Raw genomic sequence first — 57,671 nt, 5'->3', positions numbered from 1 at the left:
CGCTTGCCGCGCTTGGAGCCCGACTCGCGAGGCTCACGGGCAGGCATGCTCACCGACGGCAGATCGTGCTCGTCCAGTTGCGGCTCTTTATGCGTATCCAGCACACGCGGCGGGCCCAACAGCTCAGCGCTGGTGTCCTCGTCCGGCAGGTTGGACAGGTTTCGATCAAGGCGGAACTTCAATTTTCCCTTGCCACCGCGCATACGGCGCCAGCCATCGAAAAGAATACCGGCAATGACAATAATGCCGATGACGATCAGCCACTCGCGCAGACCGATTTCCATGTAATCCCGTGCCTCTATAAAAATGCTGAAAAATAAGGGGTTTACAGCCTGTAAACCGCTTTAAAACGTGGCGCCAACCCTATGTTCTGACAGGCGTTTTGTGCCACGTATACGAAAAATTGACATTAAACTAGCACGACCAAAGGCAACTTTACACCGTCTACAGCCCCGGCTTACGCGAATATGTCGATTGGCCAGCAAGTCGATACCCGTAAACAAGTCCTACAGACCATACACAATCGTCCTGCAAGCCTCGACTCAGGCATCCACCATCGCCATCGCCTCCTCCACATCCACGGCAACCAATCGCGAACAACCCGGTTCGTGCATCGTCACCCCCATCAATTGCTCCGCCATTTCCATGGCGATCTTGTTGTGGGTGATGTAGATGAACTGCACCGTTTGCGACATTTCCTTTACCAGCCGTGCGTAGCGTCCAACGTTAGCGTCATCCAGTGGCGCGTCAACTTCATCGAGCATGCAGAACGGCGCCGGGTTCAACTTGAAGATCGCAAAAACCAGTGCCAATGCGGTCAGGGCTTTTTCGCCACCGGAGAGCAAATGGATGGTGCTGTTCTTCTTACCTGGCGGCTGCGCCATGATCGTTACCCCTGTATCGAGTAGATCTTCGCCCGTCAGTTCCAAATACGCGCGCCCGCCACCGAAAACTTTTGGGAAAAGCGCCTGTAAACCGCCATTGATCTGATCAAAGGTATCTTTGAAACGGTTACGGGTTTCCTTGTCGATCTTGCGAATCACGTTCTCAAGCGTTTCAAGGGCTTCCACCAGATCGTCGTTCTGTGCATCCAGATAACGTTTACGTTCTGATTGTTGCTGGTACTCGTCAATGGCCGCGAGGTTGATCGCACCAAGGCGCGCAATCCGCGCGGCGATGCGCTCGAGCTCTTCCTCGGCGTCTTTCTCGTTGGCCTCGGCGGTCAGCGTGGCGAGCACGCCGTGCAAGTCGTAGCCGTCTTCCAGCAACTGGTCCTGCAACGCCTTGCGGCGCACGGTCAGGGCCTGCCATTCCATGCGCTGGGTTTCGAGCTGGCTGCGAATCAGTTGGGATTGTTGCTCGGCCTGGCTGCGGCGCTTCTCGGCGTCGCGCAGTTCGCGGTCGGCGTCTTCCATGGCGATCTGTGCAGTCTTGAGTTCTTCGTCGACGGTCATGCGCTTGTCGAGCAACTCTTCGAGTTTCAGGCGCAGCTCTTCGAGTGGTGCCTCGCCCTCCTCCAGATTGAGGCTCAGCTGTTCGCGCTTTTCGGTCAGGCGTTCGGACTGCATCTCCAGGCGCTCCAGCGCCTGACGCGTCGAATCGTGCTGGGCCTTGAGCGAGCCCAGGCGCACCGCCAATTGATGCGCGTGATCTTTGTGCTGCCGCGCTTCCTGACGCACCCGGTCCAGACGTTCGCGCAAGCTGTCGCGCTGGGCCAGCAGCAATTCGCGCTGCTCGGTGTCCAGCGCCATGCTGTCGAGGGCCTCCTGCAATTGCAGGCGCGCTTCGCCGATGTTTTCGTGTTCCAGCGCACGCTGTTCGTCCAGCTCGACGAGCTCGTCGTCGAGACGTGTGCGACGCAAGGTCAACTGTTCCGCCTTGGCTTTACCGGCAGACAATTGCGCCTTGAGCTCACCTTGCTGACGCGCTTCGTCCTGCAGCAGACGACGCAGATGTTCGCGACCGTTTTCCTGCTGACGCTGCTGCGCCCTGAGATTCTGAAGCTGGGTTTCCAGGGCTTCGACGGTGGCTTCGCGCTCGTCGCGCTCTAGCCCCAACTGCTGGATTTCCTGACCGCGGGCAAGCACGCCGCTTTCGGCTTCACTGGCTCGACGCACCCGCAGAAAATGTCGACCGACCCAATAACCATCGCGACTGATCAGGCTCTGGCCGGCGGTCAATTGAGCGCGCAACGCCAGGGCCTGCTCGAGACTGTCGACCGGTTTGACCTGCCCCAGCCACGGTGACAGATCGATCTGGGCCTCGACCTTGTCGAGCAGGCTGCCCGCCACCCGCACGCCATCGCCAGCCGGACTGAGCAAACGCAGGTCGCCCTGGGTGAACCCGGCCAGATCAAAACCTTTGAAATCATCCACCAGCACCGCTTGCAGATCGGCGCCAAGCACGGTTTCCACCGCCAGCTCCCAACCTGCTTCAACCTTCAGGCCTTCAGCCAGGCGTGGGCGATTCGCAAGATTCTGTTCGCGCAGCCATTCGGCGGTGCCGGTGCCAGGGTCAAGTGCGGCTTGCTGCAAGGCTTCCAGCGAGGCCAGTCGACCATTGAGCCGCTGCAAATCACCCTGCGCCTGCTGTTGCGCCGACAGCGCTTGCTGCAGCTCCTGCCGCAATTGCTCAAGCTTTTCGACCTGTGCTTCTTCGCTGGTCTGCAAATCCTCGAGCGTCGCTTCGGATTCAGCGAGCTGTTCGCTGAGCTCCATGATCGCTGCGTCTTCCGGATCGGCCGAAAGCAAGGCGCGTTCTTCGCCGAGACGCTTCTGCCGTTCGGCCAGCCGTTCCAGGCTGGTTTCCAGTTGCTGGATGCGCGACTGCTGCACTTCGGCCTGACGCCGAGGCTCGGCGGCGGTGAGGTTGAAGGTATCCCACTGCTCTTGCCAGCCGTGCATGGTGGTTTCGGAGTCTTCCAGCGCAGCGGCGGCTTCTTCTGCAGCGGCGCTGGTAACTTCCTGCTCTGGCGTGAGCATGTCCAGCTCTTCGCCGAGGGTCAGCAACAGCGTGCGGTCGTGGCCCAGGTGAGATTCGGTTTCCAGGCGCGCGCGTTCGGCTTCTTTCAGATCGTCCTGCAACTGGCGCAAGCGCTGCTGACCGTGCTGGATGCTCTGCTCGACCCGGGCGATGTCGCCGCCGACCGAATAGAAGCGCCCCTGGACCAGATTGAAGCGCTCGGACAGATCATGATGGCCATCGCGCAAGCGTTCGATGCTCGCATCAGCATTGCGCTGCTCGGCCACCAGCGCTTCGAACGAAACTTCCTGAGTGCCGATGATTGCTTCACGCTGCCCGACCTGGTCGTTCAGCGCCTGCCAGCGCAGGGCCGAGAGCTGGGCCTTGAGCTGTCGCTCCTCGCCTTTGTATTCCTGATATTTCTTGGCGGCCTCGGCCTGACGGTGCAAGCGTTCGAGCTGGCGCGTCAGTTCTTCGCGCAGGTCGGTCAGACGCTCGAGGTTTTCGTGGGTGCGGCGGATGCGGTTTTCGGTCTCGCGCCGGCGCTCCTTGTACTTGGAGATGCCTGCGGCTTCTTCAATAAAGTTGCGCAGGTCTTCAGGCTTGGACTCGATCAGCTTGGAGATCATCCCCTGCTCGATGATCGAATAGCTGCGCGGGCCGAGGCCGGTGCCGAGGAAGATGTCGGTGATGTCGCGACGGCGGCATTTGGTGCCGTTGAGGTAGTAAGTGGTCTGGCTGTCGCGCGTTACTTTGCGGCGAATGGAAATTTCCGCGTAGGCGGCGTATTCGCCGAGCAATGTGCCGTCGGAGTTATCGAACACCAGCTCGATGCTCGCCTGACTCACCGGTTTGCGACTGGTGGAGCCGTTGAAGATGACGTCAGTCATCGATTCGCCACGGAGGTTCTTCGCCGAACTCTCGCCCATCACCCAGCGAACGGCGTCAATGATGTTCGACTTGCCGCAGCCATTGGGGCCGACAACCGCCGCCATGTTACTGGGGAAGTTCACCGTGGTCGGATCGACGAAGGACTTGAACCCCGCGAGCTTGATGCACTTTAGCCGCACGCTTAAGCATCCGTCAGGGCAGAGATCACCAGATCGCAGCTGCGCTGGGCATACGCCGTCAGCACTTCGCGGATCTGTGCAATATCACGGGCCAGCACGGCCGCAAGCAGACGCTCGAACAGTTCCAGATACTCGCTCATCGACGCCTTGCGCTGATCCAGGGCGAGAAAATACGCGCGGCTCATGGCCGGCTGCAGATTCTCGACGGTTTCCTGCAAATACGGATTGTCGGCGAACGGATACGCAGCGCGCATCACATTGAAACTGTCGTCGACGAAGGTGCGGATGTCCTGCCGCTCGAAACTGTCGGTCAGGCGCTGCTGGATCTGTACGAACGGCGCCATGTCGGCTTGAGTCTTCCAGCCACTGGCCACGGCGTTGCCGAGCAGGATGTACAACTCGCTCATCAGCGTGCACAGGCTTTGCACTTTATGCGCAGTGAGCTCCGTCACGTGGGCGCCACGTCGCGGCAGGATGGCGATCAGGTGCCGACGCTCAAGGATCAACAATGCCTCGCGAACCGATCCGCGACTGACGTTGAGAGCCAGCGTGACCTTCTGTTCCTGGATGCGCTCACCGGGCTTCATTTCACCGCGAATGATGCGTTCGGCGAGGTGGTGAGCAATTTGCTCGGCGAGGCTGTCCGGCGCCTTGAACGTCATGGTTGTCCTTCAAACTCTTCGATCTGCACAAGCGGCGCAGTGTAGCGCAATTGGTACGTCATGGCGCAGGGCCTGCCCGGTGGTTTTGGCACGATTCAAGCACAAAGCAGGCAATTGAAGGAGGGTCAATAATGAACAAAGGAGTCATTGACCATCAAAATGCACATTCCTGACCTTTAAGTCAGAAAACCATTGACCGAAAAGTCAGACCTGCTAAATTCAGCTCCAATCGGCTAACAACAATAATGAGTCTGCGAGGTCTTCCGTGATCCAGTTTTTACTCAACCAGGAACTCCGTAGCGAGCACGCCCTGGACCCGAACCTGACTGTGCTCAACTATCTGCGCGATCATGTGGGCAAACCCGGCACCAAAGAAGGCTGCGCCAGCGGTGACTGCGGCGCCTGCACCGTGGTGGTCGGCGAGTTGCAAACGGATGACGATGGCCGCGAACACATTCGCTATCGCAGCCTCAACTCGTGCCTGACATTCGTCTCGTCCCTGCACGGCAAGCAGTTGATCAGCGTTGAAGACCTCAAGCACAAAGGTGAGCTGCACAGCGTGCAGAAAGCCATGGTCGAATGCCACGGCTCGCAGTGCGGCTTCTGCACTCCCGGGTTCGTGATGTCGCTGTTTGCACTGCAAAAGAACAGCGATGCACCGGATCAGGCCAAGGCTCACGAAGCACTCGCCGGCAACCTTTGCCGTTGCACTGGCTACCGGCCGATCCTGGAAGCCGCCGAGCAATCCTGCTGCGCCAAGCAACCGGATCAGTTCGATGCCCGCGAAGCCGACACCATCGCTCGCCTGAAAGCCATCGCGCCCACCGACATCGGCGAGCTCAACAGCGGCGACAAACGCTGCCTGGTGCCCCTGACCGTGGCTGACCTGGCCGACCTTTACGATGCCTACCCACAAGCCCGCCTGCTGGCTGGCGGCACCGACCTGGCGCTGGAAGTCACCCAGTTCCACCGCACGCTGCCGGTGATGATCTACGTCGGCAACGTCGCCGAGATGAAGCGCATCGAACGTTTCGACGATCGCCTGGAAATCGGCGCCGCCACTTCGCTTTCCGATTGCTATGAGGCGTTGAACGCCGAGTACCCGGATTTTGGTGAATTGCTGCATCGCTTTGCGTCCTTGCAAATCCGCAACCAAGGCACCCTTGGCGGCAACATCGGTAACGCTTCGCCGATTGGTGACTCACCGCCCCTGCTGATCGCCCTTGGCGCACAAATTGTGCTGTGCAAAGGCGAAACCCGCCGCACCATGGCGCTCGAAGACTACTTCATCGACTACCGCGTCACGGCGCGTCAGGAGAGCGAGTTCATCGAGAAGATCATCGTGCCGCGTGCCAGCGTCGAAAAACTGTTCCGCGCCTACAAAGTTTCCAAGCGTCTGGACGATGACATTTCTGCCGTGTGCGCCGCCTTCAACATTCGCCTGGAAAACGGCGTAGTGGCTGAAGCCCGCGTCGCCTTCGGCGGCATGGCCGCCATCCCGAAACGCGCCGCCACCTGCGAAGCCGCGCTGGTCGGTGCGCCGTTCAACAACGCCACCATCGAACGCGCCTGCGCCGCCCTGGCCGAAGATTTCACGCCGCTCTCGGACTTCCGTGCAAGCAAGGAATACCGCCTGCTGAGCGCGCAAAACCTGCTGCGCAAATACTTCATCGAACTGCAAACACCGCACATCGAGACTCGGGTGACCGCTTATGTCTAATCATCACGCCGTAGAGAAGACCCAGGCCGAACTGGCTGAACTGTTCGCCAAGGACCTGACCACCGGTGTCGGCCGCAGCGTCAAGCACGACAGCGCCGCCAAGCATGTGTCCGGTGAAGCGCAGTACATCGACGACCGCCTGGAGTTTCCGAATCAGTTGCACGTCTATGCACGCCTGTCGGACCGCGCCCACGCGAAAATCATCAGCATCGACACCTCGCCCTGCTACGCCTTCGAAGGCGTGCGCATCGCCATCACCCACGAAGACTTGCCGGGCCTGAAAGACATCGGCGCGTTGCTGCCGGGCGATCCGCTGCTGGCGATTGATACCGTGGAGTTCGTCGGTCAACCGGTTGTCGCCGTTGCCGCGAAAGACCTGGAAACCGCACGCAAGGCGGCCATGGCCGCAATCATTGAATACGAAGATCTCGAACCGGTTCTGGACGTGGTCGAGGCCCTGCGCAAACGCCACTTCGTGCTCGACAGCCACACCCATCAGCGCGGCGATTCGGCCACTGCTTTGGCGTCTGCCGAACACCGCATCCAGGGCACACTGCACATCGGCGGCCAGGAACACTTTTACCTGGAAACCCAGATCTCTTCGGTGATGCCGACCGAAGACGGCGGCATGATCGTTTACTGCTCCACGCAGAACCCCACCGAAGTGCAGAAACTGGTGGCCGAAGTGCTGGACGTGTCGATGAACAAAATCGTCGTCGACATGCGGCGCATGGGTGGCGGTTTCGGTGGAAAGGAAACCCAGGCAGCGAGCCCGGCGTGCCTGTGCGCCGTGATCGCGCACCTCACCGGTCAGCCGACCAAGATGCGCCTGCCGCGTGTCGAAGACATGCTGATGACTGGCAAGCGTCACCCCTTCTACGTCGAGTACGACGTGGGTTTCGACAGCACTGGCCGCCTGCACGGCATCAACCTGGAACTGGCCGGCAACTGCGGTTACTCACCTGACCTGTCAGCGTCGATCGTCGACCGCGCGATGTTCCACTCCGACAACTCGTACTACCTGGGCGATGCGACCATCAACGGTCATCGCTGCAAGACCAACACCGCGTCGAACACCGCTTACCGTGGCTTCGGCGGCCCGCAAGGCATGGTCGCCATCGAAGAAGTGATGGACGCCATCTCTCGCCATCTGGCCCTCGATCCGCTGGCCGTGCGCAAGGCCAACTACTACGGCAAGACCGAGCGTAACGTCACCCATTACTACCAGACCGTCGAGCACAACATGCTCGAGGAGATGACCGCCGAACTGGAAGAAAGCAGCCAGTACGCCGAGCGCCGCGAAGCGATCCGTCACTACAACGCGAACAGCCCGATCCTGAAAAAAGGTCTGGCGCTGACGCCGGTCAAATTCGGTATTTCCTTCACCGCCAGCTTCCTCAACCAGGCCGGTGCCCTGGTGCACGTCTACACCGACGGCAGCATCCACCTGAACCACGGCGGCACGGAAATGGGCCAGGGCCTGAACACCAAGGTCGCGCAGGTCGTGGCCGAAGTGTTCCAGGTGGAAATGGACCGCGTGCAGATCACCGCGACCAACACCGACAAAGTACCAAACACCTCGCCGACCGCCGCTTCCAGCGGTGCCGACCTGAACGGCAAAGCGGCGCAGAACGCGGCAGAAACCATCAAGCAACGCCTGGTGGAGTTCGCTGCCCGTCACTACAAGGTCAGCGAAGAAGACGTGGAATTCCACAACGGTCATGTGCGCGTTCGCGATCACATCCTGACCTTCGAAGCGCTGATCCAGCAGGCGTATTTCGCCCAAGTGTCGCTGTCGAGCACCGGGTTCTACAAGACCCCGAAAATCCACTACGACCGTAGCCAGGCCCGTGGTCGTCCGTTCTACTACTTCGCCTTTGGTGCGGCGTGCTGCGAAGTACTGGTCGACACCCTGACCGGCGAGTACAAGATGCTGCGCACCGACATCCTCCACGACGTCGGTGCCTCGCTGAACCCGGTCATCGACATTGGTCAGGTCGAAGGTGGTTTCATCCAGGGCATGGGGTGGCTGACCATGGAAGAACTGGTGTGGAACAACAAAGGCAAGCTGATGACCAACGGCCCGGCCAGCTACAAGATCCCGGCCGTGGCGGACATGCCGCTGGACCTGCGGGTGAAACTGGTGGAAAACCGCAAGAACCCGGAAGACACGGTGTTCCATTCCAAGGCTGTCGGTGAACCGCCGTTCATGCTCGGCATCGCCGCGTGGTGTGCGATCAAGGACGCCGTGGCGAGCCTGGGTGACTACAGGCATCAACCGAAAATCGACGCACCGGCGACCCCGGAGCGGGTGTTGTGGGGCTGTGAGCAAATGCGCCAGTTGAAGGTGGCGAAGGCTGTCGAGGCTGAAACCGAGTTGGCTTCGCTCTAAGACCGAGGCACCTGTATCGCCAGCAAGCCGGCTCCTACAGATAGGCGGTGCATCGCGATTCTGCGACCGACACGAAACCTGTAGGAGCCGGCTTGCTGGCGAAGACGGCCGAACAGACAACAGAGATGTTGAGGTGTTTATGTACAACTGGATCGACGCCCTCGCCGACCTGCAAAACCGGGGTGAGCCCTGCGTGTTGGTGACCATCATCGAAGAGCTTGGCTCTACGCCGCGCAACGCCGGCTCGAAAATGGTCATCAGCGCCAGTCAGTCCTTCGACACCATCGGTGGCGGACACCTGGAATACAAGGCGATGAAAATCGCCCGCGAAATGCTCGTCAGCGGCAAGCAGGACACACATCTGGAGCGCTTCAGCCTCGGCGCCAGCCTCGGTCAGTGCTGCGGTGGCGCGACAGTGTTGCTGTTCGAACCGATGGGGCAGGTGCAAGCACAGATCGCTGTGTTCGGCGCCGGCCATGTCGGCCGCGCCTTGGTGCCGTTGCTGGCCAGCCTGCCCTGCCGGGTGCGCTGGATCGATTCGCGGGAAGATGAATTCCCCGAGCAGATCCCCCACGGCGTGCGCAAGATTGTCAGCGAAGAACCGGTGGATGAAATCGACGATCTGCCCCCCGGCAGCTACTGCATTGTCATGACCCACAACCACCAGCTCGACCTCGAACTCACCGCCGCAATTCTCAAGCGCAACGACTTTGCCTACTTCGGCCTGATCGGCTCGAAGACCAAGCGGGTGAAATTCGAACACCGTCTGCGTGATCGCGGTTTCGACAGCAGCGTCGTGCAACGCATGCGCTGTCCAATGGGCATCGGCGAAGTCAAAGGCAAACTGCCTGTGGAAATCGCCATCTCCATCGCCGGCGAAATCATCGCCACCTATAACGCGAATTTCGGCCAGCAGACGTCCAGCGCCGAACCGATCGCCAAACTGCTGCCCGCGTCACGCCGCAGCCACGCGTCGAAGCAAGCTGCCTCGAACTGACAAGAACGACACTAGAGAACCCCCATGCCTCTGACTCGCAAAGCCTACCGCGCCGCCATTTTGCACAGCATCGCCGACCCGGCCATCGTTGGTATCGAAGCCTCTTACGAGTATTTCGACGACGGCCTGCTGGTGGTCGAAAACGGCAAAATCAGTGCCATTGGCCACGCCAGCGACTTGCTGCCGACCTTGCCAACCGATATCGAGATCACCCATTACCAGGACGCACTGATCACGCCTGGTTTCATCGATACCCACATCCACCTGCCACAAACCGGCATGGTCGGCGCGTATGGCGAGCAACTGCTGGACTGGCTCAACACGTACACCTTCCCTTGTGAACGCCAGTTCGCCGACAAGGCCCATGCCGACCAGGTCGCGGACATTTTCATCAAGGAACTGCTGCGTAACGGCACGACCACGGCGCTGGTGTTCGGCAGTGTGCATCCGCAGTCGGTGGAATCGTTCTTCGAAGCCGCTGAACAGCTCGACCTGCGGATGATCGCCGGCAAGGTGATGATGGACCGCAACGCGCCGGACTACCTGACCGACACCGCCGAATCCAGCTACGTCGAAAGCAAGGCGCTGATCGAGCGCTGGCACGGCAAGGGCCGCTTGCACTATGCGGTCACGCCGCGCTTCGCACCGACCAGCACCCCGGAACAACTGACTCTCGCGGGCCAATTGCTGACCGAATACCCGGATCTGTACATGCAGACCCACATCAGCGAAAACCTCAAGGAAATCGAGTGGGTCAAGGAGCTGTTCCCGGAGCGCAAGGGTTACCTCGACGTCTACGACCATTACCAGTTGCTCGGCGAGCGCTCGGTGTTCGCCCACGGCGTGCACCTGTGCGATGACGAATGCGCGCGCCTGGCGGAAACCGGTTCGGCCATCTCATTCTGCCCGACCTCGAACTTCTTCCTCGGCAGCGGTCTGTTCAACCTGCCGATGGCCGAAAAGCACAACCTCAATGTCGGCATCGGGACCGACGTCGGCGGCGGCACCAGTTTCTCGCTGCTGCAAACCCTGAACGAAGCCTACAAGGTCATGCAACTGCAAGGTGCACGCCTGAGCCCGTTCAAGTCGCTGTATCTGGCGACCCTCGGCGGTGCTCGCGCACTGCGCCTGGAAGACAAGATCGGCAACCTGCAACCGGGAACCGACGCCGACTTCCTGGTGCTGGACTACAACGCCACACCGCTGCTGAGCTATCGCCTGAAACAGGCCAACAACATTGCCGAGACGTTGTTTGTGCTGATGACGCTGGGCGATGACCGGACGGTGCAACAGACGTATGCGGCGGGGAATCTGGTGCATCAGCGCTAAGTTTTCCCGGGCATAAAAAATCCCCCGGCGCTTTGCAGCCCGGGGGATTTTTATTGCCTGCCCTAACGTCATCGCCAGCAAGCCGGCTCCTACAATGATTCACGCCGCTCTTGTAGGAGCTGGCTTGCCAGCGATGGGACGCGACGTGATCTTTCAGAGCTTGGCAGTCGAACGCCCAGGCTTCTTGGTCTGCAACAAGTGCGAGAACACCGCGTGCAAATCATCCGACGCACTTTCTTCGTCGAGGTTGAGTTTGCTGTCGATGTGATCCATGTGATGCATCATCAGATTCACGGCCAACTCAGCGTTGCGAGCCTCGATGGCATCGATCAGCTGGGTGTGCTCGTCGTAAGAGCAGTGAGAACGGTTGCCGCTTTCGTACTGGGCGATGATCAGCGACGTCTGGGATACCAGGCTGCGCTGGAAACTGATCAACGGCGTGTTTTTCGCCGCCTCGGCCAGTTTCAGGTGGAATTCGCCCGACAAACGGATACCGGCACCGCGATCGCCACGGGAGAAGCTGTCGCGCTCATCGTTGACCATCTGGCGCAACTCGGCGATCTGCTCGGCGGTAGCGTGCTCAACGGCCAGTTCGGTGATCGCTCGCTCCACCAGACGCCGGGCCATGAACACCTGGCGGGCTTCTTCGACGCTCGGGCTGGCGACTACCGCGCCACGATTCGGACGCAACAACACCACGCCTTCATGAGCAAGACGCGACAGGGCGCGGCGAATGATGGTGCGACTGACCCCGAAAATTTCCCCCAGCGCTTCTTCGCTCAACTTGGTGCCGGGCGCCAGGCGCTGTTCGAGGATAGCCTCGAAGATATGCGCGTAGACGATATCGTCCTGAGTACCGCTGCGACCTGCTTTGCCTGCTCGCGGTTGTTTCTTTAGGGGTTGCAACTGTTCGTTCATGGGCGCTCGAATCGGGAAAACTGCGGCGAATTGGCGGTGGCTGTAATACGGCACAGTGGGTCGCTGGCAAGTATCGCGTAAAAAACACCGCGATTGTACACAATGAAAGGTGGCAACACGACTGTACGGCTGAATGTCGCCTTGGCTGTATCGCAACGTCCAGTTCCTTTTGAGTTTAGGCTTAAACCCGAAATCCGTGATTTGCGCACAATTTCTGTAGGCGCTGCCGAAGGCTGCGCCTACGCAGGGGATCGCAGACATTTTCATCTGTATTAAGGAACATAGCCGTCATGAATGACGCCACGCACACGCAATTGCGCCCACTCGCCGATACCTCGCCTTCCGCGATTGTCGCCGGATTCATCGCCATGATGACGGGCTATACCAGTTCCCTGGTGCTGATGTTCCAGGCCGGGCAAGCTGCCGGACTGACGAGCGGGCAGATTTCTTCGTGGATCTGGGCGATTTCAATCGGCATGGCGGTATGTTCCATCGGCTTGTCCCTGCGTTACCGCACCCCCATCACCATCGCCTGGTCGACCCCGGGCGCGGCGTTGCTGATTACCAGCCTGGGCGGTGTCACTTATGGCGAAGCCATCGGCGCCTACATCACTTGCGCCGTGCTGGTAACCCTCTGCGGCCTGACCGGCAGTTTCGAGCGCCTGGTGAAAAAGATCCCGGCCTCATTGGCTGCCGCGTTGTTGGCCGGGATTCTGTTCAAGATCGGCAGCGAAATTTTCGTCGCGGCTCAGCATCGCACCGCCTTGGTGCTGGGTATGTTCTTCACTTACCTGTTGGTCAAGCGCCTGTCGCCACGCTATGCCGTGCTGGCGGCATTGTTGATCGGCACGGCCCTGTCGGGTCTCATGGGCCTGCTGGACTTCAGCGGATTCCACCTGGAAGTGGCCACGCCCGTCTGGACCACGCCGCATTTCTCCCTGGCCGCGACCATCAGCATCGGCATCCCGCTGTTCGTGGTGGCCATGACCTCGCAAAACATGCCCGGTATTGCCGTGTTGCGCGCCGACGGCTACACCGTGCCAGCCTCGCCGCTGATCACCACCACCGGCATCGCGTCGTTGCTGCTGGCGCCGTTCGGCTCCCACGGGATCAACCTGGCGGCCATCAGCGCGGCGATCTGCACCGGGCCCCACGCCCATGAGGATCGCAACAAGCGCTACACGGCGGCGGTGTGGTGCGGGGTTTTCTACGGGATCGCCGGGGTGTTCGGCGCAACACTCGCGGCGTTGTTTGCCGCGCTGCCCAAAGAACTGGTGCTGTCGATAGCGGCACTGGCGTTGTTCGGGTCGATCATCAACGGCTTGAGCATCGCCATGAGCGAGGCGAAGGAACGTGAAGCGGCGCTGATCACCTTCATGGTCACGGCATCGGGGCTGACGCTGTTTTCCATCGGTTCGGCGTTCTGGGGAATTGTCGCGGGGGTTATTACATTATTGATTTTGAATTGGCGTAAAGCCTGAAAGATCGCAGCCTCGTTCCACTCGACAGCTCCTACAGGATTACACCGCCCCGAAGGCTGCGATCTTTTGATCCACGAAAAAAAACGGCGACCCGAAGGTCGCCGTTTTTTTCAGTATCACTTAGCCGCGTTGATCGGCTTTTCCGGATACCAAACGTCCAGCAGCGGGCTGATTTCAGCCTTGGTCAGCTCGGAACGGTTTTTCAGCCAGGCTTCAACAGCAGCGCGCTGCTCTTCGGAGACCGAGCCACGCTTCTGCAGGCATACCAGACCGAAGTCGTCGCCGCCAACATAACCCAGACCATTGGCTTCCATGGCTTCTTTGATGAAGGCTTCGAGGAAAGCGTCAATGGCTTCTTCGGACAAATCTTCCTTGAAATCCAGGTTCAGTTCGAAACCCAGCTCTTGAAATTCATCGACGCACAATTTTTTGCGCAGACGCTGGGAACGGTTAGTCGCCATTGGAACAATCCTCATAAGTAATAACGGGCCGCACTTTAGCATTTTAAGCCGGCGATTGCCCGACTCTCTGGGCCGCGACGTCTACCGTCGGTAAAAAAATAGCGGGCAAGAGGACCAAGGCACGGCACAAGTCATGACACCTTGGGGCATAATGCCGACACTTTCATGACCATTGAGGGAATTTATCTTCATGCCCTCACCTTATTTTCCCTCGGCTGTAGGGTTTTATTACAGATGATCAAATCTTTGCGCTCCTTGTTTCTGGCCGGTCTTCTTCTGCCCCTGGCCTTCCCGGTATCCGCTGCAACCATCAACACCGCCCTCACGCCCAATGTCGAAAAGGCCCTCAAGGCCAGCAAGTTGCAGGACAACGCCCTGTCGCTGGTGATGATTCCCCTCACCGGTCCCGGCAATGCGACGGTGTACAACGCTGATGTGTCGGTCAACCCGGCCTCCACCATGAAACTGGTCACCACGTATGCGGCCCTGGAAATGCTCGGCCCCAATCACCAGTGGAAAACCGAGTTCTACACCGATGGCACGCTCAGCGGCGGCATCCTCAACGGCAACCTCTACCTCAAGGGCGGCGGCGATCCCAAGCTGAACATGGAAAAACTCTGGCTGCTGATGCGCGACCTGCGCGCCAACGGCGTGACCCAGGTCACCGGAGACCTGGTGCTGGATAAAAACTTCTTCGTGCAACCGCAACTGCCCGAGTTCAACGACGACGGCAACGACGATAACAAACCGTTCCTGGTCAAACCCGATTCGCTGCTGGTCAACCTCAAGGCCCTGCGCTTTGTCGCGCGCAACGACTCGGGCAAGGTGCTGGTATCGGTAGAGCCGCCGATTGCCAGCATCCGCATCGACAACCAGGTCAAGGCCATCAACGGCAAGCAATGCACCGGTGGCGTGCGTTACAACCCGGTGACTCAGCCCGATGGCAGCGTGACCGTGACGGTCGGCGGCCAATTGGCCGAAGGCTGCAGCTCGCAGACTTACCTGTCGCTGCTCGACCACGCGACCTATACCGCCGGCGCCGTGCGCGCCATCTGGAAGGAGCTGGGGGGCAGCATTCAGGGCAAGGACGTTCTGGCGCCAACGCCTAAAAATGCCAAGGTACTGGCTCGGGCCTTTTCACCAGACCTGGCGGAAATCATCCGCGACATCAACAAATACAGTAACAACACCATGGCCCAACAGCTGTTCCTGAGCCTTGGCCAACGTTTCCGTACCGACGCCGATGGGGATGACGCCAAGGCAGCCCAGCGTGTCGTGCGTCAGTGGCTGGCGAAAAAAGGCATCACGGCGCCGCATCTGGTGATGGAGAACGGCTCTGGCCTGTCCCGTGCCGAACGCGTCAGCGCCCGGGAAATGGCTTCGATGCTGGAAGCGGCATGGCACAGCCCGTATGCCGCCGAGTACATCAGCTCGATGCCGATTGCCGGGACCGACGGCACCATGCGCAAACGCCTGAAGACCACCGCGATGCGCGGTGAAGCCCACGTCAAGACCGGCACCCTGAACACCGTCCGCGCCATCGCCGGTTTCAGCCGCGACGTCAACGGCAACACCTGGGCGGTGGTGGCGATCCTCAACGACAAGGCTCCGTTCGGCGCTTCGTCAGTGCTGGATCAGGTGCTGCTGGACCTGTATCGCCAGCCGAAACTGCCACAGACGGCTTCGACGCTCTAAACACGGCATTGCCTTCCGTAGGAGCAAGCTTGCTCGCGATAGCGGTATGACAGTCAACATCACTGTTGAATGTAAAACAGCTATCGCGAGCAAGCTCGCTCCTACAGGGATTGCAGGCAATTCTTAGTTTATCTCCGCCTCAACCCGATCCCTTCCTGCCTGCTTCGCCGCGTAAACCCCCGAGTCTGCGCGCAGCAGCAAGGCATCCACGCCCTCCCCGACCCGCCAACTGGCAATGCCGAAACTGGCGGTGACCGTTCCGACGCCTTCGATCGGTGAACTGCGCAACCCTTGCCATAACTGCTGGGCCAACATATAGGCTTGCTCGCCGCTGATGTCCGGGCACAGCACCATGAACTCTTCACCGCCCAGACGACAGAACACGTCCGTGCGACGTAACCGATGACCGATCCGCTCACACACCACCTGCAAGACACGGTCACCGACGGCATGACCATGCTGGTCGTTGATGCGCTTGAAGTGGTCGATGTCGAGCATGATCACCGACAACGCCCCTCCACCACGCTCCACCCGCGCCATTTCAGTGATGAGACGCTCCTGGAAGTAGCGGCGATTGTGGATACCGGTCAGGGAGTCGGTGATAGACAGCGCACGCAATTCCTCTTCCACGCGCTTCATGTCGGAAATGTCCGAGATGTAGCCATGCCAGAGCACGCCGCCACCGGGCAGTTCCTCCGGCGTCGCTTCGCCGCGCACCCAGCGCAGACCACGCGAAGGCAGTTGCACGCGATACTCCTCGCGCCAAGGGCTGAGGGTGTCGGCCGAGGCCCGGATCGAAGCGCGGACTCGGGTGGTGTCCTGAGGATGTATCCGGCTGAAAATCGCTTCGGCATCGAGCAACAGAACGTCCGGGGCGAGTTCGAAGATCTCGCGAATACCGTCGCTGGCATAAATCACGCTGAAGCGTCCGTCGAACTCCATCTTGAACTGATAGATGCCACCGGGCACATGGGCGCTGAGTTTTTTCAACAGCAAGTCTCGAGCGGCCAGTGCCTCATGCACCCGTTTGCGCTCAGTGATGTCGATGCAAACCGCCAGGTGCCCGACCCACAGCCCCTGTTCGTCAAGCACCGGCGTGGCCAGCATGTTGACGGTCAAATGGCTGCCATCGCCACGAACCAGTGTCCATTCCCGCGCCTCGTGTCCGCCTTCGTCTTCGCCCTCCACCAGCATCGCCTGACAGGTCGGCACCGGTTTACCGTAGCGCACGCTCAGTTCTGCCGAACGGGCCACCAACTCCCGAGGCAGGTGCAGGCTTTCCAGGGTCATGCGGCCCACCACCTCGGCGCTGGCATAGCCGAGCATTTGCTCGGCGCCGGCGTTGAAGGTGCTGATGACGCCGCGCAGGTCGGTAGCAATGATCGCCACCTGAGTCGCGGCGTTCAGCACGCTGCGCAACTGACCATGGGTGCGGCGCAGTTCCTGCTCGCGATCTCGTAACTCCTGGGTGCGCTGCTCGACCAGTTTCACTGCCCGTTGCCGTTGACTCACCAACACATAAAGCAGCGCACTGAGTAACGCGCTGAGCAAACCGCCCAGCACCACCAGACTGCTCACCGACGAATGATTGGCCTGCACGAAAGCGTCGCTGGGCTGGATATCGACTTGGTATTCATGGTCGGCAAGGCGCAGCAAACGGGTGGACGACAGCTCGCTGACGGCCGGTGGATTGGGCGATTCGAACAGGACTTCGTGCTGATCGTCGATCGACAAATCGAGAATGCGGACCGAGAGATAATCACGGCTCGCCTCTGGCAACCCGTCCGCCAGCAATTGCCGCATGCTGATCACCGCCACCACATAACCATAAGGTTTCGTCGCTGCCGTATCCCGGCGATTGCGCTGCGTGACCGGTGCGACCAGCAACACACCTCGCGCATAAGCTGCTTCGACGTTCACCAAATGTATCGGTTGCGACACCGCCATGCCGCCATGTTGATCGGCCCGTTCAAGCGTCGCGCGACGCATCGACTCCGACAGCAAATCGTAACCGAGGGGCGAAGCGAGCGTGCTTTGGGTCTGGCTGTAAAGCACCGCCACGTACTCATCCCGCTCGGCCGCCAATTGCAACTGGCCGTCAGCATTGAGTTCGCGCACAGAGAAATGACTCAAACCCTCATCCCCTACACGCTGCTCGAACGCGGACCGCTCGGCACGGCTGACCCGCTCGGCGTAGAAGTACCTCTGGGTGCGATGCAATAAAGGTTGGGTGTAGCCATCGAATTCCGCTCGGGACACCGAATCGGAGTTGGAAAAAAATCGGCGCAGGCCATCGAGGCGCTGTTCCTGATCTTCAAAACGTTCTTCGATACGGCTGTAACGTTCACTGGCCAGCAGTTGGAAACGTTGCCGCAATTGTTGGTGGAACAGGTTCTGCGTCGACCACGCCAGCAAGCCCGTGAGAATCCCGCCGATCAGCAAAACCAGCATCGCGACCAGCCAGGCCGAAACGTCTTCACTGATAATGCCCAGGATCTTGGGACGCACGGCGTGCAACGACATAAAACGCAACTCACAACGCCAGGTGCGGGAAAGCCCTTTGGCCATGAGTTGAGTTATAGCTATTAGCCACTAATTTGACCAGCGCTGTAGGCGCGAGCTCTGCTCGCGCCTACAGCGTCTGCGTATCAACGTGCCATGATTTTCCAGGCACGGTGGATCTTGGCGTTGCGCGCAAAATCCGGGTCGATGGTCTGGGCGGTGATTTCCTCGACGGCGTAACGCTCGCTGAGGTTCGGCTCCAGTTCGAACTTGCGGAAGTTGTTGGAGAAGTACAACACCCCACCTGGCGCCAGTCGTGCCATCGCCAGGTCGATCAACTGCACCTGATCGCGTTGCACGTCGAAGATGCCTTCCATGCGCTTGGAGTTGGAGAACGTCGGCGGATCGATGAAGATCAGGTCGTACTCGTCACGGCTGGCGTCAAGCCAGGCCATCACATCGCCCTGCTCCAGACGGTTCTTGTCAGAGAAACCGTTCAGCGCCAGGTTGCGACGTGCCCAGTCCAGGTAGGTTTTCGACAGGTCGACACTGGTGGTGCTGCGCGCGCCGCCCTTGGCTGCATGTACGCTGGCAGTGGCGGTGTAGCAGTACAGATTGAGGAAACGCTTGCCGGCCGCCTCTTTCTGAATGCGCATGCGCATCGGACGATGGTCGAGGAACAGACCGGTATCGAGGTAGTCGGTGAGATTCACCAGCAGTTTGATCCCGCCCTCATTGACCTCGACGAACTTGCCCTGTGCCGCCTGGCGCTCGTACTGCTTGGTGCCGCTCTGACGCTCGCGGCGCTTGACCACCACGCGGCTCTTGTCGATGTTCAACGCCTGCGGAATCGCCGCCAGGGCATCGAACATGCGCGCCGAGGCTTTTTCCGGATCGATGGATTTCGGTGCGACGTATTCCTGGACGTGGACCCAATCGTGATACAGGTCGATGGCCATGGAGTATTCCGGCATGTCGGCATCGTAGACGCGATAGCAATCAATGCCCTCACGCTTGACCCACTTGCCCAACGCCTTGAGGTTCTTTTGCAGGCGGTTGGCAAACATCTGCCCGCCTTCGCTCAGGCGCGGCTGCTCGATCACCGGGGCCGGGGCTGGAGCCGGCTTGATCGGGTTGCCGTTTTTGTTGTACTGGCGCTCTTGCGGCTCGCTCGGTGCCTCATCGTAAGCCGCCTGTTCACGCTCGGCCTGACGCTGTTCCGGCGTGCGACGCTCGCCCGTGACGAATTGATCCGGCAGTACCTTGATCAGCAGCAGCTTGCACGGCAACGCGCCGTTCCAGAACGAATACTGCTTGTGGCTGCGGATGCCCATGCGCTTGCCCAGGTCCGGCGCACCGGTGAACACCGCCGCTTCCCAGTTCAGGCAGGCCTGACGCAGGCGTTCGCCGAGGTTCTGATAGAGGTAGAGCAGGCTCGCCTCATCGCCCAGACGCTCGCCGTATGGAGGGTTGCAGATCACCAGACCTTTCTGGTTCTGGTCCGGACGCGGCTCGAAGGTCGCGACTTCGCCCTGGTAGATCTTGATCCACTCGCTCAGACCGGCACGCTCGACGTTGTTGCGACCCGGTTGAATCAGGCGGGGGTCGGCTTCGTAACCGCGAATCCACAGCGGTGGCTTGGCCAGACCGGCGGCAGCGCGCTCGGACGCTTCCTCGTGCAGCTTCTTCCACAGCGCTGGCACGTGACCGAGCCAGGCGGTGAAGCCCCACTGCTCGCGGCGCAGGTTCGGCGCAATATCGGCGGCGATCATCGCTGCTTCCACCAGGAATGTACCGACACCGCACATCGGGTCGGCCAGTGCGCCGCCTTCGGCCGCAATGCGAGGCCAGCCGGAACGGATCAGGATCGCTGCCGCGAGGTTTTCCTTCAGTGGCGCCGCGCCTTGCTGCAGGCGATAGCCACGCTGGTGCAGGCTATGGCCGGACAGGTCGAGGGAGAGAATGGCTTCGCCACGGTCCAGACGCAGGTGAATGCGCAGGTCCGGGTTGAGCTTGTCGATGGATGGACGGTCGCCCTGCGGGGTGCGCAGTTTGTCGACGATGGCATCCTTGACCTTCAACGCACCGAAGTGGGTGTTGTCGATGCCAGAGCCGTGGCCGCTGAATTCGACGGCCAGGGTGCCGTCGTTGAGCATGTGGTCTTGCCACTCGATGTCCAGCACGCCGTGATAGAGGTCTTCGGCGTCCTTCATCTGGAAACGCTTGAGCACCAGCAGCACGCGGTTGGCCAGACGCGACCACAGGCACAGGCGGTAAGCGGTTTCCATGGTCGCCATGCCGCGCACGGCAGACGTGTGCTCACGCGCCTCCTCAAGGCCAAGCCCGACGGCTTCCTCGATGAGCAGGCCTTCAAGGCCTTTGGGGCAAGTGAGGAAGAGTTCGAAACGATCGGACATGGGAATTCCAGAACCTTTAGCTGAGTGACCGGGCAACGCATTGCCGGTCCGGGTTTCAATCAGGCGCTTTTCTCGAAGAGCGCCCGCGTGGCACGAAGGTGTGCCGTTCCACCCTTGCTGCCCGGGTTAAATGAGCTTAGATGCAAGGACAGATAAAAAAGTTGAAGCAACAAAATGTCATAAACCGACCCTTCGTCGAATAATCCTTCCCGACAACGGGAGGCATTCTCACCGAAGGATTAACTCAATCATCTAACGCAGGGCCGATCATACCGGGGTTTGACGAATAAAAATGGCACAAACATCGTGTTACTTAGTGCCATACCACATTAACGGTTACGTCCTTATGACAAAACGATCATTCCCTCGATGTGACGCATTGGTTAGAACTCAACTCAGGTTGGCGCCGCAATGACGCCAACACCTTGGCTCGTCACGCCGGCAACGAGCCCCAACGGCAGAGTTTTTCTGCCTGACCTCGATAGAGGTCGACGCGATACATACAGTCAACAAGTGAGGGCAACACCCTATGAGAAGACTTAAGCGTGATCCGTTGGAAAGAGCATTTTTGCGCGGATATCAATATGGCGTTGGTGGCAAATCCCGTGAGCTTTGCCCATTTACTCTACCGTCGGTACGTCAAGCCTGGATTAACGGCTGGCGAGAAGGACGCGGCGACAACTGGGACGGTATGACCGGCACTGCGGGAATCCACAGACTCAACGAACTTCACGCCGTCGGCTAATTACAGGGCACAACACTCCGACACGACAATCTGATTTGTACTGAATTAACCACGCACGTCCCATCCGGACGGCGGGCTCCGGCCCAGGGGCTCCTTTAAAGGAGCCCTTTTTTATGCCTGCCAGAAACCCAATTCTGCCGAAGGCTGCGCCTACCAGGGGTCAGCGGAGTGCCGCGATGGCGTCGACAGACTCGCGAATCAGCGCCGGGCCTTTGTAGATGAAGCCTGAGTAGATCTGCACCAGGCTCGCACCCGCAGTAATTTTCTCTGCCGCATGTTTGCCTTCGGTAATCCCGCCCGCCGCAATAATCGGCAGGCGACCACCCAGTTCCGATGCCAGCACGCTCACCGTGTGGGTGCTCTTGTCGCGAACCGGTGCGCCGGACAGACCGCCCGCCTCGTCACCGTGCTCCATACCTTCGACGCCCACGCGGCTCAGGGTGGTGTTGGTGGCAATGACCGCGTCCATACCGGTTTCGATCAGCGCTTGTGCAACCTGCGCGGTTTCTTCGTCGGTCATGTCCGGTGCGATCTTGATCGCCAGCGGCACATGCTTGCCATGACGCAGCGCCAGTTCCGCCCGGCGCTCGGCGAGATCGGCCAGCAACTGCTTGAGCGAATCGCCGAACTGCAGGCTGCGCAGGCCCGGGGTATTCGGCGAACTGACGTTGACCGTCACATAGCTGGCATGCGCGTAAACCTTGTCCAGGCAAATCAGGTAGTCATCGACCGCACGCTCTACCGGTGTATCGAAGTTCTTGCCGATGTTGATGCCCAGCACGCCCTTGTACTTGGCCGCAGCCACGCGAGCCAGCAGGTGATCGACGCCGAGGTTGTTGAACCCCATGCGATTGATGATCGCCTCGGCTTCCGGCAGACGGAACAGGCGTGGTTTCGGGTTGCCCGGCTGCGGACGCGGGGTGATGGTGCCGATTTCGACAAAGCCGAAACCCAGCTGAGCAAAACCGTCGATGGCCGCGCCGTTCTTGTCCAGACCGGCGGCCAGACCCACCGGGTTCGGGAAGTCCAGGCCCATGACATTCACCGGCACCTTCGCCGGCGCCTTGCACAGCAAGCCGTTGAGCCCCAGACGCCCGCCTGCGCCGATCAAGTCCAGGGACAGATCGTGGGAGGTTTCCGGGGAAAGTTTGAACAACAGCTGACGGGCCAGGGTGTACATGGGCGGGTTGACTCGATTGGCGGCGAAATGAGGAGGCGATTATAGCCGGGCATGTGGGTCGCAAGCGAGGCGCGCAGTGAAATCAGACGGGGATGGCATATGCCTTGCACCGGTTCAGCCATCAGCACGCATGCCGACGGCGGAATGCGTGCAAGGACAATGGCGTCGTCACCCGGCCTTATCAGTAGAGGCTGGGGACGACGCTTTTTTTGAAGGTGCGAAATCGATGAACGAACCATCAGCCGACCCTCTGGCCTGGGTCAATGGCAGCGACGCCCCGGAAAAGACTGAAATCAATCTCGGCTTCATGGCCCTCAGCGATTGCGCCTCGGTCGTGGTCGCCGCCACTCAGGGCTTTGCTCAACCCTACGGCCTGACCCTGAACCTCAAGCGCCAGTCGTCGTGGGCCAATCTGCGGGACAAGCTGGTCAGCGGCGAACTGGATGCCGCCCACAGCCTGTACGGTTTGATCTACGCCGTGCACCTGGGCATCGGCGGTATCGCAGCGACCGACATGGCAGTGCTGATGGGCCTGAACCAGAACGGTCAGAGCATCAACCTTTCCCATGGCTTGCAGGCGCTGGGCGTGACCGGTCCTGAGGCACTGGAACGGCATGTGCACCAAACTCGCCCAAAACTGACCTTCGCGCAGACCTTTCCCACCGGCACCCATGCCATGTGGTTGTATTACTGGCTCGCCAGTCAGGGAATTCATCCGTTACAGGACGTCGACAGCGTCGTGGTGCCACCGCCGCAAATGGTCGCGCACCTGCAGGCCGGGCGCATTGATGGTTTCTGCGTCGGCGAACCTTGGTCCGCCGCTGCCGTTCAACAGGGGCTGGGCTTTACCCTGGCGACGACGCAGACCCTCTGGCCCGATCATCCGGAAAAAGTCCTCGGCTGCACCCGCGCGTTTGTCGAGCAATACCCCAACACCGCCCGGGCATTGGTGATGGCGATTTTGCAAGCCAGCCGCTTTATCGAAGACAGCACCGAGAACCGCCGCAGTACCGCGCAGTTGTTGAGCGCGCCGCAGTATCTCGACACGCCGGTAGACTGCATCGAACCGCGACTGCTCGGCGACTACACCGACGGACAGGGCAATCAATGGCAAGACCCGCACGCGCTGCGTTTCCATGGCAAAGGGCTGGTCAATGTGCCGCACCTGTCCGATGGCATGTGGTTCATGACCCAGTTCCGTCGCTGGGGTTTGTTGCGGGACGACCCGGACTACCTGGCAGTCGCCCGTCAGGTCCAGCAACTGGATTTGTACCGGGACGCTGCCACCGCGGTCGATGTCGCGTACCCGGACAAGGAAATGCGCAGCAGCCAGTTGATCGACGGCAAGGTCTGGGACGGTTCAGACCCGGCCGGCTATGCCCGTAGCTTCAAGCTGCACGCCATGAGCGATCACTCGCCCCTTCTCGCCAGCCGCTGACAAGAGACTGCGAATATGTTGCGAATCCTGCTGATCAACGACACCGCGAAGAAAGTTGGACGCCTGAAAGCGGCCCTCACCGAAGCAGGGTTTGAGGTCATCGATGAATCGGGCCTCACCATCGACCTGCCCGAGCGCGTCGAAACGGTGCGCCCGGACGTGATTTTGATCGATACCGAGTCACCGAGCCGCGATGTCATGGAACAAGTGGTGCTGGTCAGCCGCGACCAGCCACGACCGATCGTGATGTTTACCGACGAACACGACCCGGTCGTGATGCGCCAGGCGATCAAGTCCGGGGTCAGTGCCTACATCGTCGAAGGCATTCACGCACAACGCCTGCAGCCGATTCTCGACGTCGCCATGGCGCGCTTTGAAAGCGATCAGGCCCTGCGTGCGCAATTGAATGCCCGCGACCAGCAACTGGCCGAACGCAAGCGCATTGAGCTGGCCAAGGGGCTGCTGATGAAGCTGAAAGACTGCAACGAGGAAGAGGCCTACACCCTGATGCGCCGCCAGGCCATGAGCCGTCAGCAGAAGCTGATCCAGGTGGCGGAGCAGATTATTGCCATGAGCGAGTTGCTGGGTTGACCCAAAAAGATCGCAGCCTTCGGCAGCTCCTACCGTTGGCATGCGTACACCCTGTAGTAGCTGCCGAAGGCTGCGATCTTTTCCCCTGCGCCAGAAAAATCCGCATGTGGCACAAATCTGGCTAAGTAATCACCACAGGTAACCAACGGCGGTTGCCCAATCTACGACAAAGACGTCGCTCACCTCGTTTGCCTCAAGGCGAATCAGGTGGCGGCGTTTTTTTGTTTTGGCTCCCGTTCGAGACTCCTATCAGCTGAGGTGCGCGATGAATTCAAGCTTCTGGAAATCCGGCCATACCCCGACCCTGTTCGCGGCCTTCCTCTATTTCGACCTGAGCTTCATGGTTTGGTACCTGCTGGGCCCCTTGGCGGTGCAGATCGCCGCCGACCTGCACCTGACCACCCAACAACGCGGGCTGGTGGTGGCCACGCCGATCCTGGCCGGGGCCGTGCTGCGTTTTGTCATGGGCATGCTGGCTGATCGCCTGTCGCCGAAAACTGCCGGCCTGATTGGCCAGGTGATCGTCATCTGTGCACTGTTCGGTGCCTGGAAACTAGGCATTCACAGCTACGAGCAAGCGCTGCTGCTGGGGTTGTTCCTCGGCATGGCTGGCGCGTCGTTCGCCGTGGCCCTGCCACTGGCATCGCAATGGTATCCGCCGCAGCACCAAGGCAAAGCCATGGGCATCGCCGGTGCAGGCAATTCGGGCACCGTGCTCGCTGCATTGATTGCGCCGGTACTGGCTGCCGCATTCGGTTGGAGCAACGTATTCGGTTTCGCCGTGATCCCGCTGATTTTGACCCTGATCGTGTTCGCCTGGATGGCCAAGAACGCGCCCGAGCGGCCAAAAGCCAAGTCGATGGCTGACTACTTCAAGGCGCTGGGTGACCGCGACAGTTGGTGGTTCATGTTTTTCTACAGCGTGACCTTCGGCGGCTTCATCGGCCTGGCCAGCGCCCTGCCCGGCTACTTCAACGACCAATATGGCTTGAGCCCGGTCACCGCCGGTTACTACACCGCTGCCTGCGTGTTCGGCGGCAGCTTGATGCGTCCTTTGGGCGGCGCCCTGGCCGACCGATTCGGTGGCATTCGCACCCTGCTCGTAATGTACACCGTGGCAGCGATCTGCATCGCCGCCGTCGGTTTCAACCTGCCTAGCTCCTACGCAGCGCTCGCCCTTTTCGTCTGCACCATGCTCGGTTTGGGTGCAGGAAACGGGGCGGTGTTTCAGTTGGTACCGCAGCGTTTTCGCCGCGAGATCGGCGTGATGACGGGTTTGATCGGCATGGCCGGCGGCATCGGTGGCTTCGCGTTGGCGGCAGGCATGGGCGCCATCAAGCAAAGCACCGGCAGCTATCAGATGGCGTTGTGGTTGTTCGCCAGCCTTGGCGTCCTCGCCTGGTTTGGCCTGCACGGTGTGAAGCGACGCTGGAGAACCACTTGGGGTTCGGCCGCCGTGACCGCTGCTCGGGTCTGAGGCATTCATGAGCCTGCAACTGAGTTTCGCCGAAGCCAGCGCCATCGGCCCGCGCGATGAAAATCAGGACGCCCTGCGCCTGGTCACGCCGGCCGCTGAGCTGGCGGCCAGCAAAGGCTACCTGTTCGCCATCGCCGACGGCGTCAGCCAATGCGCCGATGGCGGTCTCGCGGCTCGCTCGACCTTGCAGGCCCTGGCGCTGGACTACTACGCCACGCCAGAGACCTGGGGCGTCGCCCAGGCGCTGGATCGGCTGTTGCTGGCTCAGAACCGCTGGTTGCAGGCCAATGGCGGCGGGCAACCGCTTCTGACCACCGTTAGCGCTCTGGTGCTGCGCGGTCGGCGTTTTACCCTGGCCCACGTCGGCGATTGCCGGGTCTATCGCTGGCACGCCGACCAGTTGCAGCGAATCAGCGAGGATCACGTCTGGGACCAGCCGGGCATGCAACATGTGCTGAAACGGGCGCTGGGGCTGGATCAGCATTTGGTGCTGGATTTCCTCGACGGTGAACTGCGCGTCGATGAGAGCTTCGTGCTGCTCAGTGACGGCATCTGGGCGGTCCTGGGCGACACCGCGATTGCCGCCATCCTGCGCGATCAACCGGATTTGCCCAGCGCCGCGCAAACCCTGGTCAGCGCCGCCCATTTGGCTGGCAGCCAGGACAACGCCAGCGCTCTTTTGGTGCGGGTCGATGCTTTGGGTGAAACCAACATCGGTGATGCTTTGATCCACTTGCAGCAATGGCCGTTGCCTGCGGCGTTAAAACCAAGGCAGGAATTCGAAGGCTGGCACGTCGAGGGGATCCTCGCCCAAAGCCAACAATCACTGCTCTATCGGGTGCGCGACGCTCACCAACAGGCTTGGATATTGAAAACCTTGCCAGGTCGCCTGCACGACGATCCTCAGGCTGCGCAAGCCTTGCTGTCGGAGGAGTGGTTTCTCAAGCGCGTGGCCGGACGGCATTTCCCCGAGGTCCATGCCGCTGGCCAGCGTCAACATTTGTACTACGTGATGCGCGAATACCCGGGAACGACGCTCGCCCAGCTTCACGACAGCACCGGCCCGCTGCCATTGGCTCAATGGCACGACTTGGCCGAACGCCTGTTGAGAGCGGTCGGGATGTTGCATCGCCGGCAAATCCTGCATCGCGATATCAAACCGGAAAACCTCCTGCTGGGTGATGACGGCGAACTGCGCCTGCTGGATTTCGGTCTCGCCTACTGTCCCGGGCTCTCCGAAGATCAGCTCGCGACCTTGCCGGGCACACCGAGCTACATCGCGCCTGAAGCTTTTCGCGCACAGCCACCGACAGCGCAACAGGATCTGTATTCCGTCGGTGTGACCTTGTACTTCCTGCTCACCGGGCATTACCCCTACGGTGAAGTCGAAGCGTTCCAGCGCCCCCGTTTTGGCGTGCCCGTCAACGCCGGCCGCTATCGTCCGGACCTGCCGGAATGGGTCGCACAGAGCCTGGAGCGCGCAGTGGCCGTAGACCCCGGTCATCGCTTTGAAACGGCAGAAGAGTGGTTACTGCTGATGGAGCAAGGAGAGCGCCGCAGCCTGAGTGTGCGACCCAGGCCACTGCTTGAACGCGAACCGATAAAGGTTTGGCGGACATTGGCGTTGGTGTCGTTGTTGGCCAATTTAACCCTGCTGTATTGGGTGCTCCATGGCTGAGTTTCTTTCGATTGTGTATTTGAAAACCGATTGCCGTCATCCCGTGAGGAAAACACTATGAGCGCGAAAGTCTGGCTGGTGGGTGCGGGTCCTGGCGATCCGGAATTGTTGACCCTCAAGGCTGTACGGGCATTGAGGGAAGCCGATGTCGTGCTGATCGATGATTTGGTCAACGAGGCCGTGCTGGAGCATTGCGCGACGGCGCGGATTATTCCCGTGGGCAAACGGGGTGGCTGTCGTTCGACACCGCAGGCGTTCATTCATCGCCTGATGTTGCGTTATGCCCGCCACGGCAAATGTGTGGTTCGGCTCAAGGGCGGCGACCCGTGCATTTTTGGCCGGGGTGGAGAGGAAGCGCAGTGGCTGCGCGAGCGCGGGGTGGAAGTCGAACTGGTCAATGGCATCACCGCAGGGCTGGCCGGTGCGACGCAATGCGACATCCCGCTGACCCTGCGAGGCGTGGCGCGAGGCGTGACGCTGGTCACCGCCCACACTCAGGATGGCAGCTGTTTGAACTGGCAGGCGCTCGCTCAAAGCGGCACAACCTTGGTGATTTACATGGGCGTGGCAAAACTGAGCGAAATCCGCGAACAACTGCTCAAAGGAGGAATGGCGATGGACATGCCGGTAGCGATGATTGAAAACGCCTCCCTGCCCCATCAGCGCGAATGCCGGAGCAATCTGACATCAATGGAAGAAGACGCCTACATCTTTGAGCTTAAGAGCCCGGCTATTCTTGTGATCGGTGCGGTGGCGGCGGCCTGCGCAGAAGCAGGCATCCCCGAAGAAATCCTGTCGATGGAAACATGCGTTATAGATCAGCGTGCCTGATTAGCCGATTACTGCATTAAATCGCAGGCAAAGAAAAGCCCGGCCTAAGCCGGGCTTTTCTCAGAGCTGCGAGCTAATTACTTAGCTTCAGCTTCAACCTGCGCTTCTACGCGACGGTTTACAGCACGGCCAGCGTCAGTAGCGTTGTCAGCAACTGGGCGGGATTCGCCGTAGCCAACAGACTGAACGCGGGACGATTCAACACCGTACTCGGTGGTCAGAACTTGCTTAACGGCGTTTGCACGACGCTCAGACAGTTTCTGGTTGTAAGCGTCAGGACCGACGGAGTCAGTGTGACCTTCAACAGTAGTGCTGGTGGATGGGTACTGCTTCATGAAGTCAGCCAGGTTCTTGATGTCGCCGTAGCTGTCTTGCTTAACAACAGCTTTGTCGAAGTCGAACTTGACGTCCAGCTCAACACGAACAACTTCAGCAACTGCCGGGCAGCCGTCAGCGTCAACAGTTACGTTGGCTGCGGTGTCTGGGCACTTGTCAACGTTGTCGCAAACGCCATCGTTGTCGCTGTCGGAGCAGACTTCAGCTGGTACTGGAGCTGGAGCTGGCTTGGAGCCGCCACCGAAGTTCACACCGATACCGACGCTAGGAGCCCACTCGGTGTTGCCCTGGTCGATGTTGTACTGAGCTTCAACGCCAGCACGGGCGTAGAAGTTGTCAGTGAAGTACAGCTTGGCACCGCCACCAACGTTGGCGAAGGTCGAACGGTCACGGCTGTTCGAACCGAACTGGTCGATGCTCTGGTCGGAGAAACCGGCCGAGACGTATGGACGCAGCATGTCACCTGGGTTATTGAAGTGGTACAGAGCGTCCAGAGCGGTGTTCGCGCCCTTTACGTTCTGGCCGTCTTTGGTAACGGCGTTGTGAACTTCGTCGTAGGCCAGACGCAGTTCAACGTCGTCAGTCAGGAAGTAACCGATCGAACCGCCCGGATTTACGCCGTCGTTCTTGAAGTTACGGTCGGTATCGAAATACTGTTTCTTTGCGTAGCCTTCGATTTCAACTGCGCCTTGGCCCTGTGCCAGAGCGCCGAACGAAGTGGCGGCAATAAGAGAACCAATGGCAAAGCCCAAGGTGTTTTTCAGTTTCATCCGTTAAATCCCCATCTGGTGATTGTGAAGCAGTCCCGCAAACCGGGGGACAACTCGGCGACAAGTCTAACAGAACTTGCCTAAGCGTAAGAGATATTTGCGCCGAACTAAGTTTCAGCAATGCCTGCAAATTTCTCACGCAATTTATCTAGAGCGCGTTTGTACCGCATTTTTGTTGCACTCAAACCCATGTGCATTATGTCTGCGATTTCCTGAAACTCCAGCTCTGCGACAAATCGTAGCACCAAAATTTCACGGTCAATCGGGTTCACATACACCAGCCAGCGATCGAGCCCGCCCTTTTCCTCAGGTTTCGGCGTCTTTTCTTCGGACGCTTCCTCGAGGGGGTCAAGACTCAAAGCGTCCATCAAGCGACGCTTTCGCCGTTCCTTTCGATACTGTGTGATGCATTCGTTGTACGTGATGCTATATAGCCATGTCTTGAACTTCGATTTGCCTTCGAAGTTCTTCAGGCCATACAGCACCTTCAACATGACCTCCTGACAGACATCATCTGCGTCGCGATCGTTCCCAAGGTATCGTGCACACACGTTAAATAATGTTCGCTGGTAACGCCGCATCAGCTCTTCATAGGCGCGCGTTACGTGAAACAGCTCGGTATGCGAGCGCGCGACCAACTCCTCATCAGAGAGCTCGCGGGGGTCGTAGCGCATGGATAGCGATTGGGCTTTATTCAAAACAAGTCGGGCCGACAGTCAGGTCAATGTCCGCCGCAACCAGCGTCAGCTGGAATTTTGCGGCGGCATACATTAGCAGGGTTTGCCGGATTAGCGGCTACTCACATGCTGCTCGAGAAGGATCCGATTGGAAAGAGAGACTAGCTCACCTTCATCGGTCAGCAATGTGGTTTTAACCGTGCCGATCTCTTCGATCTGCCCTTCGACCTCGCCCACTCGCACTTGTTGCCCAACCTGATACAGCTCACGCACATAGATTCCAGCGAGAATCTGACCGGCAATTTCCCGGCTTCCCAACCCCATTGCCAGCGCAACCGCCAGACCAACGGTAATCAATACGATTACGATCACATGGTTCAGCAGGTCAGTCTTGACCTCCAACTGACTGATCGCAACCGAAATACTGATGATAATCACCAAGCCCTGGGCAATTCGCCCAAGTCCTGAAGCGTAGTCCAGTCCTACGCCTTCTGCCGCACCGCGCACCAGCCCATTGGCCAATTGCGCCAGCAAAACACCCACCAGCAACACCAGCGCGGCACCGAACACCTTCGGCAAATACAACGCCAACATATCCAGCGTAGCTGAAACTCGCTCAAGTCCAAGAGATTCTGCGGCAGAAACCAGAAAAATCAGCAGAACGAACCAATAAACGATCTTGCCGATCAAGGTCGAGATCGGTACTTGAAGTCCGGCACGGGAAAGCAATTTAGTCAGACCGGTGCCGCCCATCAGGCGATCAAGGCCCAGTTTGGCGAGCAACTTGGACAGCAAGGTGTCCAGCAATTTAGCGACGACAAAACCCAACAGCAGCACAACCAGTGCGCCGAACAGGTTCGGAATGAAGTTCGCAACCTTGGTCCACAACGCAGTCATTGCAGTGACGAGGCTCTGAGTCCAGAGATCAAGTTCCATGTTCAATCAGCCTTATCAGCAGTGCGAGCGGTAGGTTTACGATGACGGGAAACCGGTGAAACGTGGGCCGATCCGTTGTTCAGGGCGATCATCAGCGCAGGCAACCAGCGGCCCAGGAGGCTGAACAAATCACCGGCGCCGACCTGACGGTTGGCGGTTTTCAGCACACGGCCAAGGCACGCATCGTCGTCCCGGGTGGACGGTGATGCCTTGAGCATGTCGCGCAAAGACTGTTCAAACGGATCGTGCATACGCACCTCTCGTGATGTCTGTGAAAGACGCGGCCAAATTTGCTCGGGTCACATGCTTCATTTTCAAACCCAGCGCAAACGTCGGAACAACCACCACTGCCCGAGTGCTACCGAGAGCATCAGCGTGCACGCGACAAGGAAGCCATAGGGGCTTTCGGAAAACGGAATACCCCCGACGTTGATCCCCAGCAGCCCCGTCAAAAAACTCATCGGCAAAAATATCCCGGTGATGATCCCGAAGCGGTACATCGTGCGGCTCATGCGCACGCTCAAACGCCGGTCTTCAGCCTCAAGGACCAGCCCCACCCGCTCCCGGGTCAATTCCAGTTCCTCAAGATAACGGGTCAGGCTGTTGTTCAATTCGTTCCAGTAATCGCCGTCATCCTCGACAAACCAGGGCAGTTTGATTCGCGTGAGCTGACCGAAAATATCCCGCTGCGGCGCCAGAAAACGCTTCAACGCGGCAGCCCGGCGACGGATCTGTAAAACCGCTCCGTGCTCGGGAGTATACCGTTCGTCGGCATCGATCTTTTCTTCTTCTGCATCGACCACTTCCGAGAGGTCGCTGACCAGATCCTGCACCTTGTTGGTGAGGTATTGCGCCATACACAGGATGAGTTCGGAGGCGGTTTTCGGCCCCTTGCCCTCTTCCAGCTGTACCAGCAACTCTTCAGTGGCGCGCAGGGGACGTAGACGCAGGGAAATGACGCGCCGGGCTGAACCGAAGATCCGCACCGAGACCATGTCTTCAGGCTCGGCGCCAGGATTGAGGTTAACCCCGCGTAAAAAGAGCAGCAGTTCGCTGTCCGAAAGCTGCAAAAGTCGCGGACGGGTGTTTTCTTCAAGCAACAGGTCGCAGTTGAACTCGCTTAAACCGCTGGATTGACGCAACCACGTCCGGGTTTGCGGATGACTGCGATCCCAATGCAGCCACAGGCTTTCATGGGGCTGCATCTGCAAGTCATCGAGTTCCGTCCGGGCTATCGAACGCGCGCCGCCTCTACCGTCCAGCACGAGGGCATGCACCAGCCCCCATTGCGCGTTTTCTTCCTCGAACATCCGCATTCCTTTAGTCAATCGGCGCTTTATTCAGGCATTTTCAGCGGGCTTGGCGAGATGATCACGCCGTTGTTATCCGCGTAGATGTATTGACCCGGATGGAAGGTCACGCCGGCAAAGGTCACGGCCACGTTGAGATCACCGATACCGCGTTTGTCGGTCTTCATCGGGTGACTGGCCAGTGCCTGAACCCCCAGATCGGTTTGCGCGATGACATCGACATCACGGATGCAGCCGTAGATCACCAGCCCTTCCCAACCGTTTTTGGCGGCTTTCTCGGCCAACATGTCGCCCAACAGCGCGCGACGCAGCGAACCGCCGCCATCGACCACCAGGACTTTGCCATTACCTTTGAGTTCGACTTGCTCCTTGACCAGCGAGTTGTCTTCGAAACACTTGATGGTCACGATTTCGCCGCCGAAAGAATCACGGCCACCGAAATTGCTGAACATCGGTTCCAGCACCTGCACCAGCTCCGGGTAGGCGTCGCACAGGTCAGGCGTGAGGTAATGGTTCATCGAGAAACTCCTGTAGAGAGAAACAGCACGAACATCACGGGTGAATCAGTCATCGAAAATGACCAGAACAGCTCAATGCGTCATATCTTAGCCGCAAGCCGATCAGAGCGAAATGCCCTTGTTAGAGCATCAGGCTCAGATTGCCGTGGCCAAATCCTGTTGAGCGCCCGGCAATGGTGCCTGCGGATCCGCCAACCAGCGAGCGACCAAGGGCCAGACTTCCGCCTGAGCAGCCTTGCTGACGAGCATTTCAACGTGACCGAAATTGTCGGTAAAGCCCTGCTCACGTCCCAGGTTGATGAATTGCTTGTGCTCGGAGCCGATTTGCTCGAACAACTTGCGGCACGCCCAGGCCGGGTCCTGATGGTCACCTGCGGCACTGACGGCCAGTACGGGTAATTTGACCTCGGCCAATCCCGCCCACCAGTCCTTGTCAGCGTCGCCAAAGCGTCCGAACAGGCCAAACCAGCGCATGCTTTCCAGGGCCAGGCCGATGGGCTCGTCCTCCGGGCCGCGCTTGAGACGTGAACCGGACAATTGTGCAAAACGCTTGAGCAGGAAGCGGCCACTCCACTCCACTGGCGGGATTTTCAACGGCCAGTAAGTACGGCTGACTTGCGTCCCGAAAAACGCCGCAGAGGCAACCACCGGCTCACCGATGTACTCGCCACCCAGTGCAGCCGCCAGCGTAATGCCGCCCAGTGAATGGCCGATCCAGTGGGGAGTCTGCCCGCTCTGTTCGCGCACAAACGCGCCTATGGCCGGAAGATCGTAGCGGGCATAGTCGGCGACGCCGTTCTTGCGGTAGTTCTGGTTACGCTGGGACAAGCCGTGACCGCGCATTTCCGGGACCCATACATCGAATCCCTGGCGGGCCAGATGAGCGCCAAGCCCAAGGCCTTTGGGCGAAAACCAGAAGCGTCGATTGGAAAAACTGCCGTGCAACAGGATCACCGGCACGCCACGGGTGGCCGGTTCATCGGCCATGCCAAGGCGGGTCACAGCCAGTTCGACCGTGTAGTCGGGGCTGTTACCGGGTTTCAAGCGGTATACGTCTTCGCTCAGATCACCGCGCCGTTCGGCGCTGATCAAGGCGACAGGAAATAGGTTGCTGCTGCTTTGCATAATCTCTTGCACAAAAAAGGGCGGCATCCAGAGGAGCCCGCCCTACTTCAATCTCAAAAGACCGCCCCTGCAGGAGCGAACTTGCTCGCGATGGATGCCAACGATAACGCGTCTATCCTGGATAAACGGGGTGTCGTGACGTCCATCGCGAGCAGGCTCGCTCCTACAGGGAGAGCGGCCCGTTCACACTAGATCAGGCCGTAGCTTGACCTTCCGCCAGGAAGAACCAGGTTTCCAGTACGGAATCGGGGTTCAACGAAACGCTTTCGATGCCCTGTTCCATCAGCCACTTGGCCAGGTCTGGGTGGTCCGAAGGGCCCTGACCGCAAATGCCGATGTACTTGCCGGCCTTGTTGCACGCGGCAATGGCGTTCGCCAGCAGCTTCTTGACCGCCGGGTTACGCTCGTCGAACAGGTGCGCGATGATGCCGGAGTCACGGTCCAGGCCCAGGGTGAGTTGGGTCAGGTCGTTGGAGCCGATGGAGAAACCGTCGAAGAACTCGAGGAATTCTTCAGCCAGAATGGCGTTGGACGGCAGTTCGCACATCATGATGACGCGCAGTCCGTTTTCGCCACGGGCCAGGCCGTTTTCGGCCAACAGGTCGACCACCTGGCTCGCTTCACCCAAAGTACGGACGAACGGCACCATGATTTCGACGTTGGTCAAGCCCATCTCGTTGCGCACACGCTTGAGCGCACGGCATTCGAGTTCGAAGCAGTCACGGAACGCTTCGCTGATGTAACGCGAAGCGCCACGGAAGCCCAGCATCGGGTTTTCTTCTTCCGGCTCGTACAGCTTGCCGCCGATCAGGTTGGCGTATTCGTTGGACTTGAAGTCCGACAGACGCACGATGACCTTTTTCGGCCAGAACGCAGCGGCCAGGGTGCTGATGCCTTCAACCAGTTTCTCGACGTAGAAGCCGACTGGATCGTCGTAACCGGCGATGCGCTTGTCGACGCTTTCCTTGATGTCCAGCGGCAGACCGTCGTAGTTCAGCAGTGCTTTAGGGTGCACGCCGATCATGCGGTTGATGATGAACTCCAGACGGGCCAGGCCCACACCGGCGTTCGGCAGCTGCGCGAAGTCGAAGGCGCGGTCCGGGTTGCCGACGTTCATCATGATCTTGAACGGCAGATCAGGCATGGCGTCCACGGAGTTCTTCTTGATGTCGAAACCCAGTTCGCCTTCGAAGATGAAACCGGTGTCGCCTTCAGCGCAGGAAACGGTCACGCCCTGGCCGTCTTTCAACAGCTGGGTGGCGTTGCCGCAACCGACCACGGCCGGGATGCCCAGCTCACGGGCGATGATCGCCGCGTGGCAGGTACGGCCGCCACGGTTGGTGACAATCGCGCTGGCGCGCTTCATGACCGGTTCCCAGTCCGGGTCGGTCATGTCGGAAACCAGTACGTCGCCTGGCTGGACCTTGTCCATCTCGGACACGTCTTTGATGATGCGAACCTTGCCGGCGCCGATGCGCTGGCCGATGGCACGACCTTCCACCAGCACGGTGCCGGTCTCTTTCAACAGGTAACGTTCCATGACGTTGGCCTGGGTGCGGCTTTTCACGGTTTCCGGACGGGCCTGCACGATGTACAGCTTGCCGTCGTCACCGTCCTTGGCCCACTCGATGTCCATCGGGCACTTGTAGTGCTTCTCGATGATCATCGCCTGCTTGGCCAGTTCGCTGACTTCGGCGTCGCTCAGGCAGAAACGTGCGCGCTCGGCTTTGTCCACGTCGACGGTCTTCACCGAACGACCGGCCTTGGCTTCGTCGCCGTAGATCATCTTGATGGCTTTGCTGCCCAGGTTGCGGCGTAGGATCGCAGGACGACCGGCAGCCAGCGTACCTTTGTGGACATAGAATTCATCCGGGTTCACCGCGCCTTGTACGACGGTTTCACCCAGGCCGTAGGCGCCGGTGATGAACACCACGTCACGGAAGCCCGACTCGGTATCGAGGGTGAACATCACGCCGGCAGTGCCGGTTTCGGAGCGGACCATGCGCTGTACGCCAGCCGACAGGGCGACCAGCTTGTGGTCGAAGCCCTGGTGCACGCGATAGGAAATGGCGCGGTCGTTGAACAGCGAAGCGAACACCTCTTTGGCGGCGCGAATAACGTTTTCGACACCACGGATGTTCAGGAAGGTTTCCTGCTGACCGGCGAAGGAAGCGTCCGGCAAGTCTTCGGCGGTAGCGGAAGAACGCACGGCCACGGCCACGTCAGGGTTGCCGGCGGACAGCGCGGCGAACGCGGTACGGATTTCAGCATTCAGTTTTTCAGGAAACTCGGCTTCCATGATCCATTGACGAATCTGGGCGCCGGTTTTGGCCAGGGCATTCACGTCTTCGACGTCGAGGGCATCAAGGGCGTCGTGAATCTGCTGATTCAGACCGCTCAGTTCCAGGAAATCACGATACGCCTGAGCGGTCGTGGCGAAGCCACCGGGCACCGATACACCGGCACCTGCCAGGTTGCTGATCATCTCGCCCAGGGATGCGTTCTTGCCCCCCACGTGCTCAACGTCGTCTTTGCCGAGCTTGTCGAGGGAAACTACGTACTCTACCAAGGTGATCTCTCCACTAACTGTGTTGGAAAAGCTCAGAAGCCGGCGCTCTAAAGGAGCATTTACCGGCTATATGGCCTGGACCTGGAAAATAAGTGAGAATGCGGGCCAATGGCGGCCGGCAAATCGCGCCTATCATATCCAAGATTCGTCACTAGCTTAAGGCCCAAGGTGCAAATGAAACGATCTGCTTTCTTTATTTCCGATGGTACGGGCATTACTGCCGAAACCCTCGGCCAGAGTCTCCTGGCGCAGTTCGAAAACATTACCTTCAGCAAAGTCACGCGGCCGTACATCGACAACGTGGACAAAGCGCGGGCCATGGTACAACAAATCAACAAAGCCGCCGAAACCGACGGCTTCCGTCCGATTATCTTCGACACCATCGTCAATCAGGACATTCGTGAGATTCTCGCAACCTCGAATGGTTTCATGATCGACATTTTCTCGACATTCCTGGCACCACTTGAACAGGAACTGACCGAGCATTCTTCCTACACCGTCGGCAAGTCCCACTCCATTGGCGCCAATACCAATTACATGGAGCGTATCGAGGCCGTTAACTTCGCCCTCGACAACGACGATGGCGCCCGCACGCACTATTACGACAAGGCCGACCTGATCCTGGTCGGCGTGTCGCGCTGCGGCAAAACCCCGACGTGCCTGTACATGGCCATGCAATTCGGCATCCGCGCCGCCAACTACCCGCTGACCGAAGAAGACATGGAGCGCCTGCAACTGCCCAACGCCCTTCGCGCCCATCAGCACAAGCTGTTCGGCCTGACCATCGACCCTGACCGCCTCACTGCGATCCGCAACGAGCGCAAACCCAACAGCCGCTATTCGAGCTACGCCCAGTGCGAGTTCGAAGTGCGCGAGGTGGAAAACCTGTTCCGCCGCGAGAACATCCCGCACATCAACTCCACGCATTTTTCCGTGGAAGAAATCTCCGCGAAAATCCTTGTGGAAAAAGGTGTGGAGCGGCGGTTCAAGTAACTCTGTAGCGCCTGATCTATTGCCATCGCGGGCAAGCCCGCGATGAACGATGACGCGGTCTATCTAAATAACAAACAAATCCACAAACCGGTTCACCGGTGTCGCCTCAAGTGCCTGCTGATCCTTGCACAGCGCGAAAATCTCATCGCTGCGCTGCCCCGCGAATCGTGTCAGCAAGTTCGCCTTGAACTTGTCCTCCAGCAACGGGATCCCTTCAGCCCGACGTCGACGATGCCCGATCGGGTACTCCACCACCACATTTTCGGTACTCGAACCGTCCTTGAAAAACACCTGCACCGCATTGGCAATCGAGCGCTTGTCGGGCTCCAGATACTCGCGGGTGTAACGCGGTTCTTCGACGATAAGCATTTTCTCGCGCAGCACATCGATGATCGGATGCGCCTTGTGGAAATCGTCTTCGTAGTACTCCGCCACCAGGTTGCCAAAGGCCAGCGGCACAGCGGTCATGTACTGGATGCAGTGATCGCGGTCGGCGGCATTGGCCAGCGGACCGACCTTGGAAATGATGCGAATCGCCGACTCATGAGTGGTGATGACGATCCGGTCGATTTCGTGCAGCCGATTGCGCACTTGCGGATGCAGGGTCACTGCCGCTTCACAAGCGGTTTGCGCGTGAAACTCCGCCGGGAAGCTGATCTTGAACAGCACATTTTCCATCACATAACTGCCGTACGGCCGCGAGAAACTGAACCCGCGCTTGTCGTCAGGCTTGAGCGCCAGATCGCTATTGGTGTGGCTGAACAGCACGTCGTAAAAACCCCACTGCTTGGCACTCAATACGCCGGGTATACCCATCTCGCCTCGCATCGCCATGTCTGCCAGACGCACGCCCCGACTGGACGCATCACCTGCCGCCCAGGACTTTCGCGACCCGGCATTCGGCGCATGCCGATAGGTGCGCAATGCCTGACCATCAGCAAAAGCGTGGGACAACGCCGACAACAACTGCTCGCGATTGGCCCCCATCAGTTTGGCGGTGACCGCGGTTGAGGCGACCTTCACCAGGATGACGTGATCGAGGCCGACACGGTTGAACGAGTTTTCCAGCGCGATCACACCCTGAATCTCATGGGCCATGATCATCGCTTCAAGGACCGTGCGCATGGTCAACGGCGCCTCGCCATTGGCCAGCCGTTTTTGCGACAGATGGTCAGCCACCGCAAGAATGCCGCCGAGGTTATCCGACGGATGCCCCCACTCGGCCGCAAGCCAGGTGTCGTTGTAATCCAGCCAGCGCACGATGCAGCCGATGTCCCACGCAGCCTTGACCGGATCCAGCCGATAAGACGTGCCCGGAACCCGCGCCCCGAACGGTACAACAGTGCCTTCGACCACAGGTCCGAGATGCTTGGTGCACTCGGGAAAACGCAGGGCCAGCAGGCCGCAACCCAGGGTATCGATCAGGCAGTTGCGCGCGGTGTCCAGCGCTTGCACGGACTCGATCTTGTAGTTGAGAACATAGTCTGCAATGTCCTGCAGGACCTGGTCATAGTCGGGGCGGTTGTTGAGGTCGACGTTGGCGCTCATGTTCGATTCACTCTTTGAAGAGGGTCGTTGATGGGACCTCGGCTCAGGAATCTTGGTGTATCGCTGCTTTCTTGTTTTGAAATGCGATCCTTTGTAGGAGCCGGCTTGCTGGCGATGGCGACTTCAAGGAGGCCATCGCCGGCAAGCCGGCTCCTACAGAGAGTGAATCAGAAGGAGTCGCCAGGCACACGCACATAACCTTCCATCAACACCCGCGCACTGCGGCTCATGATGGCTTTGTTCACGGTCCATTCGCCGTTCACCAGACTGGCCTCGGCGCCGACGCGCAGGGTGCCGGACGGATGGCCGAAGCGCACCGCGTTGCGTTCGGTGCCACCCGCCGCGAGGTTAACCAAGGTGCCGGTGATCGCTGCCGCCGTGCCGATGGCTACCGCTGCCGTGCCCATCATCGCGTGGTGCAACTTGCCCATCGACAATGCACGCACCAACAGGTCGACATCGCCCGCCGCAACGGCTTTGCCGCTGGACGAGACGTAGTCCGCCGGTTTGGCCACGAAGGCCACTTTCGGCGTGTGCTGCCGCTTGGCCGCTTCGTCGACGTTCGAGATCAGGCCCATGCGCAATGCGCCGTAAGCACGAATGGTTTCGAACATCAGCAAGGCTTTCGGGTCGCCGTTGATGGCGCATTGCAGCTCGGTGCCGTTGTAGCCGATGTCTTCGGCATTGACGAAAATCGTCGGAATGCCAGCGTTGATCAGGGTCGCCTTGAAGGTGCCGACGCCGGGTACTTCGAGGTCATCCACCAGGTTGCCGGTCGGGAACATCGAACCGCCACCGCCCTCTTCGTCCGCTGCCGGATCGAGGAATTCAACCTGTACTTCAGCGGCCGGAAAGGTTACGCCGTCGAGTTCGAAATCGCCGGTTTCCTGCACTTCACCATTGGTGATCGGCACGTGAGCGATGATGGTCTTGCTGATATTGGCCTGCCACACGCGAACCACGGCCACGCCGTTGTGCGGGACGCGGCTGGCATCGACCAGGCCGTTGCTGACGGCGAACGAACCGACTGCCGCGGTCAGGTTGCCGCAGTTGCCGCTCCAGTCCACGAAAGGCTTGTCGATGGAGACCTGACCGAACAGGTAGTCGACGTCATGATCGGCGTGGGTGCTTTTCGACAGGATCACGGTTTTGCTGGTGCTGGAAGTCGCGCCGCCCATGCCGTCGATTTGCTTGTCGTACGGATCGGGGCTGCCGATCACGCGCAGCAGCAAAGCGTCGCGGGCCGGGCCTGGGACCTGTGCCGCTTCGGGCAAGTCTTTAAGGCTGAAGAACACGCCTTTGCTGGTGCCGCCGCGCATGTAGGTGGCGGGAATTTTGATCTGCGGTGCGTGAGCCATGGTGCTCGTTACTCCTAATCTAGAAACAGACATGGGACTCAAAGTCCCATGTCTGTGCAGCGTTTTAGACGGCAACCGCCGATTCTTCGAGGAAGTCCTGGGCGAAGCGTTGCAGCACGCCACCGGCTTCGTAGATCGACACTTCTTCAGCGGTGTCGAGGCGGCAGGTCACCGGCACATCGACGCGTTCGCCGTTCTTGCGATGGATCACCAGCGTCAGGTCGGCACGCGGGGTGCGGTCGCCGATCACGTCGTAGGTTTCGCTGCCATCGATAGCAAGGGTGTGACGGTTGGTGCCCGGCTTGAACTCCAGCGGCAACACGCCCATGCCCACCAGGTTGGTGCGGTGAATGCGCTCGAAACCTTCGGCGGCAATCGCTTCCACACCGGCCAGACGCACGCCTTTGGCGGCCCAGTCGCGGGACGAACCCTGACCGTAGTCGGCGCCGGCGATGATGATCAGCGGCTGCTTGCGATCCATGTAGGTTTCAATCGCTTCCCACATGCGCATCACTTTGCCTTCCGGCTCGACGCGGGCCAGCGAACCCTGCTTGACCTTGCCGTCTTCCAGAACCATTTCGTTGAACAGTTTCGGGTTGGCGAACGTCGCGCGCTGTGCGGTCAGGTGGTCACCACGGTGAGTCGCGTAAGAGTTGAAGTCCTCTTCCGGCAGGCCCATTTTCGCCAGGTATTCGCCAGCGGCGCTGTCGAGCATGATGGCGTTGGACGGCGACAGGTGATCGGTGGTGATGTTGTCCGGCAGTACCGCCAGCGGGCGCATGCCCTTGAGCGGACGAGCGCCGGCCAGCGCACCTTCCCAGTACGGCGGACGGCGGATGTAGGTGCTCATTTCGCGCCAGTCGTACAGCGGCGCGACTTTCGGGCCGGTGTCTTCGTGGATGGCGAACATCGGGATGTACACCTGACGGAACTGCTCAGGTTTCACCGAGGCTTTCACCACCGAGTCGATTTCTTCGTCGCTCGGCCAGATGTCTTTCAGACGGATTTCCTTGCCGTCGACCACGCCCAGCACGTCTTTTTCGATGTCGAAACGGATGGTGCCGGCGATGGCGTAAGCAACAACCAATGGCGGCGAAGCCAGGAACGCTTGCTTGGCGTACGGGTGAATCCGGCCGTCGAAGTTACGGTTGCCGGACAACACGGCAGTGGCGTACAGGTCGCGGTCGATGATCTCTTGCTGGATCACTGGATCGAGTGCGCCCGACATGCCGTTGCACGTGGTGCAAGCGAAGGCCACGATGCCGAAACCGAGCTGGTCCAGCTCACTGGTCAGGCCAGCTTCGTCAAGGTACAGCGCGACGGTTTTCGAGCCCGGTGCGAGGGACGACTTGACCCATGGCTTGCGGGTCAGGCCGAGCCTGTTGGCATTGCGCGCCAGCAGGCCAGCGGCAATCACGTTGCGCGGGTTACTGGTGTTGGTGCAGCTGGTGATGGCGGCAATGATCACCGCGCCGTCCGGCATTTGACCCGGAACCTCGTCCCACTGACCGGAGATACCTTTGGCGGCCAGATCAGAAACCGCTACGCGAGCGTGCGGATTGCTCGGGCCGGCCATGTTGCGCACAACAGAAGACAGATCGAATGTCAGGCCGCGCTCATATTGCGCACCCTTGAGGCTGTCAGCCCACAGACCGGTCTGCTTGGCGTAGTTCTCGACCAGCTGCACCTGCTCGTCTTCACGGCCGGTGAGTTTGAGGTAGTCGATGGTCTGCTGGTCGATGTAGAACATCGCCGCGGTGGCGCCGTATTCCGGGGCCATGTTGGAGATGGTCGCACGGTCGCCGAGGGTCAGCGCGGAGGCGCCTTCACCGAAGAACTCCAGCCATGCGCCAACCACTTTTTGCTTGCGCAGGAACTCGGTCAGCGCCAGCACCATGTCGGTGGCGGTGATGCCCGGTTGCAGTTTGCCGGTCAGCTCGACGCCGACGCTTTCTGGCAAACGCATCCACGAGGCACGGCCGAGCATGACGCTTTCGGCTTCCAGGCCACCGACACCGATGGCGATCACGCCCAGCGCATCGACGTGCGGGGTGTGGCTGTCGGTACCGACGCAGGTGTCAGGGAACGCGACGCCGTCACGTACCTGGATCACCGGAGACATTTTCTCCAGGTTGATCTGGTGCATGATGCCGTTGCCTGGCGGGATCACGTCGACGTTCTTGAACGCTTTCTTGGTCCAGTTGATGAAGTGGAAACGGTCTTCGTTACGACGGTCTTCGATGGCGCGGTTCTTTTCGAACGCTTCCGGATCGAAGCCACCGCGCTCGACGGCCAGGGAGTGGTCGACGATCAGTTGGGTCGGCACGACCGGGTTCACTTGCGCCGGATCACCGCCCTGCAGGGCGATGGCGTCACGCAGACCGGCCAGGTCGACCAGTGCGGTCTGGCCGAGAATGTCGTGGCACACCACGCGGGCCGGGAACCACGGGAAGTCGAGGTCGCGCTTGCGTTCGATGAATTGCTTCAGGGATTCGGTGAGCGTGGCCGGGTCGCAGCGACGCACAAGGTTTTCCGCCAGCACGCGAGAGGTGTAAGGCAGGGTGTCATAGGCGCCGGGCTGAATCGCCTCGACTGCCGCACGGACGTCGAAGTAATCCAGTTTGCTGCCGGGCAGCGATTTGCGGAATTCTGTGTTCATCGGTCAGGACTCGGTCACGGTAGATACAAAGGGTGGGGCCTGGCACAGGGTTCGAATTGAAACCGACCTCTGTAGGAGCCGGCTTGCTGGCGATCGCGTCGGGTCAGGCAACGAAAATGTTGAATGACAAATCGCAATCGCTGGCAAGCCAGCTCCTACAGGGTCACCGGTTCATTCAGTGACCTGTGCAGGCATTCCCACCATTCAGCGTTGTTCGATTGGCACGAACTTGCGCTGTTCGACGCCGGTGTATTCGGCGCTTGGACGGATGATGCGGTTGTTGGCACGCTGTTCGTACACGTGCGCCGCCCAGCCGGTCAGGCGCGAGCAGACGAAAATCGGTGTGAACAACTTGGTCGGAATGCCCATGAAGTGGTACGCCGAGGCATGGTAGAAGTCGGCGTTCGGGAACAGTTTCTTTTGCTCCCACATGGTCTTGTCGATGGCTTCGGAGACCGGGAACAACACTTTGTCGCCCACTTCGTCAGCGAGTTTTTTCGACCAGCCCTTGATCACTTCATTGCGCGGATCGTTGTCCTTATAGATCGCATGACCGAAGCCCATGATCTTGTCCTTGCGCTCGAGCATGCCGAGGGTGCCTTCGATCGCCGCTTCCGGCGAGCTGAAGCGCTCGATCATTTCCATCGCCGCTTCGTTGGCGCCGCCATGCAGCGGACCGCGCAGCGAACCGATGGCCGCAGTGATGCAGGAATACAGGTCGGACAGGGTCGATGCGCAAACACGAGCGGTGAAGGTCGATGCGTTGAACTCGTGCTCTGCGTACAGGATCAGCGAAACGTTCATCACCTTGACGTGCAACTCGCTCGGCTTCTTGCCGTGCAGCAGGTGCAGGAAGTGACCGCCGATGGACTGCTCGTCGCTCACGCATTCGATGCGCTTGCCTTCATGGCTGAAGCGATACCAGTAGGTCATGATCGCCGGGAATGCAGCCAGCAGGCGGTCAGTCTTGTCGTGCTGCTCGGAGAAGTTGTTCTCCGGCTCCAGGTTGCCCAGGAACGAGCAGCCGGTGCGCATCACGTCCATCGGGTGGGCGTCGGCGGGGATGCGTTCCAGCACTTCTTTCAACGCTTGCGGCAGGTCACGCAGCTTGCTCAGCTTGGCAACGTAGGCGGCCAGTTGCGCTTTGCTCGGCAGTTCGCCGTACAGCAGCAGGTAAGCGACTTCTTCAAACTGCGCGTCAGCCGCCAGTTCACGAACGTCATAACCACGATAGGTCAGACCGGCACCCGACTGGCCCACGGTGGACAGTGCGGTTTGCCCGGCAACCTGGCCACGGAGCCCGGCGCCACTGAGTACTTTTGCTTCGGCCATTGCTGTCTCCAATCTTGAATTTATTAGGGAATCGGCAAAATTTGATTCATCAGGTCTATCGCGTATTGCCGAAGAGATCGCAGCCTCGTTTCACTCGACAGCTCCTACAGGAGAAAGAGGTCGGTGCAGGAGCTGCCGAAGGCTGCGATCTTTAGATCATTACTTCTTCGCGGCGAACAACGCATCGAGCTTCTGCTCGAAGGTGTGGTAGTCGATGCGATCGTAAAGCTCCATGCGGGTCTGCATGGTGTCGATGACATTCGCCTGGGTGCCATCGCGGCGCAGCGCGTTGTAGACGTTTTCTGCGGCTTTGTTCATGGCGCGGAAAGCCGACAGCGGGTACAGCACCAGCGATACATCGGCACCGGCCAGTTGCTCGGTGGTGTACAGCGGCGTCGCGCCGAATTCGGTGATGTTGGCCAGGATCGGCGCTTTCACGCGGCTGGCGAACAGCTTGTACATGTCCAGCTCGGTGATGGCTTCCGGGAAAATCATGTCGGCGCCGGCTTCGATGCAGGCAGCGGCACGATCCAGGGCAGACTCCAGACCTTCCACCGCCAGGGCGTCGGTACGGGCCATGATCACGAAGCTGTCATCGGTACGGGCATCGACGGCGGCCTTGATACGGTCGACCATTTCCTGCTGGGTCACGATCTCTTTATTAGGACGGTGGCCGCAGCGCTTGGCGCCGACCTGGTCTTCGATGTGAATCGCCGCTGCGCCGAACTTGATCATCGACTTCACGGTGCGAGCCACGTTGAAGGCCGACGAACCGAAACCGGTGTCCACGTCCACCAACAATGGCAGATCGCAGACGTCGGTGATGCGACGCACGTCGGTCAGCACGTCATCCAGACCGGTGATGCCCAGGTCCGGCAGGCCGAGGGAGCCAGCAGCCACCCCGCCACCCGACAGGTAGATCGCCTTGAAACCGGCGCGCTTGGCCAACAGCGCGTGGTTGGCGTTGATCGCGCCGACCACTTGCAATGGATGCTCGCTGGCGACCGCATCGCGGAAACGCTGGCCTGGAGTGCTCTTGTTCAAACTCATGACTCACCTCGTTTGGCTGTCGGGTTAGCGCCGTCCTGGTAATGACGGGCGATGTTGCGTTTGGAGGCGCCGATGTGACGGCGCATCAACAACTCGGCCAGTTCACCGTCACGGTCGGCGATGGCATCGAGAATTCGGTGGTGCTCGGCAAACGCCTGGTGTGGGCGATTGGGCGTGGTGGAGAACTGGATGCGGTACATGCGCACCAATTGATACAGCTCGCCGCAGAGCATTTGGGTCAGCGTGCGATTGCCGCTGCCCTGGATGATTCGGTAGTGGAAGTCGAAATCGCCTTCCTGCTGGTAGTAGCCGACACCGGCCTGAAACGCCGCATCGCGCTCGTGGGTTTCCAGCACCCGACGCAATTCGTCGATTTCTTCTACGCTCATACGCTCGGCAGCCAGACGGCAGGCCATGCCTTCAAGGGACTCGCGGATTTCGTAGAGTTCGACCAGTTCGGCATGGTTAAGCGACACCACTCGCGCCCCGACATGCGGAACACGTACCAGCAGGCGCTGGCCTTCCAGACGGTGAATGGCTTCGCGCAGCGGTCCACGGCTGATGCCGTAGGTGCGCGCCAGTTCCGGTTCGGAGATTTTGCTGCCCGGGGCGATATCGCCTTTGACGATGGCCGCTTGAATGCGGCGGAAGACGTTCTCGGAAAGCGTCTCCGTATCGTCTTGCGTGAACACCGGGGGATCGAGTTGATCCAGCATGATTGTCGACACCTTGTAAGCCAGTGCCGCAAAAATTAGCGAATACAGGGCGCCGAGTCAAAGGTTAAATCGATATTGTCGACAATCTTCTGATAACCGGTTGCTTCATAATGAAGCAGCCTGACGGTTTTTAGCTGTCGCCCAGCGCTGGCACCATAAAACCACCGTGCTAGAATGCCGCCCGATTTGTTTGTCACATCTGCACGGCCTGTCATAAAACCCTGACAGGCATACGAAGGAGCTTGCGCAGCGATGCCAGGGCCCTGAATCGAAGTACGGACCGCTGCGCACCAGGATTTATGAGACTCAAGCCCTTCCCCACATTCCTTTATTTCCTTTGCCTGCCCGGCTTTGCGCTTGCAGGGGAAAAGACCGTGTATGGCCTCAACGAATACGCTTCCCTTAATGGCATCGACCTGGAAGTGGCCGCCAAACTCGACACCGGCGCCAAAACCGCTTCTTTAAGTGCACGAGACATCAAACGTTTCAAACGCAATGGCGAGTCATGGGTACGGTTTTACCTGGCCATCGACACCGCCCACTCGCACCCGATTGAACGGCCACTGGCCCGTGTCAGCAAGATCAAGCGCCGGGCCGGCGACTACGACCCGGAAGAAGGCAAGAAGTACACGGCCCGCCCTGTCATTGAGCTGGATATCTGCATGGGCTCGGCTTTGCGCAGTATAGAAGTGAACCTTACTGACCGAAGTGCTTTCCAATACCCGCTCTTGATCGGCTCCGAAGCCCTCAAACGATTCGATGCGCTGGTCGACCCCAGCCTTAAATATGCTGCCGGCAAACCCGCCTGCACCACCGACGCTCATACCGCAGAGTAATTCCAATGCGCTCTCTTACCCTTCATCTGAAACTGCTGATCGCCATCCTGGTGGTGCTGGGCATTTCAGTTACGGCCTATCAGATCTTCGTGCTGGGCATTCCGGTGACCGAAGACGCCACCGACGACCTGTGGAACATCGACGCCAAAGTCGAGTTCGTCGCCAGTGCCAAGGACCCGGTCAAGATCCAGATGTTCGTGCCGCCCCTGAGCCGCGACTTCGTCAGCCTTAATGAAAGCTTCATTTCCAACAATTACGGCGTGGCGGTGAACCGGGTCGACGGCAACCGCAAGGTCACCTGGTCGGCGCGCCGGGCCAAGGGCAACCAGACCCTGTATTACCGTTTGGTGCTGACCAAGCGCTATTCCGGCGAGAAACTCAAAGTAAAAGGCCCGACGTTCCGTGACAGCATGGTCATCGAAGGCCCGGAAAAAATCGCCGCCGAAGCCCTGCTCGCGCCGATCCGCCAGCACTCGGCCGACGTCGAGACCTTCATCGGCGAAGCCATCAAACGTGTCAACAATCTCGGCGACGACAACGTGAAACTGCTGCTGGCCGGTGATCCGTCCACGCCGCACAAGGCGAAAATCGTCGAATTGCTGCTGTCCATCGCCCACGTGCCGGTGGAAAAAGTCCACACCATTCGCCTGGTAGCGGACCAGCCGCAAGTACCGGAGCTGTGGCTGCGCAGTTTCAACGGCACCGACTGGCTGTACTTCAACCCGGAAACCGGCGAACAAGGCCTGCCAACCGACCGCCTGCTGTGGTGGACCGGCGACGAAAACCTGATCACCGTCGACGGCGGCAAGAAAGCCAGCGTGACCTTCAGCCTGAACAACAGCGAAATGAACGCCATTCGCCTAGCCAAGCTGACCGATGAAAACACCGACGCCAACTTCCTTGAATACTCGCTGTACGGCCTGCCGCTGCAAACCCAGCAGACCTTCATGATCATGGTGATGATCCCGATTGGCGTGCTGGTGATCCTGATCCTGCGCAACCTGATCGGCCTGCAAACACTGGGCACGTTTACTCCGGTGCTGATCGCCCTGGCGTTCCGCGAGACCCAGCTGGGCTTCGGCATTGTGCTGTTCACGATCATTACCGCATTGGGCCTGTCCCTGCGCTCCTATCTCGAACACTTGAAGTTGCAGATGCTGCCGAGACTGTCGGTGGTGCTGACCTTCGTGGTGGTGTTGATTGCGGCCATCAGCCTGTTCAGCCACAAGCTTGGCCTGGAGCGCGGGTTGTCGGTGGCGCTGTTCCCGATGGTGATTCTGACCATGACCATCGAACGCCTGTCGATCACCTGGGAAGAACGCGGCGCCAGCCATGCGATGAAAGTGGCCATCGGCACGCTGTTCGCAGCGTCCCTCGCGCACTTGATCATGAGCGTGCCGGAGCTGGTGTACTTCGTCTTCACCTTCCCGGCGATCCTGCTGATCCTGGTGGGTTTCATGCTGGCGATGGGGCGTTATCGCGGCTACCGCCTGACCGAACTGGTGCGTTTCAAGGCCTTCCTGAAAAAGGCTGACGCTTGATGTTCGGCTTCTGGAAGACCTGGAAGGCCCTGGAAGCCCGGGGCATCATGGGCATCAACCGGCGCAACGCGGACTACGTGCTCAAGTACAACAAGCGCAGCCTGTACCCGATTGTCGATGACAAGATCATCACCAAGGAGCGCGCCATCGCGGCTGGCATTCATGTGCCGGAGCTGTATGGCGTGATTTCCACCGAGAAGGAAATCGACAACCTCGACAAGATCATCGGCGGGCGCAACGACTTCGTCATCAAACCGGCCCAAGGCGCTGGCGGCGATGGCATTCTGGTGATTGCCGACCGCTTCGAGGGCCGCTATCGCACGGTGTCCGGCAAGATCATCAGCCACGAGGAAATCGAGCATCAGATTTCCAGCATCCTGACCGGCCTGTACTCCCTCGGCGGGCACCGCGACCGGGCGCTGATCGAATATCGCGTCACCCCGGACCAGATCTTCAAGAGCATCAGCTACGAAGGCGTGCCGGACATCCGCATCATTGTGCTCATGGGTTACCCGGTGATGGCCATGCTGCGCTTGCCGACCCGTCAGTCCGGCGGCAAGGCCAACCTGCACCAGGGCGCCATCGGTGTCGGTGTCGACCTGGCGACAGGCTTGACCCTGCGCGGCACCTGGTTGAACAACATCATCACCAAACACCCGGACACCACCAACGCGGTGGACGGCGTGCAATTGCCCTACTGGGACGGTTTCATGAAACTCGCCGCCGGTTGTTATGAGCTGTGCGGGCTGGGTTACATCGGTGTCGACATGGTGCTGGACCAGGAAAAAGGCCCACTGATCCTGGAGCTCAATGCCCGGCCGGGCTTGAATATCCAGATTGCCAACGATTGCGGACTGACGTTGCGCACCCATGCGGTCGAAGCGCGACTGGAAGAGCTCAAGGCCCGGGGCGTGATTGAAACCGTTGAAGAGCGCGTGGCGTTTGTGCAGGAAATGTTTGGGCATATTCCGCCGGTAGAGGGCTGACTTATGGCACTTTGTGGCGAGGGAGCTTGCTCCCTCGCCACAGGTGTCACGCTCACCGCTACTGATCTGCCAATCCCCGACATCCCCTCTAGGAGCAATTCCCCGAGGGGACTACAATCGCCACCCCGCCTCGATGGCTGATCTTCCCCGCCCATGTTGACCTGTTCCGTACACCCGCTGCCCTATCGCGCCAACCCCGCCCAATACTTCGCGGCGATCCGCCATGCCCCCGGCGCCGTGCTGCTCGACAGCGGCCGGCCGAGCGCCAACCGTGGCCGCTATGACCTGCTCAGTGCCTGGCCGCTGGAGCAATTGGCGGTAGCGTCTGACGAAAGTGGCAGCGATTTCCTGCAACGCCTGCGCGCTAACCTGACACGGCTGGGTGAAGCGTCGATTCCGGCACCTTATGAACTGCCGTTTGCGGGTGGTTTGATCGGCTACCTGAGTTACGACTTCGGCCGACATCTGGAAAACCTGCCGAGTCAGGCGTTGGACGACCTGCAATTGCCCGATGCACGTTTCGGCCTCTATGACTGGGCGCTGATTAGCGATCACCAGCAGAAAAGTAGCCAACTGGTGTTTCACCCGACCCTGACCGACAGCGAACGCCAACGCTTGATCGCGCTGTTCAGTCAGCCGGCGCCTGAACCGGTAGAGCCTTTCAAACTGCAAACCCCGATGATTGCCGACCTGAACGCTGACGAGTATCGCCAGGTGATCGAGCGCATTCAGCAATACATCCAGGCCGGCGACTGTTATCAAGTCAATTTCGCCCAGCGTTTCCGTGCGCCCTGCCAGGGCGATCCATGGGTGGCTTATTGCGCGTTGCGGGCGGCGTGCCCGACACCGTTTTCCGGTTTTCAGAGCCTGCCCGACGGCGGTGCTGTGCTGAGTTTGTCGCCGGAGCGCTTCGTCAAAGTCAGCGAGCGTCACGTTGAAACCCGCCCGATCAAAGGCACGCGCCCCCGAGGCCTCACACCCGCCGAAGACGCGGCGAACGCCGCCGAACTCCTGGCCAGCCCCAAGGATCGCGCGGAAAACCTGATGATCGTCGACTTGCTGCGCAACGATCTTGGGCGCACCTGCCGCACCGGTTCGGTTCGGGTGCCGGAGTTGTTCAGCCTGGAAAGCTATCCGAACGTGCATCACCTGGTAAGCAGCGTGACCGGCGAACTGGCGGATGAGCGCGATGCCCTGGACCTGATCGCCGGCAGCTTCCCCGGCGGCTCAATCACCGGCGCACCGAAGATTCGCGCCATGCAAATCATCGACGAACTGGAACCCACCCGACGCGGACTGTATTGCGGTTCGTTGTTGTATCTCGATGTGCGGGGCGAGATGGACAGCTCCATCGCCATTCGCAGTTTGTTGGTCAAGGATGGGCAGGTATGTTGCTGGGGCGGTGGCGGGATTGTGGCCGACTCCGAGTGGCAGGCCGAATATCAGGAATCGATCACCAAGGTGAAAGTGCTGCTCGATACCCTGCAAAACCTTTGAAGCATCGCCGGCAAGCCGGCTCCTACAAGGATCGCGTGCCTCGCATCGATCTTGTAGGAGCTGGCTTGCCAGCGAAAGCGTCAGTCCGGCCGATTAAAGACTCAAGGTCCGATTCGACGCCTTGATGAACTCCTGCTTCAACGCTTCAAACGTATGCACCGCCGGGAACTGCGGGAACTCGGCAATCACGTTGTCCGGCGCATGGAACAGAATCCCTGCATCCGCTTCACCGAGCATGGTGGTGTCGTTGTAGGAATCGCCCGCCGCAATCACGCGGTAGTAAAGGCTCTTGAAGGCCAGAACCGACTGACGTTTGGGATCTTTCTGACGCAACTGATAGCTCGTTACCCGCCCGGTGTCATCCGTAATCAGACGATGGCAAAGCAAGGTCGGGAAGCCCAGTTGGCGCATCAACGGCTGCGAGAACTCGTAAAAGGTGTCCGACAGGATCACCACCTGGAAGCGCTCACGCAGCCAGTCGACGAACTCGATGGCGCCGTCCAGCGGCTTGAGCGTGGCGATCACCTCCTGAATGTCCGAGAGCTTCAGGCCGTGTTCGTCAAGGATCCGCAGGCGCTGCTTCATCAGCACGTCATAGTCGGGAATATCCCGGGTGGTGGCCCTGAGGGATTCGATCCCGGTTTTTTCGGCGAAGGCGATCCAGATTTCCGGGACCAGTACACCTTCAAGATCCAGACAGGCAATTTCCACAAGACACTCCCATTTGTATTGATTATTGAGTCGAGCGAGCAAAAAGACTGCCGAACTCTAGCGATTCGGGCCTGCCTGCGCAACGCAGAGGGTGCCCCGATCAGCGCAGCTTTTTGTTAACATCGGCCCATATAGAGCGCCCAGCGCCACCGACCTGTAGGAAGCCGCCCTGATGAGCCCAACGTTCGACGTCGTGGAACTCGCCACGACCTATGCCAATAAATCCGCCCAGGACATTCTGAAACTGGCTTTTGCCGAGTTCGGCGATGAGCTGTGGATCTCCTTCAGCGGCGCTGAGGATGTGGTCCTGGTGGACATGGCCTGGAAGCTGAACAAGAACGTCAAGGTGTTCAGCCTAGACACCGGTCGCCTGCACCCGGAGACCTACCGCTTCATCGATCAAGTGCGCGAGCACTACAAAATCGACATCGAACTGGTGTCGCCGGACCACACCAAACTCGAACCGTTTGTGAAGGAAAAAGGCCTGTTCAGTTTCTATAAGGACGGTCATGGCGAATGCTGCGGTATCCGCAAGATCGAGCCGCTGCGCCGTAAGCTGTCTGGCGTGAAGGCCTGGGCCACCGGCCAGCGCCGGGACCAGAGCCCGGGCACCCGCAGCGCCGTCGCGGTGATGGAAATCGACACCGCGTTCTCCACCCCGGAGCGCACCCTGTACAAATTCAATCCACTGGCACAAATGACCAGCGAAGAAATCTGGGGTTACATCCGCATGCTGGAGTTGCGGTACAACAGCCTGCACGAACGCGGCTTCATCAGCATCGGTTGCGAGCCTTGCACCCGCCCTGTGCTGCCGAACCAGCACGAGCGCGAAGGTCGCTGGTGGTGGGAAGAAGCCACGCAGAAAGAATGTGGGTTGCATGCCGGGAACATCATCAGCAAGGGCTGACCCCGATTCAACTTCGGTCTCAAGTGCTGCTCAAGCAGCACTAAACCGCTGTGCCAACCCTTGCTCGGCAAACTGCTCGATGATGAAGTCGACGAACGCTCGAGTCTTGCCCGGCAGCAGTTTGTGCTCGGCGTAATAGATCGAAATGTTGCCGTCATCGATGTACCAGTCCGGCAACACACGCTGCAATGTGCCCGCCTCCAGATAATTCACCGCGAACGGCATGCTCACCAGCGCAACCCCCAAACCCTGGGCCGCCGTCGCGCAAGCCGCATCCGAATCACTCATGGTCATTCGCGCCTTGAGCATCAATGGCCGGCAGTGCTGGGGGCTGCGTCCGCTCAACTGCCAGGAACGCACACGCCCGGTTTGCGGCGAGCGAATCAGGATGCCGTCGTGGTGTTGCAGATCATCGGGCTCCCTGATCGTTTCGCGCCGCGCAAGGTAATCGGTAGACGCCAGCAACACCCGATGCGCCGGTGCCAGCTTGCGCGCCACGACCCCCTGGGGTAATTCAAATCCGCCACCAATCGCCGCGTCGAACCCTTGGGCGATCAGGTCAACCTGACGATTATCAAAATGCCAGTCCGGGTTGATCGCCGGATATCGCTGCAGAAACTCACCGAGCAACGGCACGACATACAATCGCCCGAACACCGTGCCCATGCTGACTTTCAAAGTGCCTGCGGGGAGACCTTCGACGCTGGCCAGATTGGCCACGGCGTTCTGAATAGTCGTCAGGCTGGCGCTGACCTGACTCAAAAACAACTGGCCAGCCTCAGTCAAGGTGAGGTTGCGGGTGCTGCGCTGAAACAACCGCACCCCCAGATTCGCTTCAAGTTTGGCCACGCTCTTGCCCACCGCCGCCGGTGTCAGGCTCAAGCGTCGCGCGGCTTCGGCGAAACTGCCGACTTCGGCGCTGCGCACAAAGCATTCAATACTGCTGAAGGTTTCCATGACACACCACTATAAACTTATGGTTTACACAGACTATAGCAATTACCGTCTACACAGCCTGTAATCCTCAATCGATACTAGGCTCCATCAACCGGGACATCTCGCCTCGGGACTTTGGAGATCGACATGACTACTCAGAACCTCAGCGGCAAAGTGGCATTGATTCAAGGTGGTTCCCGCGGTATCGGCGCCGCCATCGTCAAACGCCTGGCCGCTGAAGGCGCGACCGTTGCCTTCACCTACGTCAGCTCCACGACCAAGGCCGAGGAACTGCAAAACAGCATCACCGCCCAAGGCGGCAAAGCCCTGGCAATCAAGGCTGACAGCGCCGACGCCGAGGCCATCCGCAGCGCGGTGAATGCGACGGTGGAAGCTTTCGGACGACTGGATATCCTGGTCAACAACGCGGGGGTTCTGGCCGTCGCACCGCTGGCCGATTTCAAACTCGAAGACTTCGACCAGACCTTGGCGATCAACGTGCGCAGCGTGTTCATCGCCACTCAAGCCGCCGCACAGCACATGACCGAAGGCGGCCGCATCATCAACATCGGCAGCACCAACGCCGATCGCATGCCCTTCGCCGGTGGCGGCCCGTACGCCATGAGCAAGTCGGCGCTGGTCGGCCTGACCAAAGGCCTGGCCCGTGACCTCGGCCCGCAAGGCATTACCATCAACAACGTGCAACCGGGCCCGGTCGACACCGACATGAACCCTGCCCACGGCGACTTCGCTGACAGCTTGATCCCGTTGATGGCGGTGGGCCGTTACGGCAAAGCCGAGGAAATCGCCAGCTTCGTCGCCTATCTCGTTGGACCGGAGGCTGGCTACATCACCGGGGCAAGCCTGACCATCGACGGTGGTTTTGGCGCCTGATGAGTTAAACGAAAAACCAATGTGGGAGCGGCTTGCTCGCTCCCACATTTTCTGTTGTCAGCCCCATTCCAGTGCCGGCAAACCACAAGCACCGGGTTCGAACGCTTTTAACGTACGAAGAATGCCATCCGCGTGTGCGTATTTTTCGTCAGCCATCGCCGCATCCGGAATCGCAATCGCCGCCATCCCCGCCGCTTTCGCCGCAGTGACACCAAAAGGCGAATCCTCGAACACCAGGCAATCCCCGGGGGCAACCCCCAACCGCCGCGCCGCCGTCAGGAAGATATCCGGTGCCGGTTTCGCTGCGCCCACTTCCGGGTCATCCGCCGTGACAATGAAATCGAACAGCGCAAACCAGTCGCGGTGCAAGGTGGTTTTCTGGCCGAACGACTGGCTCGTCGAACTGGTGCCCACCGCGATTGGGATGTTATTGGCCTTCAGATGCCGCACCAGTTCCTGTGCGCCAGGCATTGCCTGCGCTGTAGGAAAACGCTCGCGCATCAGTGGTTCGCGGATCACCAGAAACTCTTGCGCGGTAATCGGCAGGTCCAGCGCTTCAACCACATAACGCGCCAGATCACCCGCGCCGCGCCCGATGATGTTCTGCTTGATGCTCCAGTCGAAGGTTCGGCCATACCGCGCAGCGATGATCGACGTGACTTCGGTGTAGATGCCCTCAGTATCGAGCAGCAAACCGTCCATATCAAAAATCACGGCTTTGATCGGGCCGATTGCTTTCAGCGTTGCATTCATCGCGTCTGATCCGTTTTCAAAGGCATCCCGGGATGGATAACTGGAACGGGGGCCGGGCTGATTAAAGGTTTCAGCAGCATAACGAGCGTCGCAGGCGCAGAGCAATGAAATCCCGATCGCTGTCGAGCGGATCGCTGCGAAATAGCGATTCCCCCTACATCAAACACCTCCTTTCCTGACTTCTTTCCTCGTTGATCCCCCGCAGAGTTTGGCGCCCCACATTCCGCCAAACGAAAGACTGCCCATGCTCGCCCCTGACAAGCTGCTGGCCCTGAACAACACCATTGGCTTGCTCGTGGTCGCCGCCATGAACCCCGAGCGGCCGAACTTTGAAGCCCTGCTCGGGGAATTCCGCCTGTGCCTCAACGATTACGAGGCCTGGGCGGAAAGCTTCTGGACCGGTCGGGTGCTGGATGTCGAGCAGGTGTTTACGGTCGGCAACGAAGTACGTCTCAGCGCCCCTAAAAATTCCACCACGCCCGTCAGCTCAACCGTCGCCAGCTGCCCCGCCAGCGGCCCGTTGACCTTGGTGCATATGTTTGAATCCGCGCGCTTCGTGCCGATCGGCAACACGCCGGTGATGCTCGAACCGCTGCTCAATGAAGGTCAGGGCGAACCGCAGTACGGTAAGCCGATTCACGAAACCATCGGCCCCAGCGGCATCCTCGAAATCCCCCGCTGTTGGCGCGGCCAGCGTTATCGCATCACGTTCTTTCCTAACGTCACCACCGACCACGTCAAAGCGCTGTACGCCTCCTATCAGGGCGTTATCGGTGAACTCGAAAGCTGGTTACGCAACGAGTGGAGCGCTGAGTTCGAGCCCTTGTGGGCGGAGTTTTCCGCAGCGGACTTCGCAGAGCGTTATCGCACGCTGCAACAGGCTGACTGGCGTGGTTTCGAACTGTCGCTGCACGGTTTGTGGGATGACGTGAAGCAGGTTTATGCCCTGATCGAAGACCTGCAAGCGAACAGCGAAAAGCTCCTTGAGTACCTGACTGAAGCCGAACTGGAAACGTTGCTGAGCGCTTCGTCCGAGGCCATCGCCAACCTGTTGCTGGTGCTGAGCGATGAGCCGTTGATGTTCATCTATGTGGCCGCGTTTACCAGTTGGTTGAAGCTGCTGCCACCGCAGTACATCGCCGAGGTTGTGGCGCAAGTTCGCACGGAACTGCTGGTCGCTTTCCTGCTGATGTGTCTGACCGGTCCGATGGGCCTGAAGATCCGTTTGAGCGCCAAGGTGCTCAACAAGATCAAATCCGTGCGCGCTCGCCAATGGCTGGCAGCGGCAAGCCTGCGCCTGGCCGAGCTGACATCGCGGTCTGACCTGGCGGCCCACGCCGGTGCGCTCAAGCCATTGATGGTCAATGCCCGGAATGCGCCGCTGAAACCGGCGCCTGCGGTTCCATTGTTGATCTCCGCTGCCAACTCACCGGTGCTGGAGGTGCCGAACCCGGTCGCCATGGCGCGCAAAAAGTCCGCCCCCAGCACCCGCCTCGGACGTCACGAACAGCGGGACGACGCCCCGAAACAGGCCACCAACCCCAACGGCGACAGCGCCGACACCGTCGATAACACCGCCACCAACAAGTGCCCGGTGTCGATGGTCACCGGCGAGGAACTGCTGACCCTCACCGACGCCAGCCTCGACGGTCTCCTGCCGTTCGACTTCACCCGCCTCTATCGCAGCAGCGCCGTCGAACTCGACAGCGGCCTTGGGTTTGGCTGGAGCCATTCCCTGGCCCAGCGCCTGGAAATCGACGGCGACCAAGTGATCTGGATCGACCACGAAAACCGCCGCACGCCGTTTCCGCGACCGAGCGTCGAACGTCCGGTGATCCACAACAGCCTGTCGCGGGCGGCGATCTATCTGGGTGAAGTGGCGGACGAACTGATCCTCGCCCTGGCCGGCGACACGCCGCGTTTCTACCACTTCCGCGACGGCCGCCTGAGCGCAATCAGCGACGCCTACGGCAACCGCCTGCACGTGTCCCGCGACCGTCTGGATCGACTGCAACGTCTCGATAACGGCGCCGGTCGTGCGCTGTTACTGCGTTACGACCGGCGGCACCTGATCGCCGTCGACTATCAAGTGCGGCAACGCGCCACCACCGAAGAACACGCCTGGCGCACCGAACAGACCCTGGTCAGTTACCGCTACGACGCCTGCC

Annotated in this window: 45 protein-coding genes (1 of these 45 running past the window's edge); 20 read left to right on the top strand and 25 right to left on the bottom strand. The window is 59.7% G+C overall.

Annotation, left to right across the window (positions count from 1 at the left end):
* The 3 genes from zipA to CKW19_RS19335 form a co-directional block, all read right to left on the bottom strand.
* Positions 1–284 carry the 5' end (the start) of a cell division protein ZipA gene (gene zipA / locus CKW19_RS19345; protein WP_095059402.1) on the bottom strand. 571 nt of this gene lie to the left of the window's left edge, so only the first 284 of its 855 coding nucleotides appear in the window; the start codon lies at positions 282–284; the stop codon falls past the left edge of the window.
* Positions 285–542: 258 nt separating this feature from the next.
* The gene (smc, locus tag CKW19_RS19340) at positions 543–4,031 is read right to left on the bottom strand and encodes a chromosome segregation protein SMC (protein ID WP_095059401.1); all 3,489 of its coding nucleotides are present in this window, start codon (positions 4,029–4,031) and stop codon (positions 543–545) included.
* Positions 4,032–4,033: 2 nt separating this feature from the next.
* A complete protein-coding gene (locus CKW19_RS19335; protein WP_095059400.1) occupies positions 4,034–4,693 on the bottom strand; it encodes a GntR family transcriptional regulator in 660 nt (219 codons plus the stop codon).
* Between the two features lie 265 nt (positions 4,694–4,958).
* Here CKW19_RS19335 and xdhA point away from each other — a divergent pair, with 265 nt between their 5' ends.
* From xdhA to guaD, 4 genes are all read left to right on the top strand, one after another.
* Complete coding sequence (xdhA, locus tag CKW19_RS19330) at positions 4,959–6,413, top strand: xanthine dehydrogenase small subunit (protein ID WP_095059399.1); 1,455 nt, start codon at positions 4,959–4,961, stop codon at positions 6,411–6,413.
* A complete protein-coding gene (xdhB, locus tag CKW19_RS19325; RefSeq protein WP_095059398.1) occupies positions 6,406–8,805 on the top strand; it encodes a xanthine dehydrogenase molybdopterin binding subunit in 2,400 nt (799 codons plus the stop codon). The genes xdhA and xdhB overlap by 8 nt, the downstream gene beginning before the upstream one ends.
* A gap of 139 nt (positions 8,806–8,944) precedes the next feature.
* Positions 8,945–9,802, top strand: coding sequence for a xanthine dehydrogenase accessory protein XdhC (gene xdhC / locus CKW19_RS19320; protein ID WP_095059397.1), 858 nt, complete (start codon positions 8,945–8,947; stop codon positions 9,800–9,802).
* 24 nt (positions 9,803–9,826) lie between these two features.
* Entirely contained in the window at positions 9,827–11,131 is a 1,305-nt protein-coding gene (guaD, locus tag CKW19_RS19315) for a guanine deaminase (protein WP_095059396.1), read from the top strand.
* A 153-nt stretch (positions 11,132–11,284) separates the two neighbouring features.
* On the opposite strand, the gene CKW19_RS19310 is transcribed toward guaD, so the two are convergent.
* Entirely contained in the window at positions 11,285–12,049 is a 765-nt protein-coding gene (locus CKW19_RS19310; protein WP_095059395.1) for a GntR family transcriptional regulator, read from the bottom strand.
* 290 nt (positions 12,050–12,339) lie between these two features.
* Here CKW19_RS19310 and CKW19_RS19305 point away from each other — a divergent pair, with 290 nt between their 5' ends.
* Complete coding sequence (locus tag CKW19_RS19305) at positions 12,340–13,530, top strand: benzoate/H(+) symporter BenE family transporter (RefSeq protein ID WP_095059394.1); 1,191 nt, start codon at positions 12,340–12,342, stop codon at positions 13,528–13,530.
* Positions 13,531–13,646: 116 nt separating this feature from the next.
* On the opposite strand, the gene CKW19_RS19300 is transcribed toward CKW19_RS19305, so the two are convergent.
* Complete coding sequence (locus CKW19_RS19300) at positions 13,647–13,991, bottom strand: YggL family protein (protein WP_053157451.1); 345 nt, start codon at positions 13,989–13,991, stop codon at positions 13,647–13,649.
* 234 nt (positions 13,992–14,225) lie between these two features.
* On the opposite strand from CKW19_RS19300, the gene dacB reads away from it, so the two are divergent.
* On the top strand, positions 14,226–15,686 hold the full coding sequence (dacB, locus tag CKW19_RS19295) for a D-alanyl-D-alanine carboxypeptidase/D-alanyl-D-alanine-endopeptidase (protein WP_095059393.1): 1,461 nt from the start codon (positions 14,226–14,228) through the stop codon (positions 15,684–15,686).
* 123 nt (positions 15,687–15,809) lie between these two features.
* Here dacB and CKW19_RS19290 read toward each other — a convergent pair whose 3' ends face one another.
* Entirely contained in the window at positions 15,810–18,209 is a 2,400-nt protein-coding gene (locus CKW19_RS19290) for a diguanylate cyclase (RefSeq protein ID WP_095059392.1), read from the bottom strand.
* 125 nt (positions 18,210–18,334) lie between these two features.
* Positions 18,335–20,605: a bifunctional 23S rRNA (guanine(2069)-N(7))-methyltransferase RlmK/23S rRNA (guanine(2445)-N(2))-methyltransferase RlmL gene (gene rlmKL, locus CKW19_RS19285; protein WP_095059391.1), complete on the bottom strand. Its 2,271-nt coding sequence runs from the start codon at positions 20,603–20,605 to the stop codon at positions 18,335–18,337.
* Between the two features lie 529 nt (positions 20,606–21,134).
* Between rlmKL and rmf the strand changes: the two genes are divergently transcribed.
* Positions 21,135–21,350: a ribosome modulation factor gene (gene rmf / locus CKW19_RS19275; protein ID WP_003223300.1), complete on the top strand. Its 216-nt coding sequence runs from the start codon at positions 21,135–21,137 to the stop codon at positions 21,348–21,350.
* A 160-nt stretch (positions 21,351–21,510) separates the two neighbouring features.
* On the opposite strand, the gene CKW19_RS19270 is transcribed toward rmf, so the two are convergent.
* Complete coding sequence (locus tag CKW19_RS19270; protein ID WP_095059390.1) at positions 21,511–22,530, bottom strand: quinone-dependent dihydroorotate dehydrogenase; 1,020 nt, start codon at positions 22,528–22,530, stop codon at positions 21,511–21,513.
* Between the two features lie 226 nt (positions 22,531–22,756).
* On the opposite strand from CKW19_RS19270, the gene CKW19_RS19265 reads away from it, so the two are divergent.
* The 5 genes from CKW19_RS19265 (at position 22,757) to cobA (ending at position 28,545) form a co-directional block, all read left to right on the top strand.
* Positions 22,757–23,968: a CmpA/NrtA family ABC transporter substrate-binding protein gene (locus tag CKW19_RS19265; RefSeq protein ID WP_095059389.1), complete on the top strand. Its 1,212-nt coding sequence runs from the start codon at positions 22,757–22,759 to the stop codon at positions 23,966–23,968.
* 15 nt (positions 23,969–23,983) lie between these two features.
* Positions 23,984–24,559: an ANTAR domain-containing response regulator gene (locus CKW19_RS19260; protein WP_095059388.1), complete on the top strand. Its 576-nt coding sequence runs from the start codon at positions 23,984–23,986 to the stop codon at positions 24,557–24,559.
* A 265-nt stretch (positions 24,560–24,824) separates the two neighbouring features.
* Complete coding sequence (locus tag CKW19_RS19255; RefSeq protein ID WP_095059387.1) at positions 24,825–26,036, top strand: NarK/NasA family nitrate transporter; 1,212 nt, start codon at positions 24,825–24,827, stop codon at positions 26,034–26,036.
* 7 nt (positions 26,037–26,043) lie between these two features.
* On the top strand, positions 26,044–27,714 hold the full coding sequence (locus CKW19_RS19250; protein ID WP_095059386.1) for a bifunctional protein-serine/threonine kinase/phosphatase: 1,671 nt from the start codon (positions 26,044–26,046) through the stop codon (positions 27,712–27,714).
* Between the two features lie 57 nt (positions 27,715–27,771).
* Positions 27,772–28,545, top strand: a complete 774-nt coding sequence (cobA, locus tag CKW19_RS19245; protein ID WP_095059385.1) for a uroporphyrinogen-III C-methyltransferase — start codon at positions 27,772–27,774, stop codon at positions 28,543–28,545.
* Between the two features lie 77 nt (positions 28,546–28,622).
* On the opposite strand, the gene CKW19_RS19240 is transcribed toward cobA, so the two are convergent.
* From CKW19_RS19240 to ppsA, 8 genes are all read right to left on the bottom strand, one after another.
* Positions 28,623–29,651 carry an OmpA family protein gene (locus CKW19_RS19240; RefSeq protein WP_095059384.1) on the bottom strand — a complete coding sequence of 343 codons (1,029 nt, stop codon included), beginning with the start codon at positions 29,649–29,651 and terminating at the stop codon, positions 28,623–28,625.
* Between the two features lie 107 nt (positions 29,652–29,758).
* Positions 29,759–30,349 (bottom strand): RNA polymerase sigma factor SigX, encoded by a 591-nt coding sequence (gene sigX / locus CKW19_RS19235; RefSeq protein WP_015096065.1) that lies wholly within the window; start codon positions 30,347–30,349, stop codon positions 29,759–29,761.
* 90 nt (positions 30,350–30,439) lie between these two features.
* Positions 30,440–31,264 carry a mechanosensitive ion channel domain-containing protein gene (locus tag CKW19_RS19230; RefSeq protein ID WP_008048604.1) on the bottom strand — a complete coding sequence of 275 codons (825 nt, stop codon included), beginning with the start codon at positions 31,262–31,264 and terminating at the stop codon, positions 30,440–30,442.
* Between the two features lie 2 nt (positions 31,265–31,266).
* Positions 31,267–31,515 (bottom strand): hypothetical protein, encoded by a 249-nt coding sequence (locus tag CKW19_RS19225; protein ID WP_064678886.1) that lies wholly within the window; start codon positions 31,513–31,515, stop codon positions 31,267–31,269.
* A 63-nt stretch (positions 31,516–31,578) separates the two neighbouring features.
* A complete protein-coding gene (locus tag CKW19_RS19220) occupies positions 31,579–32,574 on the bottom strand; it encodes a zinc transporter ZntB (protein WP_095059383.1) in 996 nt (331 codons plus the stop codon).
* Between the two features lie 26 nt (positions 32,575–32,600).
* Positions 32,601–33,092 (bottom strand): ribonuclease E activity regulator RraA, encoded by a 492-nt coding sequence (gene rraA, locus CKW19_RS19215; RefSeq protein WP_053157411.1) that lies wholly within the window; start codon positions 33,090–33,092, stop codon positions 32,601–32,603.
* Positions 33,093–33,227: 135 nt separating this feature from the next.
* The gene (locus CKW19_RS19210) at positions 33,228–34,217 is read right to left on the bottom strand and encodes an alpha/beta fold hydrolase (RefSeq protein WP_095059382.1); all 990 of its coding nucleotides are present in this window, start codon (positions 34,215–34,217) and stop codon (positions 33,228–33,230) included.
* 193 nt (positions 34,218–34,410) lie between these two features.
* Positions 34,411–36,732 carry a phosphoenolpyruvate synthase gene (gene ppsA / locus CKW19_RS19205; protein WP_371856314.1) on the bottom strand — a complete coding sequence of 774 codons (2,322 nt, stop codon included), beginning with the start codon at positions 36,730–36,732 and terminating at the stop codon, positions 34,411–34,413.
* A 228-nt stretch (positions 36,733–36,960) separates the two neighbouring features.
* Between ppsA and CKW19_RS19195 the strand changes: the two genes are divergently transcribed.
* Positions 36,961–37,779, top strand: coding sequence for a pyruvate, water dikinase regulatory protein (locus tag CKW19_RS19195; RefSeq protein ID WP_095059380.1), 819 nt, complete (start codon positions 36,961–36,963; stop codon positions 37,777–37,779).
* Between the two features lie 63 nt (positions 37,780–37,842).
* Here CKW19_RS19195 and prpD read toward each other — a convergent pair whose 3' ends face one another.
* From prpD to CKW19_RS19165, 6 genes are all read right to left on the bottom strand, one after another.
* Positions 37,843–39,327: a 2-methylcitrate dehydratase gene (gene prpD / locus CKW19_RS19190; protein WP_095059379.1), complete on the bottom strand. Its 1,485-nt coding sequence runs from the start codon at positions 39,325–39,327 to the stop codon at positions 37,843–37,845.
* Positions 39,328–39,494: 167 nt separating this feature from the next.
* Positions 39,495–40,685 (bottom strand): 2-methylaconitate cis-trans isomerase PrpF, encoded by a 1,191-nt coding sequence (prpF, locus tag CKW19_RS19185; protein ID WP_095059378.1) that lies wholly within the window; start codon positions 40,683–40,685, stop codon positions 39,495–39,497.
* A gap of 64 nt (positions 40,686–40,749) precedes the next feature.
* A complete protein-coding gene (acnD, locus tag CKW19_RS19180; protein WP_095059377.1) occupies positions 40,750–43,344 on the bottom strand; it encodes a Fe/S-dependent 2-methylisocitrate dehydratase AcnD in 2,595 nt (864 codons plus the stop codon).
* Positions 43,345–43,548: 204 nt separating this feature from the next.
* Positions 43,549–44,676, bottom strand: a complete 1,128-nt coding sequence (gene prpC / locus CKW19_RS19175; RefSeq protein ID WP_053157390.1) for a 2-methylcitrate synthase — start codon at positions 44,674–44,676, stop codon at positions 43,549–43,551.
* A gap of 159 nt (positions 44,677–44,835) precedes the next feature.
* The gene (gene prpB / locus CKW19_RS19170; RefSeq protein ID WP_053157387.1) at positions 44,836–45,726 is read right to left on the bottom strand and encodes a methylisocitrate lyase; all 891 of its coding nucleotides are present in this window, start codon (positions 45,724–45,726) and stop codon (positions 44,836–44,838) included.
* Positions 45,723–46,442, bottom strand: a complete 720-nt coding sequence (locus CKW19_RS19165) for a GntR family transcriptional regulator (RefSeq protein WP_095059376.1) — start codon at positions 46,440–46,442, stop codon at positions 45,723–45,725. Before CKW19_RS19165 ends, prpB begins: the two co-directional genes overlap by 4 nt.
* Positions 46,443–46,741: 299 nt before the next feature.
* On the opposite strand from CKW19_RS19165, the gene CKW19_RS19160 reads away from it, so the two are divergent.
* The 4 genes from CKW19_RS19160 to pabB all read left to right on the top strand — a co-directional run bounded on the left by CKW19_RS19160 (position 46,742) and on the right by pabB (position 51,302).
* A complete protein-coding gene (locus tag CKW19_RS19160) occupies positions 46,742–47,278 on the top strand; it encodes an ATP-dependent zinc protease (protein ID WP_095059375.1) in 537 nt (178 codons plus the stop codon).
* Positions 47,279–47,283: 5 nt separating this feature from the next.
* The gene (locus CKW19_RS19155; protein WP_095059374.1) at positions 47,284–48,819 is read left to right on the top strand and encodes an inactive transglutaminase family protein; all 1,536 of its coding nucleotides are present in this window, start codon (positions 47,284–47,286) and stop codon (positions 48,817–48,819) included.
* Complete coding sequence (locus CKW19_RS19150) at positions 48,819–49,805, top strand: alpha-L-glutamate ligase-like protein (protein ID WP_095059373.1); 987 nt, start codon at positions 48,819–48,821, stop codon at positions 49,803–49,805. Before CKW19_RS19155 ends, CKW19_RS19150 begins: the two co-directional genes overlap by 1 nt.
* A gap of 153 nt (positions 49,806–49,958) precedes the next feature.
* The gene (gene pabB, locus CKW19_RS19145; protein WP_095059372.1) at positions 49,959–51,302 is read left to right on the top strand and encodes an aminodeoxychorismate synthase component I; all 1,344 of its coding nucleotides are present in this window, start codon (positions 49,959–49,961) and stop codon (positions 51,300–51,302) included.
* Positions 51,303–51,395: 93 nt separating this feature from the next.
* Here pabB and thrH read toward each other — a convergent pair whose 3' ends face one another.
* On the bottom strand, positions 51,396–52,013 hold the full coding sequence (gene thrH, locus CKW19_RS19140) for a bifunctional phosphoserine phosphatase/homoserine phosphotransferase ThrH (RefSeq protein ID WP_095059371.1): 618 nt from the start codon (positions 52,011–52,013) through the stop codon (positions 51,396–51,398).
* A 172-nt stretch (positions 52,014–52,185) separates the two neighbouring features.
* On the opposite strand from thrH, the gene CKW19_RS19135 reads away from it, so the two are divergent.
* Positions 52,186–52,920, top strand: a complete 735-nt coding sequence (locus CKW19_RS19135; RefSeq protein ID WP_095059369.1) for a phosphoadenylyl-sulfate reductase — start codon at positions 52,186–52,188, stop codon at positions 52,918–52,920.
* Between the two features lie 30 nt (positions 52,921–52,950).
* On the opposite strand, the gene CKW19_RS19130 is transcribed toward CKW19_RS19135, so the two are convergent.
* Positions 52,951–53,877 carry a LysR family transcriptional regulator gene (locus tag CKW19_RS19130; protein WP_095059368.1) on the bottom strand — a complete coding sequence of 309 codons (927 nt, stop codon included), beginning with the start codon at positions 53,875–53,877 and terminating at the stop codon, positions 52,951–52,953.
* Positions 53,878–54,003: 126 nt separating this feature from the next.
* Between CKW19_RS19130 and CKW19_RS19125 the strand changes: the two genes are divergently transcribed.
* Positions 54,004–54,750: a 3-oxoacyl-ACP reductase family protein gene (locus CKW19_RS19125; RefSeq protein ID WP_095059366.1), complete on the top strand. Its 747-nt coding sequence runs from the start codon at positions 54,004–54,006 to the stop codon at positions 54,748–54,750.
* Positions 54,751–54,807: 57 nt separating this feature from the next.
* On the opposite strand, the gene CKW19_RS19120 is transcribed toward CKW19_RS19125, so the two are convergent.
* Entirely contained in the window at positions 54,808–55,503 is a 696-nt protein-coding gene (locus CKW19_RS19120) for an HAD-IA family hydrolase (protein ID WP_095059364.1), read from the bottom strand.
* Positions 55,504–55,747: 244 nt separating this feature from the next.
* Between CKW19_RS19120 and CKW19_RS19115 the strand changes: the two genes are divergently transcribed.
* A partial coding sequence (locus CKW19_RS19115) for a DUF6531 domain-containing protein (protein ID WP_256580358.1) occupies positions 55,748–57,671 on the top strand: 1,924 nt, incomplete at its 3' end.

It is taken from the genome of Pseudomonas sp. Irchel s3f7 (assembly GCF_900187615.1).
Taxonomy (GTDB): Bacteria; Pseudomonadota; Gammaproteobacteria; order Pseudomonadales; family Pseudomonadaceae; genus Aquipseudomonas.
This window is presented reverse-complemented; position numbering and strand designations above follow the sequence as displayed.

Bases quoted from the DNA above. Each gene is read 5' to 3' on its own strand.
- rlmKL (WP_095059391.1), bottom strand. From the start codon at position 20,605: ATGTCCGATCGTTTCGAACTCTTCCTCACTTGCCCCAAAGGCCTTGAA.
- CKW19_RS19165 (WP_095059376.1), bottom strand. From the start codon at position 46,442: ATGCTGGATCAACTCGATCCCCCGGTGTTCACGCAAGACGATACGGAG.
- acnD (WP_095059377.1), bottom strand. From the start codon at position 43,344: ATGAACACAGAATTCCGCAAATCGCTGCCCGGCAGCAAACTGGATTAC.
- pabB (WP_095059372.1), top strand. From the start codon at position 49,959: ATGTTGACCTGTTCCGTACACCCGCTGCCCTATCGCGCCAACCCCGCC.
- CKW19_RS19160 (WP_095059375.1), top strand. From the start codon at position 46,742: ATGAGACTCAAGCCCTTCCCCACATTCCTTTATTTCCTTTGCCTGCCC.
- prpC (WP_053157390.1), bottom strand. From the start codon at position 44,676: ATGGCCGAAGCAAAAGTACTCAGTGGCGCCGGGCTCCGTGGCCAGGTT.
- CKW19_RS19335 (WP_095059400.1), bottom strand. From the start codon at position 4,693: ATGACGTTCAAGGCGCCGGACAGCCTCGCCGAGCAAATTGCTCACCAC.
- CKW19_RS19255 (WP_095059387.1), top strand. From the start codon at position 24,825: ATGAATTCAAGCTTCTGGAAATCCGGCCATACCCCGACCCTGTTCGCG.
- rraA (WP_053157411.1), bottom strand. From the start codon at position 33,092: ATGAACCATTACCTCACGCCTGACCTGTGCGACGCCTACCCGGAGCTG.
- CKW19_RS19250 (WP_095059386.1), top strand. From the start codon at position 26,044: ATGAGCCTGCAACTGAGTTTCGCCGAAGCCAGCGCCATCGGCCCGCGC.
- CKW19_RS19240 (WP_095059384.1), bottom strand. From the start codon at position 29,651: ATGAAACTGAAAAACACCTTGGGCTTTGCCATTGGTTCTCTTATTGCC.
- prpD (WP_095059379.1), bottom strand. From the start codon at position 39,327: ATGAGCGCCAACGTCGACCTCAACAACCGCCCCGACTATGACCAGGTC.
- prpB (WP_053157387.1), bottom strand. From the start codon at position 45,726: ATGAGTTTGAACAAGAGCACTCCAGGCCAGCGTTTCCGCGATGCGGTC.
- CKW19_RS19135 (WP_095059369.1), top strand. From the start codon at position 52,186: ATGAGCCCAACGTTCGACGTCGTGGAACTCGCCACGACCTATGCCAAT.
- CKW19_RS19220 (WP_095059383.1), bottom strand. From the start codon at position 32,574: ATGTTCGAGGAAGAAAACGCGCAATGGGGGCTGGTGCATGCCCTCGTG.
- cobA (WP_095059385.1), top strand. From the start codon at position 27,772: ATGAGCGCGAAAGTCTGGCTGGTGGGTGCGGGTCCTGGCGATCCGGAA.
- prpF (WP_095059378.1), bottom strand. From the start codon at position 40,685: ATGGCTCACGCACCGCAGATCAAAATTCCCGCCACCTACATGCGCGGC.
- CKW19_RS19310 (WP_095059395.1), bottom strand. From the start codon at position 12,049: ATGAACGAACAGTTGCAACCCCTAAAGAAACAACCGCGAGCAGGCAAA.
- CKW19_RS19195 (WP_095059380.1), top strand. From the start codon at position 36,961: ATGAAACGATCTGCTTTCTTTATTTCCGATGGTACGGGCATTACTGCC.
- xdhC (WP_095059397.1), top strand. From the start codon at position 8,945: ATGTACAACTGGATCGACGCCCTCGCCGACCTGCAAAACCGGGGTGAG.
- CKW19_RS19225 (WP_064678886.1), bottom strand. From the start codon at position 31,515: ATGCACGATCCGTTTGAACAGTCTTTGCGCGACATGCTCAAGGCATCA.
- CKW19_RS19230 (WP_008048604.1), bottom strand. From the start codon at position 31,264: ATGGAACTTGATCTCTGGACTCAGAGCCTCGTCACTGCAATGACTGCG.
- CKW19_RS19290 (WP_095059392.1), bottom strand. From the start codon at position 18,209: ATGTCGTTGCACGCCGTGCGTCCCAAGATCCTGGGCATTATCAGTGAA.
- xdhB (WP_095059398.1), top strand. From the start codon at position 6,406: ATGTCTAATCATCACGCCGTAGAGAAGACCCAGGCCGAACTGGCTGAA.
- CKW19_RS19155 (WP_095059374.1), top strand. From the start codon at position 47,284: ATGCGCTCTCTTACCCTTCATCTGAAACTGCTGATCGCCATCCTGGTG.
- CKW19_RS19305 (WP_095059394.1), top strand. From the start codon at position 12,340: ATGAATGACGCCACGCACACGCAATTGCGCCCACTCGCCGATACCTCG.
- CKW19_RS19120 (WP_095059364.1), bottom strand. From the start codon at position 55,503: ATGAATGCAACGCTGAAAGCAATCGGCCCGATCAAAGCCGTGATTTTT.
- CKW19_RS19265 (WP_095059389.1), top strand. From the start codon at position 22,757: ATGAACGAACCATCAGCCGACCCTCTGGCCTGGGTCAATGGCAGCGAC.
- CKW19_RS19270 (WP_095059390.1), bottom strand. From the start codon at position 22,530: ATGTACACCCTGGCCCGTCAGCTGTTGTTCAAACTTTCCCCGGAAACC.
- CKW19_RS19130 (WP_095059368.1), bottom strand. From the start codon at position 53,877: ATGGAAACCTTCAGCAGTATTGAATGCTTTGTGCGCAGCGCCGAAGTC.
- rmf (WP_003223300.1), top strand. From the start codon at position 21,135: ATGAGAAGACTTAAGCGTGATCCGTTGGAAAGAGCATTTTTGCGCGGA.
- CKW19_RS19150 (WP_095059373.1), top strand. From the start codon at position 48,819: ATGTTCGGCTTCTGGAAGACCTGGAAGGCCCTGGAAGCCCGGGGCATC.
- CKW19_RS19260 (WP_095059388.1), top strand. From the start codon at position 23,984: ATGTTGCGAATCCTGCTGATCAACGACACCGCGAAGAAAGTTGGACGC.
- CKW19_RS19300 (WP_053157451.1), bottom strand. From the start codon at position 13,991: ATGGCGACTAACCGTTCCCAGCGTCTGCGCAAAAAATTGTGCGTCGAT.
- guaD (WP_095059396.1), top strand. From the start codon at position 9,827: ATGCCTCTGACTCGCAAAGCCTACCGCGCCGCCATTTTGCACAGCATC.
- dacB (WP_095059393.1), top strand. From the start codon at position 14,226: ATGATCAAATCTTTGCGCTCCTTGTTTCTGGCCGGTCTTCTTCTGCCC.
- CKW19_RS19210 (WP_095059382.1), bottom strand. From the start codon at position 34,217: ATGCAAAGCAGCAGCAACCTATTTCCTGTCGCCTTGATCAGCGCCGAA.
- CKW19_RS19125 (WP_095059366.1), top strand. From the start codon at position 54,004: ATGACTACTCAGAACCTCAGCGGCAAAGTGGCATTGATTCAAGGTGGT.